General features: G+C 68.8%; 47 protein-coding genes and 1 riboswitch (2 of these 48 cut by a window edge). Of the genes, 17 read left to right on the top strand and 30 right to left on the bottom strand.

Annotated elements, in window-relative coordinates:
- Positions 1–461, top strand: the 3' portion of a protein-coding gene (locus IRT45_RS10390; RefSeq protein WP_194805642.1) for a winged helix DNA-binding domain-containing protein. It extends 712 nt beyond the left edge of the window; the window shows 461 of its 1173 coding nt (coding positions 713–1173); the start codon falls outside the window, past its left edge; it ends in the stop codon at positions 459–461.
- 82 nt (positions 462–543) lie between these two features.
- Here the strand turns inward: IRT45_RS10390 and nadC are convergent, their stop codons facing one another.
- From nadC to nadA, 3 genes are read right to left on the bottom strand one after another with little or no spacing between them, the layout of a single operon-like run.
- Positions 544–1404: a carboxylating nicotinate-nucleotide diphosphorylase gene (nadC, locus tag IRT45_RS10385; protein WP_194805680.1), complete on the bottom strand. Its 861-nt coding sequence runs from the start codon at positions 1402–1404 to the stop codon at positions 544–546.
- 34 nt (positions 1405–1438) lie between these two features.
- Entirely contained in the window at positions 1439–3178 is a 1740-nt protein-coding gene (locus IRT45_RS10380; RefSeq protein WP_375540080.1) for an L-aspartate oxidase, read from the bottom strand.
- Between the two features lie 41 nt (positions 3179–3219).
- Entirely contained in the window at positions 3220–4245 is a 1026-nt protein-coding gene (gene nadA, locus IRT45_RS10375) for a quinolinate synthase NadA (RefSeq protein WP_194805678.1), read from the bottom strand.
- A gap of 110 nt (positions 4246–4355) precedes the next feature.
- Between nadA and IRT45_RS10370 the strand changes: the two genes are divergently transcribed.
- Together IRT45_RS10370 and IRT45_RS10365 are read left to right on the top strand one after the other, a co-directional pair.
- A complete protein-coding gene (locus IRT45_RS10370) occupies positions 4356–5132 on the top strand; it encodes an NUDIX domain-containing protein (protein WP_309240879.1) in 777 nt (258 codons plus the stop codon).
- A 141-nt stretch (positions 5133–5273) separates the two neighbouring features.
- Positions 5274–5918 carry a DedA family protein gene (locus IRT45_RS10365; protein WP_039777486.1) on the top strand — a complete coding sequence of 215 codons (645 nt, stop codon included), beginning with the start codon at positions 5274–5276 and terminating at the stop codon, positions 5916–5918.
- A 290-nt stretch (positions 5919–6208) separates the two neighbouring features.
- Here IRT45_RS10365 and IRT45_RS37735 read toward each other — a convergent pair whose 3' ends face one another.
- From IRT45_RS37735 to bioB, 4 genes are all read right to left on the bottom strand, one after another.
- Positions 6209–10186 (bottom strand): hypothetical protein, encoded by a 3978-nt coding sequence (locus tag IRT45_RS37735; RefSeq protein WP_194805641.1) that lies wholly within the window; start codon positions 10184–10186, stop codon positions 6209–6211.
- Positions 10187–10530: 344 nt separating this feature from the next.
- Positions 10531–11157, bottom strand: coding sequence for a DUF2567 domain-containing protein (locus IRT45_RS10355; RefSeq protein ID WP_194805640.1), 627 nt, complete (start codon positions 11155–11157; stop codon positions 10531–10533).
- Positions 11157–11381 (bottom strand): hypothetical protein, encoded by a 225-nt coding sequence (locus IRT45_RS10350; protein WP_036500577.1) that lies wholly within the window; start codon positions 11379–11381, stop codon positions 11157–11159. Before IRT45_RS10350 ends, IRT45_RS10355 begins: the two co-directional genes overlap by 1 nt.
- Positions 11382–11464: 83 nt before the next feature.
- The gene (gene bioB / locus IRT45_RS10345; RefSeq protein WP_030514661.1) at positions 11465–12478 is read right to left on the bottom strand and encodes a biotin synthase BioB; all 1014 of its coding nucleotides are present in this window, start codon (positions 12476–12478) and stop codon (positions 11465–11467) included.
- Between the two features lie 173 nt (positions 12479–12651).
- On the opposite strand from bioB, the gene IRT45_RS10340 reads away from it, so the two are divergent.
- The 4 genes from IRT45_RS10340 to IRT45_RS10325 all read left to right on the top strand — a co-directional run bounded on the left by IRT45_RS10340 (position 12652) and on the right by IRT45_RS10325 (position 16445).
- Positions 12652–13236 (top strand): TetR family transcriptional regulator, encoded by a 585-nt coding sequence (locus IRT45_RS10340; RefSeq protein WP_039777484.1) that lies wholly within the window; start codon positions 12652–12654, stop codon positions 13234–13236.
- A gap of 48 nt (positions 13237–13284) precedes the next feature.
- Positions 13285–13368: riboswitch (cobalamin riboswitch) on the top strand.
- Between the two features lie 55 nt (positions 13369–13423).
- Positions 13424–14455, top strand: coding sequence for an iron ABC transporter permease (locus tag IRT45_RS10335; protein WP_194805639.1), 1032 nt, complete (start codon positions 13424–13426; stop codon positions 14453–14455).
- The gene (locus IRT45_RS10330; protein ID WP_194805638.1) at positions 14452–15291 is read left to right on the top strand and encodes an ABC transporter ATP-binding protein; all 840 of its coding nucleotides are present in this window, start codon (positions 14452–14454) and stop codon (positions 15289–15291) included. The genes IRT45_RS10335 and IRT45_RS10330 overlap by 4 nt, the downstream gene beginning before the upstream one ends.
- 131 nt (positions 15292–15422) lie before the next feature.
- A complete protein-coding gene (locus tag IRT45_RS10325; RefSeq protein WP_194805637.1) occupies positions 15423–16445 on the top strand; it encodes an ABC transporter substrate-binding protein in 1023 nt (340 codons plus the stop codon).
- A gap of 13 nt (positions 16446–16458) precedes the next feature.
- On the opposite strand, the gene IRT45_RS10320 is transcribed toward IRT45_RS10325, so the two are convergent.
- The 7 genes from IRT45_RS10320 to IRT45_RS10290 all read right to left on the bottom strand — a co-directional run bounded on the left by IRT45_RS10320 (position 16459) and on the right by IRT45_RS10290 (position 23577).
- Positions 16459–17604 carry an alpha/beta fold hydrolase gene (locus tag IRT45_RS10320; protein WP_194805636.1) on the bottom strand — a complete coding sequence of 382 codons (1146 nt, stop codon included), beginning with the start codon at positions 17602–17604 and terminating at the stop codon, positions 16459–16461.
- Positions 17605–17675: 71 nt separating this feature from the next.
- The gene (locus tag IRT45_RS10315) at positions 17676–18014 is read right to left on the bottom strand and encodes an MmcQ/YjbR family DNA-binding protein (RefSeq protein ID WP_106956325.1); all 339 of its coding nucleotides are present in this window, start codon (positions 18012–18014) and stop codon (positions 17676–17678) included.
- A 146-nt stretch (positions 18015–18160) separates the two neighbouring features.
- A complete protein-coding gene (gene bioD, locus IRT45_RS10310) occupies positions 18161–18841 on the bottom strand; it encodes a dethiobiotin synthase (RefSeq protein WP_194805635.1) in 681 nt (226 codons plus the stop codon).
- Positions 18842–18872: 31 nt separating this feature from the next.
- Positions 18873–20021 carry an 8-amino-7-oxononanoate synthase gene (locus IRT45_RS10305; RefSeq protein WP_194805634.1) on the bottom strand — a complete coding sequence of 383 codons (1149 nt, stop codon included), beginning with the start codon at positions 20019–20021 and terminating at the stop codon, positions 18873–18875.
- 81 nt (positions 20022–20102) lie between these two features.
- Complete coding sequence (locus IRT45_RS10300; protein ID WP_194805633.1) at positions 20103–21248, bottom strand: FAD-dependent monooxygenase; 1146 nt, start codon at positions 21246–21248, stop codon at positions 20103–20105.
- Between the two features lie 63 nt (positions 21249–21311).
- Positions 21312–22157 (bottom strand): SAM-dependent methyltransferase, encoded by an 846-nt coding sequence (locus IRT45_RS10295; RefSeq protein WP_228534099.1) that lies wholly within the window; start codon positions 22155–22157, stop codon positions 21312–21314.
- Positions 22158–22305: 148 nt separating this feature from the next.
- On the bottom strand, positions 22306–23577 hold the full coding sequence (locus tag IRT45_RS10290; protein WP_194805632.1) for an adenosylmethionine--8-amino-7-oxononanoate transaminase: 1272 nt from the start codon (positions 23575–23577) through the stop codon (positions 22306–22308).
- Between the two features lie 156 nt (positions 23578–23733).
- On the opposite strand from IRT45_RS10290, the gene IRT45_RS10285 reads away from it, so the two are divergent.
- The 3 genes from IRT45_RS10285 to treY all read left to right on the top strand — a co-directional run bounded on the left by IRT45_RS10285 (position 23734) and on the right by treY (position 29362).
- Positions 23734–24675 carry a bifunctional helix-turn-helix transcriptional regulator/GNAT family N-acetyltransferase gene (locus tag IRT45_RS10285; RefSeq protein ID WP_194805631.1) on the top strand — a complete coding sequence of 314 codons (942 nt, stop codon included), beginning with the start codon at positions 23734–23736 and terminating at the stop codon, positions 24673–24675.
- A gap of 128 nt (positions 24676–24803) precedes the next feature.
- Positions 24804–26939 (top strand): glycogen debranching protein GlgX, encoded by a 2136-nt coding sequence (gene glgX, locus IRT45_RS10280; RefSeq protein WP_194805630.1) that lies wholly within the window; start codon positions 24804–24806, stop codon positions 26937–26939.
- Entirely contained in the window at positions 26936–29362 is a 2427-nt protein-coding gene (gene treY / locus IRT45_RS10275) for a malto-oligosyltrehalose synthase (protein WP_194805629.1), read from the top strand. Before glgX ends, treY begins: the two co-directional genes overlap by 4 nt.
- 18 nt (positions 29363–29380) lie before the next feature.
- Here treY and IRT45_RS10270 read toward each other — a convergent pair whose 3' ends face one another.
- Both IRT45_RS10270 and IRT45_RS10265 read right to left on the bottom strand, forming a co-directional pair.
- The gene (locus tag IRT45_RS10270) at positions 29381–29911 is read right to left on the bottom strand and encodes a transglycosylase SLT domain-containing protein (protein ID WP_228534098.1); all 531 of its coding nucleotides are present in this window, start codon (positions 29909–29911) and stop codon (positions 29381–29383) included.
- A 548-nt stretch (positions 29912–30459) separates the two neighbouring features.
- Entirely contained in the window at positions 30460–31752 is a 1293-nt protein-coding gene (locus IRT45_RS10265; protein WP_194805628.1) for a DUF2235 domain-containing protein, read from the bottom strand.
- A 525-nt stretch (positions 31753–32277) separates the two neighbouring features.
- Here IRT45_RS10265 and dnaE point away from each other — a divergent pair.
- A complete protein-coding gene (gene dnaE, locus IRT45_RS10260; protein ID WP_194805627.1) occupies positions 32278–35823 on the top strand; it encodes a DNA polymerase III subunit alpha in 3546 nt (1181 codons plus the stop codon).
- Between the two features lie 133 nt (positions 35824–35956).
- Here dnaE and IRT45_RS10255 read toward each other — a convergent pair whose 3' ends face one another.
- Entirely contained in the window at positions 35957–36193 is a 237-nt protein-coding gene (locus tag IRT45_RS10255; protein ID WP_194805626.1) for a hypothetical protein, read from the bottom strand.
- Positions 36194–36301: 108 nt separating this feature from the next.
- Here IRT45_RS10255 and IRT45_RS10250 point away from each other — a divergent pair, with 108 nt between their 5' ends.
- Together IRT45_RS10250 and ilvA are read left to right on the top strand one after the other, a co-directional pair.
- Positions 36302–36745, top strand: a complete 444-nt coding sequence (locus IRT45_RS10250; RefSeq protein WP_194805625.1) for a nitroreductase family deazaflavin-dependent oxidoreductase — start codon at positions 36302–36304, stop codon at positions 36743–36745.
- Positions 36746–36871: 126 nt separating this feature from the next.
- The gene (gene ilvA, locus IRT45_RS10245; protein WP_194805624.1) at positions 36872–38227 is read left to right on the top strand and encodes a threonine ammonia-lyase IlvA; all 1356 of its coding nucleotides are present in this window, start codon (positions 36872–36874) and stop codon (positions 38225–38227) included.
- 60 nt (positions 38228–38287) lie between these two features.
- Here the strand turns inward: ilvA and IRT45_RS10240 are convergent, their stop codons facing one another.
- Positions 38288–39538: a serine hydrolase domain-containing protein gene (locus tag IRT45_RS10240; protein WP_194805623.1), complete on the bottom strand. Its 1251-nt coding sequence runs from the start codon at positions 39536–39538 to the stop codon at positions 38288–38290.
- Between the two features lie 286 nt (positions 39539–39824).
- Here IRT45_RS10240 and IRT45_RS10235 point away from each other — a divergent pair, with 286 nt between their 5' ends.
- Positions 39825–41201 (top strand): alpha/beta fold hydrolase, encoded by a 1377-nt coding sequence (locus IRT45_RS10235; RefSeq protein WP_309240878.1) that lies wholly within the window; start codon positions 39825–39827, stop codon positions 41199–41201.
- 21 nt (positions 41202–41222) lie between these two features.
- Here the strand turns inward: IRT45_RS10235 and IRT45_RS10230 are convergent, their stop codons facing one another.
- Positions 41223–42026, bottom strand: coding sequence for a tachylectin-related carbohydrate-binding protein (locus IRT45_RS10230; RefSeq protein ID WP_194805621.1), 804 nt, complete (start codon positions 42024–42026; stop codon positions 41223–41225).
- A 224-nt stretch (positions 42027–42250) separates the two neighbouring features.
- Here IRT45_RS10230 and IRT45_RS10225 point away from each other — a divergent pair, with 224 nt between their 5' ends.
- Positions 42251–42868: a class I SAM-dependent methyltransferase gene (locus IRT45_RS10225; protein WP_194805620.1), complete on the top strand. Its 618-nt coding sequence runs from the start codon at positions 42251–42253 to the stop codon at positions 42866–42868.
- Positions 42869–42923: 55 nt separating this feature from the next.
- Here the strand turns inward: IRT45_RS10225 and IRT45_RS10220 are convergent, their stop codons facing one another.
- From IRT45_RS10220 to lspA, 8 genes are all read right to left on the bottom strand, one after another.
- Positions 42924–43337, bottom strand: coding sequence for a VOC family protein (locus IRT45_RS10220; protein WP_194805674.1), 414 nt, complete (start codon positions 43335–43337; stop codon positions 42924–42926).
- A 79-nt stretch (positions 43338–43416) separates the two neighbouring features.
- On the bottom strand, positions 43417–44343 hold the full coding sequence (gene rarD, locus IRT45_RS10215; RefSeq protein WP_194805673.1) for an EamA family transporter RarD: 927 nt from the start codon (positions 44341–44343) through the stop codon (positions 43417–43419).
- Positions 44344–44524: 181 nt separating this feature from the next.
- Positions 44525–45364 carry a PhzF family phenazine biosynthesis protein gene (locus tag IRT45_RS10210; protein WP_194805619.1) on the bottom strand — a complete coding sequence of 280 codons (840 nt, stop codon included), beginning with the start codon at positions 45362–45364 and terminating at the stop codon, positions 44525–44527.
- A 93-nt stretch (positions 45365–45457) separates the two neighbouring features.
- Positions 45458–47905: an HAD-IC family P-type ATPase gene (locus IRT45_RS10205; RefSeq protein ID WP_194805618.1), complete on the bottom strand. Its 2448-nt coding sequence runs from the start codon at positions 47903–47905 to the stop codon at positions 45458–45460.
- Between the two features lie 99 nt (positions 47906–48004).
- Positions 48005–48916, bottom strand: a complete 912-nt coding sequence (locus IRT45_RS10200; RefSeq protein ID WP_309240877.1) for an ADP-ribosylglycohydrolase family protein — start codon at positions 48914–48916, stop codon at positions 48005–48007.
- A 60-nt stretch (positions 48917–48976) separates the two neighbouring features.
- A complete protein-coding gene (locus IRT45_RS10195) occupies positions 48977–49636 on the bottom strand; it encodes a hypothetical protein (RefSeq protein WP_309240876.1) in 660 nt (219 codons plus the stop codon).
- Positions 49637–49648: 12 nt separating this feature from the next.
- Complete coding sequence (locus IRT45_RS10190; RefSeq protein WP_194805616.1) at positions 49649–50575, bottom strand: RluA family pseudouridine synthase; 927 nt, start codon at positions 50573–50575, stop codon at positions 49649–49651.
- Positions 50572–51105, bottom strand: a complete 534-nt coding sequence (gene lspA, locus IRT45_RS10185) for a signal peptidase II (RefSeq protein WP_228534120.1) — start codon at positions 51103–51105, stop codon at positions 50572–50574. The genes IRT45_RS10190 and lspA overlap by 4 nt, the downstream gene beginning before the upstream one ends.
- 355 nt (positions 51106–51460) lie before the next feature.
- Here lspA and IRT45_RS10180 point away from each other — a divergent pair, with 355 nt between their 5' ends.
- Positions 51461–52456 (top strand): hypothetical protein, encoded by a 996-nt coding sequence (locus tag IRT45_RS10180; RefSeq protein ID WP_309240875.1) that lies wholly within the window; start codon positions 51461–51463, stop codon positions 52454–52456.
- Positions 52444–53151 carry a sensor domain-containing protein gene (locus IRT45_RS10175; RefSeq protein WP_194805614.1) on the top strand — a complete coding sequence of 236 codons (708 nt, stop codon included), beginning with the start codon at positions 52444–52446 and terminating at the stop codon, positions 53149–53151. The genes IRT45_RS10180 and IRT45_RS10175 overlap by 13 nt, the downstream gene beginning before the upstream one ends.
- Before the next feature lie 5 nt (positions 53152–53156).
- Here IRT45_RS10175 and IRT45_RS10170 read toward each other — a convergent pair whose 3' ends face one another.
- The 3 genes from IRT45_RS10170 to IRT45_RS10160 all read right to left on the bottom strand — a co-directional run.
- Entirely contained in the window at positions 53157–56426 is a 3270-nt protein-coding gene (locus IRT45_RS10170; RefSeq protein WP_194805670.1) for an arabinosyltransferase domain-containing protein, read from the bottom strand.
- A 197-nt stretch (positions 56427–56623) separates the two neighbouring features.
- Positions 56624–57121 carry a hypothetical protein gene (locus IRT45_RS10165; RefSeq protein ID WP_228534097.1) on the bottom strand — a complete coding sequence of 166 codons (498 nt, stop codon included), beginning with the start codon at positions 57119–57121 and terminating at the stop codon, positions 56624–56626.
- Positions 57122–57233: 112 nt separating this feature from the next.
- Positions 57234–57671, bottom strand: partial view of a DNA polymerase IV gene (locus IRT45_RS10160; RefSeq protein WP_375540083.1) — the final stretch only. Its footprint extends 891 nt past the window's final position; only the last 438 of its 1329 coding nucleotides appear in the window; its start codon lies beyond the right edge, outside the window; it ends in the stop codon at positions 57234–57236.

Genomic DNA, 57671 nt, shown 5'->3' with positions numbered 1-57671 from the left:
TGGACGATCTGACCTGGTGGACCGGATGGACGAAAACCGATGTGCGCAAGTCACTGTCGAGTCTCGATCTCACCGAGGTCGACCTCGACGGCAGGTCCGGAGTGATCCTGTCCGACGATACGGAACCCGCACCCGAGTCCGAACCGTGGGCGGCGCTGCTGCCCGCCCTGGATCCGACGCCGATGGGCTGGCAGTCGCGCGACTGGTTCCTCGGCCCGCACGCCGCGGCCCTGTTCGACACCAACGGCAATATCGGCCCGAGCATCTGGGTGGACGGCCGCATCGTCGGCGGCTGGGCGCAGCGCGCCGACGGTGAAATCGCCTGGCGGCTACTGGAAGACGTCGGCGCCGACGCGAAGGCGCTGATCGATGCCGAGGTCGAGCGCACCGCCGCCTGGTACGGCGATGTGCGCGCCATCCCCCGCTTCCGGACTCCGCTGGAACGCGAACTCACCAGCTGATCCGCCCGGAGCCCCGGTGAGCCGCTTCATCGTGCTGAGTGGCGGCGGAAGGACGCACCCGCCGGTACGCGCGATCAGCGGCCTACATATCGAGGCCCAGGTCCAGCACCCGCACCGAATGGGTGAGGGCGCCGACCGCGAGGTAGTCGACTCCGGTGCGCGCGTAGTCGGCGGCGGCCTCGAGGGAGAGCCCGCCGGAGGATTCGAGTTTCGTGCGCGGCGAGCGGCTGTTGCGGCGCTGGACGGCGGCCTGGGTGGCCCACAGCGGGAAGTTGTCCAGCAGCACCAGTTCCACGTCCTCGGCGAGGACGGCGTCGAGCTGATCGAGGCTGTCCACCTCGACCTCACATTCGATGTCGGGGTCCAGTTCGCGCACCGCGCGCAACGCGGCGACCACCGATCCGGCGGCCACGACGTGGTTGTCCTTGATCAGGGCGGCGTCGCCGAGGCCCATGCGGTGATTGACGCCACCGCCGACGCGCACCGAATACTTCTGCAGCGCACGCAGACCCGGCAGGGTTTTGCGGCTGTCGCGGATCCGGCAGTTCGTGCCCTCGACCGCGTCGACCCAGGCGGCGGTGGCGGTGGCGGTCCCGGACATGTGGGTGACCAGGTTGAGCATGGTGCGTTCGGCGGTGAGCAGCTGCCGCGTGGGCGCGACGACCGTCAGCACCGCGTCGCCGGGGCCGACCCGGGTACCGTCGGCGACGCGATCGGTCACCTCGTAGTTCCCGGCGCCGATCACCTCGTCGAGCACCAGCAGCCCGACATCGATGCCCGCGACCGTGCCCGGCTGCCGCGAGACCATCGCGGCCTTGACGGTCGCCTCGGCGGGAACGGTTGCGGCCGAGGTGATGTCGGGCCCGTAGCGCAGATCCTCGTCGAGTGCGGTGCGGATCAGTGTGCGCAGTTCCACGGGGTCGAGTTGCGGGTCCAGTGCCATCATCTACTCCTCGGCATGTGATGCGGGGCGGCGGTCATCGGGCGCTCACCGCCGGCAGGGGGTCGGCGGTGGTGAGTGGTTCGGCGACGACCTGCGGGCGGCCGTCGTCGCCGAGCCGGATCGCGACGCTGCGCCGCAACTCCTCGCGCGGATCGGGGTAATCGGATCGGGTGTGGCAGCCGCGGCTCTCGGCGCGGGCCGTGGCCGACAGGAGCAGGGTCCGCGCGGCCAATGTCAGGGCGGCGTCCTCCACTGCGGCCAGCACTCCGGCCTGCTCGCCGTGCAGCCGCGAAACCGCCTGCGGCGAGGGCGTTTCCGGCGCCGCGGTATCGGAATTCAGCTGTCCGAGCTCGGATGTCGTGCCGGTAGACGATCGTGCCGCAGCGTCTACCAGCGCATCCGGGGGCCCGGACTTCGCCGTGCCGCTGCCCCGCAGATGCAGCACGCGCAGCATCGCCCCGCGCAGCCCGTCACCGTCGCGCACCACGCCGGCATGTGCCGACATCAACTGCTGCAGCGCGCTGCGATCGATGCGCGGCAGCGACATTTCCGGCACCGACGTCACCTCCGGAGCGGAAGCGACCCGCTCGGCCGCGGCGGCGCCCGCCCGCTCGCCGACGACCAAACCCTCGAGCAGGCTGTTCGACGCCAGCCGATTCGCGCCGTGCAGACCGGTGCGCGCCACCTCACCGGCCGCGTACAGGCCGGGGACGGCGGTGCGCCCGTACGTATCGGTGACGACGCCGCCGCACTGGAAATGCGCGGCCGGCGCGACCGGGATCAGATCGGTGCGCGGATCCAGGCCCGCGGCGCGGCACGAGGTCGTGATCGTCGGAAACCGTCGCCCGAATCCGTCGATCGCGCGGGCGTCGAGATACACGTGATCGGTGCCGAGTTGTCGCATCCGGGCGGCGATGGCCTTGGAGACGATATCGCGCGGCGCCAGATCGCCCCGCGGATCGACACCGGCGGTCACCGAATCACCGTTCGAGTCGACCAGCACCGCGCCCTCGCCGCGCACCGCCTCGCTGATCAGCGGCCGCCGGCCCAGCCCGCCGGGGCTGAACAGCACGGTGGGGTGGAATTGCACGAATTCCAGATCGGCGACGAGCGCACCGGCCCGCAGCGCCAGCGCGATCCCGTCGGCGGTGGCCCCGGGCGGGTTGGTGCTGCAGGCGTAGAGCTGTCCGAGGCCGCCGGTGGCCAGCAGGACGGCGGGGGCGTGGACGACGCCGAAACCCTGATCCGACACCACGACCACACCGCGCACCCCGTCGGGCCCGGTGACGATGTCGAGGGCGGCGGTGCCGAACAGCACCGGCAGTCCGGCGGCGTTCAGCGCGCGCTGCACCTCGGCGCCGGTGGCGTCACCGCCGGCGTGGATGATGCGGCGCGTGCTGTGCCCACCCTCGCGGGTGCGCGACACCTGGCCGTCGCGCCCGAGATCGAAGACCGCGCCCAGATCGGTCAGGGCCGCGACGGCATCCCGGCCGCCCGCCACGATGGAGCGCACCGCCTGCGCGTCGCACAGTCCCGCTCCGGCGTCGACGGTGTCGGCGACATGCGAGTCGACGGTGTCGCCGTCCGGCGCGACCACCGCGATCCCACCCTGTGCGTATTGCGTGGACGTATCCGTCGGGCCACCCTTGCTCAGGGTCAGGACCCGCAACCCCCGCAGCGAGGCGGTGCGGGCCGCGGTCAAACCCGCGACACCACCACCGATCACCACCAGATCAGCTTCGGCTTCCCAGCCGATCGAAGGCGTCATCATCATCGATCGAACCTTTCCGGCCCGCCCGGAGGCGGGTGCCGGTGCTATTCGCCGCCGCCGGGGTTGCCGATGGCGATCATGCGCTGCACCGAATTGCGTGCCAGCGCTGCGGTTTCCGGATCGACGTGCACCTCGTCGAGTTCGTCGGTCAGGCAGCGCAGCAGCGCGGCCGGCGTGATCATCTTCATGTACTTGCAGGACGCGCGATCGTTGACGGCCTGGAAGTCGATGCCGGGGGCGGCCTTGCGCAGCTGATGCAGCATGCCGACCTCGGTGGCGACCAGAACCTGGTGGGACTGCGCGGCCTTCGCGGCGTCGATCATGCCGCCGGTGGACAGGATGTGGACCCGGTCGGCCGGGAACGCCCCCTCCCCCGCGAGATACAGAGCCGACGTGGCGCAACCGCATTCGGGATGCACGAACAGCTCGGCATCGGGATGGGTGCGGGCCTGTTCGGTCAGTTCGTCGCCGTTGATGCCGGCGTGCACGTGGCATTCACCGGCCCAGATGTGCATGTTCTCCCGCCCGGTCACCCGCTTCACGTGGGCGCCGAGGAACTGGTCGGGCAGGAACAGCACCTCGCGGTCGGGATCGATGGAGGCGACCACGTCGACGGCATTGGACGAGGTGCAGCAGATGTCGGTCAGCGCCTTCACCGCGGCGGTGGTGTTCACATACGACACCACGAGGGCGCCGGGATGTTCGGCCTTCCACGCGCGCAGTTCGTCGGCGGTGATGGAGTCGGCCAGCGAGCAGCCCGCGCGCTGGTCCGGAATCAGCACGGTCTTGTCCGGGCTGAGGATCTTCGCGGTCTCGGCCATGAAGTGCACGCCGCAGAACACGATGGTGTCCTCGGGCGCCTCGGCGGCGATCCGCGACAGGGCCAGGGAATCGCCGACGTGATCGGCCACATCCTGGATCTCGGGTAGCTGGTAGTTGTGCGCCAGGATCGTGGCGTTGCGCTCGCGCGCCAGCCGCTTGATCTCCTGCGCCCACTCCGGTGTGGCGTCGACTCCGCCGAACCCGTCCGGACCGTCGATGACCTGCGCTGCGAATGCCGTCGTCGTCAGACTCGTTGACGCCATGGCATGGCTCCTTCCTCATGCGCGCGGCCCTCGCGCCACGCGCATCACCCCGGGCCGATTCGCTTCAACCCGGTTTTCGACTTACAATCGAAAACGTGGCCCATAGTAGCACCATTCACGAATCGCTCACCGCGGTGTTCCAGGTTCGTCGCTTCATGGACACCGTCACCGCAGGTCCACGGGGTGATCACTCGGTGATTGCGAGCGAACCGGTGGATCCACAGAGTCCGCGCGGCAATCACGGCCTCCGCACCGAACTCGGGGTGCTGCTGTGGCAGCGGGCGATGGAACCCCAGACCGGTACCTGGTCGCTGCCCGGCGGCCGGCTGCGCGACGACGAGGACCTCGACACCTCCGCCCGCCGTCAGCTGGCCGAGAAGGTCGATGTGCGTGAGCTGTGGCACATCGAGCAGCTCTCGGTCTTCAGCGATCCGCATCGCGTGCCCGGGGTACGCCGCATCGCCTCGGCGTATCTGGGACTGGTGCCGCTCACCGCGGACCCGCAATTGCCCGCCGACACCCGCTGGCATCCGGTGTCGGCGCTGCCGAACATGTCGTTCGACCACGGCACCGTCGTCCACCACGCCCGGACCCGGCTGGCGGCGAAGCTGTCCTACACCAATATCGCCTTCGCCCTGGCGCCCTCGTCGTTCACCATGTCGACACTGCGCGAAATCTATTGCACCGCACTTGGTTACGACGTCGACACCACCAATCTGCAACGAGTATTGAGCCGCCGCAAGGTGATCACGCCGACCGGGGAGACCGCCGCGCCGGGCAAATCGGGTGGACGGCCCGCGGCGGTCTATCGGTTCACCGACGACGGGATCCGCGTGACGGACGAATTCGCGGCGCTGCGGCCCCCGGGATAATCACCCGCCTCGCCTGCCCGCGCAGAGACGGCGGCGACCCGGTTTCCCCGGCCACGGGCCCCGCACCGCGATGCCGCGGCCGGAGACGACACCCCCGGGACCGGCGCACACCGCTCGCCGGAGCACGGTAGCGTCGGCGGAATGGAATCGCTGATGCACCGGATTCTCGATATCGCGCCGGTGTGGGTCTACCTGACGGTCGGCTTGCTCGTCTTCGCCGAGGACGCGATCTTCGTCGGCTTCGTGATTCCGGGCGAGACGGCGGCCGTGCTCGGCGGTGTCGCGGCCAGCCAGGGACATGTGCTGCTGTGGGCGATGATCCTGCTGGTGGTGGCCGCGGCGATCATCGGCGATTCGGTGGGCTACGAGGTGGGCAAACATTTCGGCAGCCGCCTGCTGGCCGCCTCCTACCTGGACAAACACCGCGGCCGCCTGGACAACGCCCAGGAATTCCTCGCTCGCCGCGGCGGCTGGGCCGTCTTCCTCGGCCGCTTCACCGCCTTCTTCCGCGCGGTGATGCCGGCGCTGGTCGGCGCCTCCCGCATGCCCTACCCGAAGTTCCTCTCGTTCAACGCCATCGGCGGCATCGTCTGGGGAACGACCTTCGTGGTCCTCGGCTACGTCGCCGGGAATTCCTACGAGAAGGTCGCGAAAACCGTCGGCCGCGATATGGCGATCGCGGTCGTGGTGATCGTCGTCCTGGCACTGATCGTGTGGAAGCTGCGCGAACGGCGCCAGGAGAAGAAGATCGAATCCGAATACCACGCCACCCACGACGGACGCTGAACCTCTACCCCCGCCGATTCACCACCGCCGATCCCGATGCTTGACCGTGCGCCGATAGGTGCGCTTGTTCGCCACCGGCTGCGCCGCAGCGGATCGGCGAAGTTCGTGCCGCCGCCGCCACGCGCTGAGCTCGGGGCGTTCACTCGGTTCGATTGCCGCGCAACCACTTCCCGATCGCGCTCGCACTCCTGCCATTCCTACACCTCCCCTCCTGGCTGATCCGGCGCAACGGTAACGACCGTGAACCCGGATCGCCATCGAATAAGTGGCGACCCGGGGGTCGATAGCCGTCACTCACACGGAGGCCGGTACCTCGTCTGCATCAGATGTTCGCGCCACACCTCTTCGGTGAGGACGGATTTCGTGGTGGAGCAGATCCGGTCGACCGCGTGCTGGGGGTCGAGATCCCACACTCGGATCGTCCCGTCGGCGGTGGTGCCGACCAGATGCTTTCCGTCGGGATAGAAGTCGATGAGGCCGGGAACAGCCGGACCGGTGGAGATCGCGGCGTGGTTCGCGACCCACACCCTGCCCGGATCACCGAAGTACCACGTACGAACGGCGGAGGTGTCCGCCGAAGCCAACACCTTCCCATCCGGGCTGAACGCTATCGACCGCAACATGGCCGAATGTCCCGCCAACGGTTCGGCGATCAGCTGCGGATGAGCGGGATCAGCGACATTCCAGGCTCGAATCATCTGATCGTCCGCCGCCGTTGCCAGCGTACGACCGTCGGGGGCGAAGGCGATCTTCAGGCCGGACTCCGCCCCTCCGACGCGTACCTCCCCCAGACGGCGCGGTTCTGTGCGGGTGACATCCCACAGGCTTACCAGCCCGTCGTGCTGGGCGAGCGCGAGACGTTCACCGTCGGGGGTGAATTCGGCGCCGAAGAGGTACGGATATTCCTCGCCGGTGATCGGAGTTCTCGCCCCCTCGGGACTGAGGTGAGCGAGGTCGGACATGTTCCACAGCTGGAACCATGTCGTCGAATCACTGCGGGCCAGTACCACCGCACGCTCGGATCGGCTGTCGAAGGCCACTTCATCGATGGTCGCGGCGCTTCCGGTGGCGCGACGCAGGTCGAGCGGTAAGCGGCCGATCGGGCGCACCGTCCGGCCGTCCCCGAGGTCGAACAGCTCCAGCGCCGAAAAGTCCCGGATCACCGCGAGTTTACGGCCGTCCGGACTGATGACGACCTTCACCGCCTCATCGGATGCGTGCGCGGCGTCGACCCGACCGATGCGATGAGCGGAGGCCGGACCGTCCAGCGTCCAGACTTCCACCGCCGTGCCGTCGATCGTCGCCAACCGGTTCCCACGTATCGCGGCCAATCGGCCGGGCGGCCGTGCGTCCTGCAGGAATGGTGTCGGCAACGACCACAACCGGACAGCACCATCCTGGCCGGCCGCGGCGAATCCGGCGCCGTCCGGTGTGAATGCCGCACCGCTCAGCCCGCCCTTCGCGCCGGTGAGCGGCGGCGCAGCCGACACCGGATCGCCGATATCGCTGACATCCCACAGCCGCATCACCCCCTTGCCGTCCGTTTCCGCCAACACGCGACCGTCGTCGCGAAAAACGAGCGGTGAGTACATGGTGAAGCCCGAATCTCGGATCGGCGCGGCTCCGCGCTGTGGGTGCTCGGGCGCGGAGAGATTCCACAATTCGACCGTGCCGTTCACCGCGACGGCCGCGGTCGCGCCATCGGGGCTCAGAGCCACGGATGAGGCGTGGGTGGACACACTGCCCTGCGGCACAGCGGGTTCACGCCCACCATTCAACTGCCAGACTCGAGTGTCACCGTAGAAGGTCAGCGTGATCGCTCGATGCAGATCGGCACTGAACCGCACCATCTCGTATGAGTCGTCCGGCCGCACCGGGCGCGGAACGACCGTGCCGAGCGTCACCGGGTGGGCCGGATCGGAAATATCGAGAGCATCCACACCGTCGTCCCCACCGGTGGTGAACAGGGTTTTCCCGTCGGCGCTCAGGGCGAGTCCGTGTGCGAATCCCGCGGGCACAGGGCTCCCGATCTGTACCGGGCGACGCGGGTCACGGACATCCCACAACCGAACGGTGTGATCGGCACTCTTGGAGACCAGCAGCGCGCCACCGCTGCCGAATGCGAGATCGAATATGTATCCGGTGTGACCGGTGATCGGCGCACCGAGCGCGCGCGGGTTGCGCCGATCCGAAATGTCCCACAGCCGAATGGTTTCGTCGCCACCGGACGATGCCATCAGCCGCCCGTCCGGGCTGATCGCCACCTGGTAAACCCATCCGTTGTGGCCGGGCAATCGCGCCGCCAGCGGCATGGTCTGTGTGTTCACCATCCGGGCACGAGCCCCCGGATCATCGCGATTCATCCGATACGCCACCAGATCCAACTGCGCCGACAGCGACGGATCCGAGCCCTCCACTCGATCCGCCTCGGCCAACACCGAACGGAACACGGCGTTGTCCCGTTCGTGAGACGCGTTGTGGCTCTGGACGAATGCGACACCGGCGAGGGCGAGCGAGACCACCGTCAGCACCGCCAGCGCCGACCTTCGTGCGGTCACCCGGCGCTGCGCGCGTTTGCGGGCCGACTCCGAGGCGGCCAGGAACTCCGCCGCCACCGGTCCGAGGGCTGCGTTGCGGGCGTGGTCGCGCATCGTTGTCAGACGTGCTCCGCGATACAGCAGCGACGGGTCTCGGTCGTGCTCCGCCCAGTCGGCGGCATCGGTATGCAGGCGTTGGCGTTCGAGGTAGCCGACGCGGTCGTCATCGATCCAGGAGCGCAGGCGGGGCCAGGCGTCCAGGACGATTTCGTGGGTGAGGTAGGCGGTGTCGGCATCGAGAGTGATGAGGCGGGTGCGGGCCAGGGCGTCGAGGGCGGCGTCGGCGGCTTCGACTGTGCGGGCGAGCAATTCGGCGCGCGAGACCTTGCGGCGGGTGTCGCGGGAGTCGTCGCCGACCGCGACCAGGCCGAGCAGCACCTGTTTACCGACAGCGCGCTGGAAGTCGGTGAGGTCACTCCATGCCTGCTCGGCGGTGGCCGCGACCGAGCCGAGCACTCCCCCGGCCGCACGGTAGCCGTCGATCGTCAGGCGGGAGCCGTCGCGGCGCTCCCACACCGCCTCCATCACATGGGATACCAGCGGCAGCGCACCGGGGTCGTAGCTTCGGCGGTCCCCTCCGCCGCCGAGGCCACACAGTTCGCTGATCACCAGTTCTTCGAGGCCGGATTCCAGTTTGTATCCGGCGATGTCGGCGGGGCGCGTGATGGCCTCGGCCAACTCGTCCAGCCGCATAGGACCGAGCAGATAGCTGCGATGTTTCAGCGCGTCTTCCATAACGGGCTCGTCCAGGCAACGCGCGTAGAAGTCGGCCCTGATCGCCGTGACCACCGCCACCGGTTCCTGTGGTCCGCGCACCGCCAGATGTTCCAATACCGCAAGGAATTCCGCGCGGCGGTGCTCGTCGCGGCACAGCGTGAACAGTTCCTCGAGCTGATCGACGACGAGTATCCGGCGCCCGCCGCCAGCCCAGCGCGCGACCTCCACCGGGACGGTTGTCATTGCCGGCGAATCGGTTCCGGCGGTGGACGGTTCCGGCGCCGGGGCGGTATCCGGCGACCCGATGGCGGTCAGCAGCGCGCCCATCGGATCGGCACCGGGTGTCATGGTGACGATCACCCACTCGGGATCCGAATCGGCCAGGGCCGGAATCACTCCCGCATGCAGCAGCGAGGACTTGCCCGCGCCGGACGCGCCGACCAATACGACGAGTCCACCGTCGCCGTCGGTGGTGGTGTGAATCAGGCCGAGCAGATCCGTGGTGTGGCGGGTGCGCCCGAAGAAGACGTCGGCGTCCTCCGGCCGGTAGGACGCAAGGCCGAGGTAGGGGCAGAGGACATCGGCCGCTTCGGAATTCGGGTCCCAGTCGTTCGACGCGGTCCACAGTTGCTGCCACTGGTGCAGATCCAGCAGCGCCGGCGCCACGGGATCACTGGATTTGCGGGCCTCGTCGACGAGGGTGAGCAGTACCGGCAGCAGTGTGTCGAATCGCGCGGGCACATTCCGGCCGGCCTTCCAATCGCTGAGGCGCTGCATCGACACCGGAGACTTCTGTCCCGGGCCCCGGGTGGCGCGCATCCGCGCGTCGGCTGCCGCCGCGACGCGGCGCAGCGTGGGATTGCCGGCGGCGGCGAACAGTTCCGCGAAACGTTGAGAGAAGACAGTTCTCGGCGAGGATCGGGGCCGTCCCCGCCGCGGCGGTGCGGATTCCACGGGTACCTCCTGCACAGTCGGTGATCGTTCGGACACTGTGCAGCATCGCGAGCCCACCCGGCCGGGTGCCAGTCGAAGGACGACGAACTATATGGTCGGAGCGGATAATTCGAGTTCCGGACCGGACATCCGCACGGTCGTCGAGGCCCCGATCCACTCCGATGAAACCTCCCCACAGCGCCGGATTCAGGTTACCTACGGACGGCGGGAATCACGGCCCCCGCAAGCGCCCGCGCACCGGACCGTCGACGCGCCGACCGCCGCCGCATCGATCTCACCGGAGCGGGTCGAGCCGGGGCGCGGACAGAAGGAATCGGCCACGGGCGCAACGCCGTCGGCGCGATTCAGCGCTGTGAATCGGCGTTCTGATACGACCCGGGCCGGTGGTAGGGCCCGTAGGTCACCTCGGAGAGTGGCGTGCGGGGTGCGGGTTCCGCCGTTTCGCCGCGGCCGCTCCCGAGGTCCTCGGAGGTGCTCAGCGCCGACAGCAGGAGTACGACCAGTCCGGCGACCAGCGGTTGCAGCAGCAGCGCGGTCCAGCCTTCGACGGTGGGTGCGAGCTCCACGACGGTGTGCACGGGCGGGTTGTGGGAGCGGGGGTGGATCCAGCGCGCGACCTGTTCGCCGAACCACGACATCACCCAGGCTCCGGCCAGCGAACCGATCAGCAGACTCACCAGCATGATCGGCCCGCGCATCACGCGCCGGCGCCACACCGCGGCGGCGCTGAGCAGTCCGGTCACCAGGCCGACGCAGGCGAAGATCGCCACCGCGTCGAAACGGTGCGCGCTTTCACCCGTGAGCGCCATACCGCTACCGGGTTCGACGACGAAGACCTTCTCGGTCGGTGCGAGCATGGCCCACAGTCCGCCGCCGATGATGCTGACCACCAGCACCGCCGCGACGATCCACAGCGCCGCGCGCAGCTCGCGCGGTGCGGGAGAAGCTGCGGCGGCGCCGCGGGAGGTCATCAGCGATGGTCCAGGCTGTGGGAATCGATCACCCCGTGCCGTGAGCATTTCGCCCACCAGCCGTCCGGACTCACCTGCACGATCATCCGGCGGCCGCACTGCTCGCAGAAGCGCGGCGGTTCCAGGCCCAGGGCCGCGGCCGCCGGCACCGGATCGTCGAGGCCCACGACGATCCGCTTCCCGGTGTACGGGTTGTAGCGCTCTTGCATATCAGGCTGTGGCATCTGGACCACCATTCGCGAAACCCCTCATGAAGTGCAGCTCTCCAGCTGCTCGACAATACCCGAACCGCCGCGGCCGCGGGCGCTCAGAGGGTCTCGTTGAGCGCCTTGATCGGCATCTTCAGATCGGTGAGCAGGTCCAGGTCCGCTTCGGCGGGACGGCCGAGCGTGGTCAGGTAGTTGCCGACGATCACGGCGTTGATACCACCGAGGATGCCCTGCTTGGCGCCCAGGTCGCCGAGGGTGATCTCCCGGCCGCCCGCGAAACGCAGGATGGTGCGCGGCAGCGCGAGCCGGAACGCGGCGACGGCGCGCAGCGCGTCGGCCGCGGGCAGCACCTCGAGGTCACCGAACGGGGTGCCCGGGCGCGGGTTGAGGAAGTTCAGCGGGACCTCGTCGGGCTCCAATTCGGCCAGGTTGGCAGCGAATTCGGCCCGCTGCTCCAGCGTTTCGCCCATGCCGAGGATGCCGCCACAGCACACCTCCATACCGGCCTCGCGCACCATGCGCAGGGTGTCCCAGCGCTCCTCCCAGGTGTGGGTGGTGACCACGTTCGGGAAGTGCGAGCGGGAGGTCTCGAGGTTGTGGTTGTAGCGGTGCACGCCCATCGCGGCGAGCTGATCGACCTGTTCCTGGTTCAGCATGCCCAGCGAGCAGGCGACCTGGATGTCGACCTCGTTGCGAATGGCCTCGACACCGGCGGCGACCTGCGCCATCAGCCGCTCGTCCGGACCGCGCACGGCGGCGACGATGCAGAATTCGGTCGCGCCGGTCTTGGCGGTCTGCTTCGCGGCCTCGACCAGGCTCGGGATGTCGAGCCAGGCGGCACGCACCGGCGACTGGAACAGGCCCGACTGCGAGCAGAAGTGGCAGTCCTCGGGGCAGCCGCCGGTCTTGAGCGAGATGATGCCCTCGACCTCGACCTCCGGGCCACACCACTTCATCCGCACCTCGTGCGCGAGCTCCAGCAGCGCCTCGAGCTGGTCGTCGCCCAGGCGCAGCACCTCGAGGGTCTGCTCCTGAGTCAGTCCGACGCCACGTTCGAGAACCTGCTCGCGCGCGGTGGCCAGAATGTCGGTCTTCACGGGTGCCTGCGTCACAGCACGAATCCCTTCCGTCCGGCCGGTGCGGCCGTGCCCTTGGCGGCATGGACTGGGCCCTCCGTGGTTACGCAGGCTGCCGCCTCCGGGCCTGCGCGTCCATGCCGTGCAACTTGAACGGTGTTCAGGCTAGGGTAGCGGGGTCAGTGAGTCAAAACATGCGAGGGGTAGAAGTGCAGCTACATCGGGCGGATGTGATCGACGGCGCCATCGCCATCCTCGATCAGTACGGGCTCGCCGATCTGACCATGCGCCGCCTCGCCACCGCTCTGCACGTGCAGCCGGGGGCGCTGTACTGGCATTTCCCGAACAAGCAGGCGCTGCTCGGCGCGGTCGCCGACCGCATCCTCACCCCGATGGAGGAACCGGTCGCCGCCGAGGACTGGCCGGGCCAGATCAGCGAACTGGCGCATCGGCTGCGGTCGTGTCTGCTGGCCTATCGCGACGGCGCGGAGGTGGTCTCGGCTACCTACGCCTCCCGCCTGACCACCAGCAAGGGCCGGGAACGCTTGGCCAGTGCGATGATTCGCGGCGGCATGACCCGCGAGGAGGCCGACCTGGCGGCCTACACGCTGCTGTACTACGTCCTCGGCGAGACGGTGGACGAGCAGTCGCGGATGCAGATGGATTCCGCGGGCGCGCTGGCGGAGGAGGATTCCCCGCTCTACGAGAACACCTCGGCCACCGAGCGCTTCGACTTCGGATTGCAGCTGTTCGTGGGCGGCGTGCTGCATCTGCTCGGGAGCCGGGTGCGCTAGCCGGACATTTCGGACGGTAGTATTCGGAACCGTCATCCCCGGCGGCGCGGGAATCCGGTGGAACTCCGGAACGGTCGCGCCACTGTGACCGCGGGCGGCCGCCGGCGTGCGGACCGCCGCGGGAGTCAGACCTCGGTCGCCGGGCACTGCTCTGAAGAGGTCGCGTGATGCCTGTGGAGTTCCGGCGATGAACCGCATCCGGACAACGATCGTCGTCCCCGTGACGCTGACGTCGCTGCTCGTCGCGATGGTCGTGGCGACCGCGTGCGGCGCCGAACCGCTGCCGATCCCGGCGGTGCTCGAGGTGCTGGGCGGACATCTGGGCGGCTCCGATGCGGTCGATTCCGCCTTCGACACCATCGTGTGGCAGTTACGGGTGCCGCGCACGATACTGGCCGCGGTGGTCGGCGCGGGACTGGCGCTCGCCGGGGCCGCCATGCAGACCTTGGTGCGCAATCCCCTGGCCGATCCCTATCTGCTGGGTGTGTCCTCGGGCGCGGGTGTGGGGGCCGCGGCCGTGATCACGTCGGGGTTGTTCGCCGGGGCCGGAATCTGGGCGCTGTCGGGCGGCGCGCTCCTCGGCGCTTTGGTCGCGGCGGCAACGGTTTTCGCGATCGCGATGGCGCAGGGCGGTTTGACGCCGCTGCGTCTCGTGTTGACCGGAACAGTGCTGGGATCGGCGTTTTCGGCACTGAGCAGCTATCTCATCTTCCGCAGCGCCGATCCGAAGGCCGCGCAGTCGGTGCTGTTCTGGCTGCTCGGCAGCCTGGCCGGCGCGGATTGGACCCGAATCGCCGTGCCCGCGACGGCGGTTGGGGTCGCGGGCGCGGCACTGTTCGCCGTGCACGGCTGGCTCGACGCGTTGAGTGTGGGCGCCGAGACCGCCGCATCGGTGGGCGTGCCGGTGCGGGCCGTGCGCTACGGGCTGTTCACCGGGCTGGCGATTCTGGTCGGCGTCCTGGTGGCGGTGTCCGGCGGAATCGGTTTCGTCGGCCTGGTGGTCCCGCATGCGGCGCGCATACTGGTCGGCTCCACACATCGGCGACTCCTTCCGGTCGCGGCGCTGTGCGGTGCGCTGTTCCTGGTCGTAGCCGACGCGGCGGCACGAGTCCTCGTGCGGCCCACCGAAATTCCGGTCGGTGTGCTGACCGGCCTGATCGGCGCACCGGTCTTCCTGCTGCTGATGGGGCGTCGACGTTACCGGTTCGGTGCGGCATGAACGGGTCTGTCCACCCGTCTGTGGCCGCCGCGGAGCCCGAATCGGAAACGGCCGCCGCGGCACTGCGGGTGGAGGACCTGACGTGCGGGCCGCGCGGCAGAGTGGTACTGGCCGACGCCGAATTCGAGGTTCGTCCCGGTGAAGTGGTCGGCGTCGTCGGACCCAACGGCGCCGGAAAGTCCACGCTGCTACGCACCCTGGGCGGACTGCTGCGCCCGCGCCGAGGCCGCGTCCTGGTGAACGGCAGTGCGCTGCATGCCCTCTCGGCGCGACGGCGCGCTCGCCTGGTCGCCATGGTCGGGCAGGACGACCAGCCGCCGGCGGATCTGTGCGCCGGTGAGGTGGTCGCGCTGGGGCGCACGCCGTATCTGCCGCCGTGGGGCGCGGGCAGTCCGGCCGAACGCCGCGCGGTCGAGGACGCCCTGGCCGCGGTCGATCTCGGCGGGTTCGCCGATCGCCCGGTGCGGCGGATGTCCGGCGGTGAGCGGCAGCGGGTGCTGCTGGCACGGGCCCTGGCCCAGGCGAGCCCGCTGCTGTTGCTCGACGAGCCGACCAATCATCTGGACATTACCCACCGGCTCGCCCTCCTGGCTCTGGTGCGGGGACTGGGACGCACCGTCGTGGTCGCACTGCACGATCTGACCCTGGCCGACCGCTACTGCGACCGGGTGCTGGTCGTGCACGACGGCTCCGCATCGGAGCTGCGCCCGCCACGTGAGGCGTTGAGTTCGGAGGTTCTCGCCACGGTCTTCGGTGTACGGGCGGCGCGCGTGCGGCATCCGGAGACGGGCGCGACACATCTCCTGCTGGAACCGATGTCCGAGGCTGCGGGATGAGGTACCGGCACCACCCGGCTTACCGCTGTCCGGAAACGGCGGCGCATAGGCCGGCCGTCCGCCGTTCACGAACCTTGCCGCCGCCGCGAACCCGGCAGCTGTAGTCCCGAAAACCGTTGGAGGTAGACGATATGCAACTTCTGCGATGGCTCGCCGTCGGGTCGACCGTCGTGTCCTTGGTGGCGTGTGGCCCCGCGCAGACCTCCGACGGCAATCTGACCCTCACCAATTGCGGTGAGCAGGTGCGCTTTCCGGCTCCGGCGCAGCGCATGTTCGTCAACGACACCAATATGGTCGCGATGACGCTGGCCTTGGGCGCCGAGGATTCGGTGGCCGCGGTGGCCGGTCTGCAACAGGATGTCGCGACCCTGCGACGGCACTACGGTGACGTCGTCGATCGTCTGGACAATGTGGCGCCGAGTTCGCCGTCGCGGGAGACGGTGCTGGCCCGGCGCCCCGATGTGATGGTGGCCGGCTGGAACTACGGCTACAGCGAGGCCACCGATCTCACGCCGGATACGCTGCGCGCCCACGGTATCGCGCCCTACATCCTCACCGAGAGCTGCCGCCCGCACGCCGGTCAGCGGCAACGCGGCACCGTCGAGCCGTGGGCGGCGCTGCGCGCGGATCTGTCGAATCTGGGCGCGATCACCGGACACCCCGACCGGGCCACCGCACTCGTCGCCGACATCGATACCCGCCTCCAGCGCTTGCGCGCCGCACCGCGGGCCGCGACACCGCCCACCCTGTTCGTCTTCGACACCGCGAGCGAGACCATCTTCTCCAGCGGCAGATTCGGCGGCCCTCAGGCCGTCCTCGAGGCCGCCGGTGCCCGCAACGCCCTCGACGATGTGGCCGACACGTGGACGGCGGTGTCGTGGGAACGCCTGGCCGCCGCCGATCCGGACGCCCTGGTCTTCGTCGACTATCCGGGGCAGAGCTTCGCCCAGAAGGTGGACGCGCTGCGCGCCAAGCCCGGTATCAACCGGCTGCGCGCGGTGACCGAGCAACGGTTCCTCAATCTTCCCTATGTGCTGTGGACGTCCAGCCCGCTCAACATCGACGCCGCCGAACAGGTGCGGGCACAACTCGAGCGGTGGAACATGCTGCCGCCCTCGGATATTCGCCCGGCATTCGACGACGCCGTCCGCTGAACCGCGCGCCCGATCACGGCATACCCATGGTCTGCTCCGAGTGCACCAGTCCGATGAACGGCACGATCTGCTGCGCGATCACCGTGTTGTATTCGCGCGGATGCTGCCGCGGATCGGCATGCCCGGTGCTGCGGGTCAGCACCACCAGGAGCGTGCCGTCGACGCCGCCGACGGTGTCGATCAGCGTGCGATGGGTGTATTCGTCGTCCACGACGGTATCCCGGTACGGATCGTGCGGGCGGATGAAGACGACGGCCGGGCGGGCTTTGCCGGACGCGGGTTTCGCCAGCGCGTGCAGGTCGTCGATCGCGCCGCTGGCGACGATGGCCTTGAATTGGTCCTCGATGAGGCCGTTGCTGGCGGCGTCGGTGTTGAAGATCTTCTGCCGCAGCACATCGGTGACCGTGCGGCGCAGCGACGCCATCCGGATTCCCGGCGGGTCGGAGCCGTAGTCGATGAATTGGTCACGGCGGGAATAGGTTTCCGCCAGCAGTCGCAGCCCCCGGCTCTCCCGCGTGCCGGGGAACCAGCCGAACCAGCGCAGCAGATCCTCCCCCTGGTCGCGGCTTTCCGGCCGCACCGCGGCCAGGTTGACCGGCGTGCAATCCAGGATCACGCCGGACAGGGTGCGCGTGCTGTGGGTGTGGATGTGCTTGGCGATCTCGAGTGCGATCACCCCGCCCATGCTGTGGCCGACCAGGACCACCTTGTGGATGCGAGCGGCCTCGGTGACGCGGATGATCAGATCGCTGATGACCTTGGTGTCGATACCGGTGTTGTCGTAGCGCACCGCCCACACCGAACCCAGTTGCCGCAGTGCGGGCAGGGCGCGCGCGGTGTCGGAGGCATCGAGCGAACCCAGGCCGACGAGGTCGAAGACCGCGGTATCGCGCTCGCTCGCCGCGGCCGGGCCCGAGATGGGTAGCACCGCGGGATCGGTGCGCGCCAGCCGTGCCTGTTCGGGGGAAACGTCGTAGTGCCAGTACTGCGCGAACACGACGAGTACGACGATCGGGACCAGCGCCGCCCGCAGCAGCACGCGCCGCGTCCGCCCCAGCGTCCGCCAGCGGTGCCCCACACGGGTTTCGGTCAGCCGGGCCCGCCGTCGCGCATCGTCGTAATCCGCGACCGTGGAAGGGTGCCGATCTCGCATGGACATCCCTACCCACTGTAAGGGCGTTCGTGACCGGCATCCGTTCCGCGGCGCGGCGCGGTGATATCCGCTGTCGATTACCGCTGGTCGTCGAGGAGGTGGCGAGGTGCGGCCTGGCGCCACGAATCGAGGATGATCGCCTCCAATTCGGCCCGGTCGTCCAGGGCGGCCAGCCGGGCGCGCACCCACGCGTTACCGGCCTCGTGCGTGGCGATCCAGAATTTCCCGGGCTCGGCCACGACCAGTTCGTCGCGGTCGACGATCGGGCAGCGCACCGCCATCGAGGTCTCGGCCTCGGGCAGCGTCAGAAACAGCTTGCCCGCGACCCGGAAAGTGGGCATCCCCCAGGCGAATTGCTCCGACGTCTCCGGCAGCGACAGGGCATAGTCGCGGGCATCCTCCCCGGTTGCGCTCATGACCCGCATCCTGCCAGGCCCTACCGACACGAATCGGGGTGTGGCCACGGACATCGCGCCGGCCCTCGATTCGCCTGCCCGGCAGGCGGTGGACGGTCCGATTTCGCGAGGACCGCCCGGCGCCCGATCCGGCGGCGAGGTCGGGCTCAGCCGAGGTAGCGCCGACTCCAGTCCGCGTGGAACCACCCGGACGCGGTGTCGGCGAATCGCTCGGGCGACCACTGCCCGGCGCCCTCGGGGACCACGCCGACGACGTCGACACCGGTGACCTCCGGCAGATCGGTGCGATTGCATTCGGAGGCGAGATCCGGTGCGCTCGGCCAGGATCCGATGACCAGCCCCGCACACCGCACACCCGCGGCGGCGAGGGCCCGGGTGGTGAGTTCGCTGTGGTTGAGGGTGCCCAGTCCGGCGGCGGCGACCACCAGCACCGGCGCGTCCAATTTCTGTGCCAGGTCGAGCAGCGTGAACTTCCCGACTCGAACCAGTAGTCCGCCCGCGCCCTCGATCAGGGTGAGATCGGCATCGGCCAGCGAGTCGATGCCGGCCACCGTCTCACCCAAGGTGAGCAGCGGTTGCCCGCAGCGGCGGGCGGCGGTGTCGGGGGCCAGCGGTTCGGGATAACGCGCCAGTTCGAGCGTGCGGGTCACGCCCGCCAGCCGCTCGATCACCGCGAGGTCGCCGGCTTCGCCCGCAGCCACGCCGGTCTGTGCGGGTTTGCACACCGCGACCGTGCGCCCGGCCGAGCGCGCCGCGGCGGCCAGCGCGGCCGTGACGACGGTCTTCCCGACGTCGGTCGAGGTGCCCGTCACGATCAACCTGCTCATCTCGCCTCGCTCCTGTCGTTTCTCGCATCACTCAGGCGGCCCGCGGATCCCGCGCCGCGGTCAGCACCTCGCCCAGCACCGTGGCGATGGTCCGCATCTCCGCGTCGGTGAGGTCGGCACGCGCGGTCAGCCGCAGCCGCGAGGTGCCCTCCGGCACCGACGGCGGCCGGAAACAGCCCACGCTCAGACCGCGCGCCCGGCACTGCTGCGCGGCGTCGAACGCCACCTGCGCCTGCCCGAGCACCACCGAGACGACCGCCGAATCCGGTTGCGGCACACCGGCGATGCGGGCGATATCGGCGGCCCGGGTGAGGACTCGCCCGCCCAGTTCCGGTTCCTTGCGCAGCAACCGCAACGCCGCATGGGCGGCGCCCACCGCGGCGGGCGCCAATCCGGTGTCGAAGATGAAGGTGCGGGCGGTGTCGATGAGGTGGGCGCGTACCCGCTCGTCGCAGAGCACGATTCCGCCTTGCGCCGCGAGGGCTTTCGACAGGGTGGCGGTCACGATCAGATCCGGTTGCCCGGCCAGGCCGAGTTCCTGCACCAGACCGCGGCCGCCGTCGCCGCGCACGCCGATGCCGTGCGCCTCGTCGACGATCAGCACCGCACCGTTCGCGCGGACCACCCGATGCAGGTCGGTCAGCGGCGCGAGGTCGCCGTCGGCGCTGAACACCGAATCGGTCAGCACCAGCGCACGCTCCTCCGTCCGCTGCGACAGCAGCCGGTCGACGGCCTCGACATCGCGATGGGGCGCGATCTCCACCCGCGCCCGCGAGAGCCGGCAGGCGTCGACCAGCGAGGCATGACTGCCGGCGTCGGAGACCACCAGTGCGCCGCGGCCGGCCAGCGCGGTGACGACACCGAGGTTGGCGGCATAGCCGGAGGCGAAGACCAGGCCCGCCTGCGCCCCCACGAAATCGGCCAGGTCGGACTCGAAGTCCTCGTGCGCGACGGTGGTGCCGGTGACCAGCCGCGATCCGGTCGCGCCGGCGCCCCAGGTCCGGACCGCCTCGACCGCGCCCGCGATCACCTCGGGGTGGCGCGACAGACCCAGGTAGTCGTTGGAGGCGAGGTCGATGAGATCGCTGTGCGCCGGTCGCGCCCGCAACTGCCGCCGCAACCCGGCGCGCACCCGGTCACCCGCACGCTCGTCCAACCAGCTCAACGGATCCTCGTTCACAGCTCGGAAGCATACTTGAACGCCGTTCAGGACGGTGGCGGCGGGGGCGGTCCACCGTTCCCGCCGCAGGTGGGTTACCGGTCAGGCCGGTGGCGTCCAGTCCAGGGCGCGGGCGAAGGCGCGCGGCATCGCCCACCCGGGCATCAGCCGCAGCGCGGTATCGCGCGCACGCACCGCGGGCGTCCACGACCATTGCGCGACCGTTCCGATCCGCCGGGAACGATGGGCGAGGGCCCGGGTGCGCGGGCGCCTCAGCGCGTCGTAGCCGCGCAGCGCGTCGTCGATCTCGCCGTGGCCGAGCAACGCGGCCAAGGTGACCGCATCCTCGAGGGCGAGGTTGGCGCCCTGGCCCATGTTCGGCGTCATGGCGTGCGCGGCGTCGCCGAGCAGCGCGACGCGTCCGCGGACGAACGTCGGCAGATCGGGCAGATGGTAGATGTCGTGGCGCATCACCGAATCCGGCGACACCGCGCCCAGCAGCCGCGGCACCGGATCGGGCCAGTCGCCGAAACGCCGCCGCACTTCGGCGAATTCGCCGTCGGGCGCGTGCTCGCCTTCGGCCGCGTTCACCGCACCGAACATGTACACCCGATGGTCGGCGAGCGGGACGATGCCGAAAATCTCACCGCTGCCCCAGATCTGGCCGCCCTGGCGAAGGTCGGGCAGCGGATCGGTGATCATCCGCCACGCGGTGTATCCGGCGTAGCGGGGTGGGCGGGCGTGCGGGCAGACGGCGGCCCGCACGACACTGCGCAGGCCGTCGGCGCCGACTACGAGATCCGCCGTCTCCGCTCCCCCGCTGTACCGCACGCGCGCCACCGTTGTTTCCCACAGGCTTTCGACGCCGGTGACCGTGACGCCCAGCCGCAGCCGGTCCTCGCCGAGCGCCGTGCGCAGGATGTCGAACAGGTCCGCGCGACGGACCGCGACCACCGGGCCGTACCGGTCGGCCAATTTCTCGGTGTCGGTGCGGGTCAGCCAGCGACCGGAGCGGTCACGGATTCCGCCCTCGGTATCGGCCATCGCGCGCGAGCGCACCCCGTCGCCCACGCCGATCGCGTCGAGCGCGCGTAACCCGTTGGGCCACAAGGTCAGTCCCGATCCGACCTCGCCGACGGCGGCGGCTCGCTCCCAGACCTGGACGTCGTGCCCGCGCCGATGCAACGCGATCGCGGCGGCCATACCGCCGATTCCCCCGCCGACGACGATCACTCGCAGTGCCCGCATTCCCCACTCCTCGGCTCCTAGGCGTCGGAGCCCAGCCAAACACACCGCGCACACCGCCGCGGGTCAGCCGCCGATGCGCGCATGTGCCAGCCGGCACAGATCCACCGGTTGCAGCGCATCGGCGCGCTCCCACCAGCCCGCCGGCACGGCTGCTCGGTGGCTGATGTGCTCGACCGTGGTGAATCCGTACCGGCGCAGGATGTCGTCGAGGGTTTCCGGGGTGAAGGTGCTCAGCCACGGTTCACCCTGTGCGCTGGTGACGGGCTGGACGGATTCGGCGTAGGCGTGCCCGTTGCCGTCGCGCAGCGCCGGATCGAGCATGTACTCCATCACCAGTTCCGAACCCGGGGCCAGACCGGACAGGGCTGCCAGCGTGGCGCCGATCGCCTCGGCGGTGAGATACATGCTGACCCCGAGCCAGCTCACCACGGCGGGACGTCCGCGGTCGAATCCGGCATCGGCCAATTGGCGTGGCAATTCGTCGCGTTCGAAATCCACGGGTACGAAAATCACCTCGCCGACCGGCTGGATATCGCCGATGGCGAGGATTTCCCTTTTCCACCGCTGAGTGCCGGGATGGTCGACCTCGAATACCCGGATGCCGTCGGCCGGACCGCGATATCCGAAACTGTCGAGTCCCGCACCGAGAACGACATATTGCGTCGCGGCCGATGCGGCGAGACGCTGTTCCACCCAGTGGCTGCGCACCGTCGCCTGCGCCCGGACCGAGGCGAGCAGCGGATGGTCGCCGTGGTGCAGGTGGTAGCCGATGAGCTCCTCCGCATGCGGGCCGAGCAGGGCGGAGGCCATGGTGTCGCGGAACAGATAGGGCTCGCTGTCGATCAGCAGGTGAGCCGCGCGGGCCGCGGCCGCCATCATCGCCGTGCGACTGGGTTCGGTGCCGATCATCGAATTCCCTTTCACCGTCCTGCGGACCCGGTGGATATCACCGGGCGAATGCCGATGATAGACAGGAATTTTCGCGCTCGCCGTCACCATATCACACGAAAATAAACTTCCGATATACGACAAAAGGCGCGCCGGAAGGGAATTCGGCTCACCCCGCCGCGGCGGTGGCGACGACGCCGGCGGCGATGCGCGCGATATCGTCCGCGCTGCTGATGAACGGCGGCATCGTGTAGACCAGATTGCGGAACGGCCGCAGCCACACGCCGGCCTCGACGGCGGCGCGGGTCGCGGCGACCATATCGATCGAATGGTCGAGCTCGACCACCCCGATCGCGCCGAGCACCCGCACGTCCACCACGCGCGGATTGTCCCGCGCCGCGGCGAGTCCCGATTTCAGGCCGGCCTCGATCGCGGCGACCTCCCCCGCCCAGTCCCGCGAGAGCAGCAGTTCGACGGAGGCCACCGCGACCGCACAGGCCAGCGGATTGCCCATGAAGGTGGGCCCGTGCATGAGCCCGCCGTGCGCCGCGCTGACGGTCTCGGCGATGCGGGTGGTGCACAGGGCTGCGGCCAGGGTCATATATCCGCCGGTGATGGCCTTGCCCACGCACATCACATCGGGTGCCACCCCGGCGGCCTCGGCGGCGAAAAGCGTTCCGGTGCGGCCGAATCCGGTGGCGATCTCGTCGAAGACCAGCAGTACGCCGTGCTGATCGCACAACCGGCGCAGTTCGTTCAGGTAGCGCGGATGATGAAAACGCATGCCGCCCGCGCCCTGCACGACGGGCTCGATGATCACCGCCGCGGTCTCGTGCGCATGCGCGGCGAGCAACCGATCCAGCTCCGCGACGTAGGCCGGATCGAAGTCGACCGGCGGGACGGGGGCGAAGATCTGCTCGGCCAGCACATCGGTCCACAGCGAGTGCATGCCGCCCTCGGGATCGCACACGCTCATCGGTGTGAAGGTGTCGCCGTGGTATCCGCCGCGCCAGGTGAACAGCCGCCGCTTGCCCGGCTGTCCGAGCGCACGCCAGTACTGCAGGCACATCTTGGCGGCGACCTCGACCGACACCGAACCCGAATCGCAGAGAAACACCTTGTCCAGACCGTCGGGGGTCAGTTGCACCAGCAGTTGGGACAGTCGCACCGCCGGTTCGTGGGTGAGCCCGCCGAACATGACATGGCTCATCCGCCGCGACTGCTCGACCAGCGCGGCGTCCAGCACCGGATGCCGGTATCCGTGGACCGCCGCCCACCACGAACTCATCCCGTCGACCAGTTCGCGGCCGTCGGCGAGGGTCAGGCGAGTGCCCGCGGCCGAGGCGACCACCAGCGGTTCGGTGCTCGCGGGAAAGCCGCCGTAGGGATGCCACACGTGGGCGGCGTCGAGGGCGGTGATCTGGTCGGCTGTCAGGGCCACGCGGATCCCTTCACGAGACGGTCTTGAACGCTGTTCAAGTTATCACCGCGACGAATCACATCGGCACCGGGACCGCGGCCGGGACTGCCCGTTCCGCCGCACCGTGGGCATCCGCGCGATATCTTTGACTCAGTCAAAGAACTCGACGGGAGGGCCATGACGACTGCGGCACTCGATCATGACGACGTCGGCGCGGTGCGCGCGTTCAACCGCCGCTACACCCGGTTGATCGGCGTCCTCGAGGAACATCTGCTCGACAGCGACTTCTCACTCACCGAGGCGCGAATCCTGTTCGAACTCGCCCACTCCGGCCCCCTCGGCGCCCGCGCGCTGCGCACCGAACTGGGTCTGGACCCCGGCTATCTGAGCCGGATCCTCGCCCGCTTCGAAAGCGCCGGGCTGGTGCGGCGGCACCGATCCGAGTCCGACGCTCGCCGGCAGCTCGTGCACCTCACCGACGCCGGACGCGCCGCGGCCGACGACCTCGACCGCCGATCCGCGCACGACATCGCCGAGCTGCTGGCCGGGCACAGCGCCGCGGACCGGCAGCGACTGCGCACCGCGATGCGCACGATCGAAGAGCTGCTCGACCCGGCCACCACGGCGAGCCGTGCGAACGAGGTCCGCCTCCGATCTCCGCGCCCGGGCGACTACGGCTGGATCATCCAGCGCAACGCGGTGCTCTATGCCGCCGAATACGGCTGGGACACCGAGTACGAGGCGCTGGTCACGAAGATCGTGGCCGACTTCCTGGCCGGACACGATCCCGACACCGAGCGGGCATGGATCGCCGAGGCCTGCGGCGTCGCGGCCGGTGCGGTGTTCTGTATGCGCGAAAACGACACCACCGCCCGGCTGCGGCTGCTGCTGGTGGAACCGTCGGCGCGCGGGCTCGGCGTGGGCACCGCACTGGTCGAGCAGTGCCTGCGGTTCGCGGCCGAGGCCGGATATCAGGACATGGTGCTGTGGACCAACGATGTGCTCACCGCGGCGCGGCGGATCTACCAGCGCGCCGGATTCGAACTCGTCGATTCCCGGCCGCACCACAGTTTCGGCGCCGACCTCGTCGGCCAGACCTGGCGGCGCGGCCTGCGGTAACGGCGCCGCCACCGGACCCGCGCGGCCGGTCGGCCGGGGCCGGGCCATCGATAGCCACCGGATTACCGGCCCGGCACCACCCGGCCCACCCGCACCAGCGGCTCCGGCGCGGCGGTTACTGTCGATACATGGTTCGGCCCGATACATCCGATGAGATGACGCCTCTCGGCGTCTGGCCGGGTGCCGCCTATCCGCTGGGCGCGACCTACGACGGGGCCGGTACCAACTTCTCGGTGTTCTCCGAAGTTGCCGAACAGGTCGAGCTGTGCCTGATCGATCGCGCGGGCGGTGAGCACCGCATCCCGCTCGACGAGGTAGACGGGTACGTCTGGCACGCCTATCTGCCCACCGTCGCCCCCGGCCGGCGCTACGGGTTCCGTGTGCACGGCCCCTACGATCCCGCCCGCGGATTACGCTGCGACAGCAGCAAATTACTGCTCGACCCGTACGGCAAGGCCTTCGCGGGCCGGTTCGCCGCCGACGCCACCCTGCACACCTACGGCGCGGATACGCTGGGGCACACCATGACCGGGGTGGTGGTCAACCCGTACTTCGACTGGGCCGGCGACCGCCCGCCGCGGCGGCCCTATCACGAGACCGTCATCTACGAAGCCCACGTCAAGGGGCTGACGATGACGCATCCGGCGATTCCGCAGCGACTGCGCGGCACCTACGCGGGTATCGCGCATCCGGCGATCATCGACCATCTGCTGTCGCTGGGGGTCACCGCGATCGAGCTCATGCCGGTCCACCAGTTCCTGCACGACCGGATCCTGCTCGACCGCGGTCTGCGAAACTATTGGGGCTACAACAGTTTCGGTTATCTGGCGCCGCACCACGAGTACGCCGCCGACCCGCGCGCCGGGGCCGCGGTCACCGAATTCAAGGCGATGGTCCGGGCGCTGCACAGCGCCGGCATCGAGGTGATCCTCGACGTGGTCTACAACCACACCGGCGAGGGCAATCACCTCGGGCCGACGATCGGCCTGCGCGGAATCGACAACGCGGCGTACTACCGTCTGGCCGCAGACGATCCGGCACACTACGTGGACTACACCGGCACCGGCAACAGCCTCAACGTGCGCCATCCGCACACATTGCAGTTGATCATGGATTCGCTGCGGTACTGGATTGTCGATATGCACGTCGACGGCTTCCGCTTCGATCTGGCGGCCACGCTGGCGCGCGAACTGCACGATGTGGACCGGCTTTCCACCTTCTTCGACCTGGTGCAGCAGGATCCGGTGGTCAGTCAGGTCAAACTGATCGCCGAGCCGTGGGATGTGGGCGAGGGCGGCTACCAGGTCGGGAACTTTCCCGGGCTGTGGACCGAGTGGAACGGCAAGTACCGCGACACCGTGCGCGACTACTGGCGCGGCCGACCGGCGACCCTGGGCGAATTCGCCTCGAGGTTCACCGGCAGTTCCGACCTGTACGAGGCCACCGGCCGCCGCCCGGGCGCGAGCATCAACTTCGTCACCGCCCACGACGGCTTCACGCTGCGAGACCTGGTGTCCTACAACGACAAACACAATCACGCCAACGGCGAGGACAATCGCGACGGCGAGGACTACAACCGGTCCTGGAACTGCGGGATCGAAGGTCCCACCGACGATCCGGAGGTATGCGCGCTGCGAGAACGCCAGAGCCGCAACATGATCGCCACCCTGGCGCTGTCGCAGGGCACGCCCATGCTGCTGCACGGCGACGAGATCGGGCGCAGCCAGCAGGGCAACAACAACGCCTACTGCCAGGATTCCCCGGTGTCCTGGATGGATTGGGGCGCCGCACAGAAATACTCCGATCTGCTGACGTTCACACGCGCCGCGTTCGCGCTGCGCCGCGCCCATCCGGTGTTCCGGCGCCGGCGCTTCTTCGACGGACGTCCCGGCACCCCCGACGAGTTCCCGGGCGATATCGCGTGGTTCACCCCCGGCGGCACGGAGATGACCACCGCCGACTGGAATACCGGCTTCGCCCGCTCGCTGGCGGTGTTCCTCAACGGCGAGGCGATCGCCGAACCGGGCCCGCGCGGGGAACGAGTGCGCGATGATTCGTTCCTGCTGTGTTTCAATGCCCACGACGCACCCCTCGAATTCGCCGTACCCGGACCGGAATTCGGCGCGCACTGGACGGTGGCGCTGGATTGCTCGACACCCACCGGGCGCGCAGACGCCACCTATTCCGCAGCGACCACGGTCGCCGTACCCGCTCGCTGCCTGCTCGTTCTCCGCCGTTCCGAATCCACACCGATATCGAGATGACAGACACCCCTTCCCCTGAACACCGCACCGGCCCGATCGCCCGCCGGACCCCCGTGCGCAGCACGTACCGACTGCAACTGCGCCCGGACGCCCTGACCTTCGCCGATGCCCGCGCGATCGCCGAATATCTACAGCAGCTGGGTATTTCGCATCTGTACCTGTCGCCGGTGATGACCGCGATCCCGGGCTCCGCGCACGGCTACGACGTCACCGATCCGACCACCGTGTCGGCGGCACTGGGCGGGCCGGGCGGGCTGAAGGCTCTCGCCGACGAGGTCCGTACCCGGGGCATGGGACTGATCGTCGATCTGGTGCCCAACCACGTCGGCGTCGGTGATCCGCGGCGCAATCCGTGGTGGTGGGATGTGCTGCGCAACGGCAAGAATTCGAAGTTCGCGCACTTCTTCGACATCGACTGGAGCCCGGGCAACGGCGCGGGCGGGCGGCTCGCGCTGCCGGTCCTGCACAGTGAGAACGATCCGGCGGCGCTGACCGTCGACCGCTCGGGCCCCGAACCCGTCCTCGCCCTGCGTGATCTGCGCTTCCCGATCGCCCCCGGCACCGACGGGGAGAACGCGCTGCGCATCCACGACCGCCAGCACTATCGCCTCGTCAGCTGGAAGGCCGGGATCTGCAGCTATCGCCGATTCCTGGCGGTCTCCGAACTGGCGGCGATCCGGCAGGAGGAGCCGGCGGTGTTCGACCTGACCCATCGCGAACTCGCCGCCTGGTGCGAACACGATCTGATCGACGGGGTGCGTGTCGATCATCCCGACGGATTGTCGTATCCGGCCGCCTATCTGGCGAAACTGCGCCGGCTGATCGGCCCGCAGCGGCTGCTGATCGTGGAGAAGGTGCTCGGCCGGAGCGAACCGCTCGACGCCACCCTGCCCGTGGACGGCACCACCGGATACGAAGCGCTCGCGGAGGTCGGCGGCATCTTCGTCGATCCGGCCGGGGAGCACGCGCTCACCGAGCTGTCGCGGCGGATATCGGGACACGGCAGCGATGCCGCCTGGATGGCCGACACCGAACATCGCATCAAACGGGCGGTGGCCGAACGGCTGCTCGTACCCGAGGTCCGGCGATTGGTCGGCGCGGTGAAGCGCGACGCCGCGGTGAACGGATTCGATTCGGCGGCGATCAGCGATATGGCGCTGACCAACGCCACCATCGAGGTGCTGTCCTATATGCCGGTGTACCGCACCGACTACGCACCCCTGTCCGGGGTGCTCAGCACCGTGGTCGCCGAGGTGCAGCAACGCAACCGGGAGCTGACCGCCCCGCTGTCGGTCCTGGTGCGGGCGCTGGCCGCCGGCGGAGAAGCGGCGCGGCGGATGCATCAGGTCGGCGGCGCGGTCGCGGCGAAGGCGGTCGACGACACCATGTTCTATCAGGCGGCGCGTCTGGTGTCGCTGCAGGAGATGGGCGGTGATCCGAGCCGGTTCGGCCGTTCGGTACTGGAATTCCATCTGGCCAATGCCGAACGCGCGGTGCGCCGCCCGACCACGATGACGACGCTGTCGACGCACGACACCAAGCGCGGTGAGGATGTTCGGGCCCGCATCACGGTGCTCTCGCAGGTGGCCGACAGCTGGGCGAAGGCGGTGGGCGCGTGGCTGGAACTGGCGCCCGCGCCCGACGGGCAGACCGCGAACTTCCTGCTGCAGAACATGTTCGGCGTGTGGCCGGTCGACGGACGCCGCCCCGCCACGGTGCCGCGGTTTCGCGAACGCCTGCACCTGTTCGCCGAGAAAGCGGTGCGCGAGGCCGGATTGAGTTCCTCGTGGGAGGAGCCCGACGTCGACTTCGAGGCGGAGGTGCATCGCTGGCTGGACACCGTGATCGACGGGCCGGTCGGCGCCGAACTGGGTGAACTGGCGACCCGGCTCGCACCGCACGCATGGTCGGATTCGCTGGGACAGAAGCTGCTTCAGCTGTGCGGACCCGGTATTCCCGACGTGTATCAGGGATGCGAGTTGTGGGAGGACTCGCTGGTCGATCCGGACAATCGGCGGCCGGTCGACTTCGGTCATCGTCTGGCGATGCTGCAATCACTCACGGGCACACCGGAATTGGACAACTCCGGGGCGGCGAAGATGTGGATCGTCGCCTACGCCCTGTGGTTGCGTCGGGAGCGGCCGGACTGCTTCGTCGGCGGCTCCTACACACCACTGTTCGGCAGCGGCGACCGCAGCGAACACCTGGTGGGGTACGCGCGCGGCCGCAGCGGCGAGGCGCCGCAGGTGATCGTGGCCGCGACCCGCTACAGCGTGGCCCTGGCCGAGGGCGGGTGGGCCGATACCGTCCTCGACCTGCCCTCGGGCACCTGGACCGACCGCCTCACCGGCCATACCTTCACCGGCCGCACCCGGCTGGAGAAGCTGTTCGCCCGCCTGCCGGTGGCGCTGCTGGTGCGCTGAGGCCGGAGCTCGCCCGGATCAGTACGCGGAGAACACGCTGTCGATCGAGCCGTAGCGGTGCGCGGCGTAGTTGCAGGCGGCGGCGATATTGGCGACCGGGTCGTAGATGTCCCCGGAGGTGCCGTCGACGTGGTAGGCGGCGAAGGTGGGATCGATGACCTGCATCAGGCCCTTGGACGGGATGCCGGCCGCGGCGTTGGAGTCGTAGAGGTTGATGGCGCGCGGGTTGCCGCCCGACTCGCGCATGATGTTGCGGTAGATGCCGTCGTAGCTGCCCGGAATGCCGTGCTGCCCCATCACGAACAGCGCGTGCTTGATCCAGCCGTCGAGGTTGTCGGGATAGGTCTGCGGGATCGCCTGCTGCAGCGGCTGCGGCAGGGTCTGCAGGAATTGCTGAGCCTGATCCTGCTGCGGCTGGGGCAATCCCTGCACCCACTGCTGGGCACTCTGCTGCAGTTGCGGCGGCAGGCCGGCATCGGCGTGGGCCGCGACGGGCACGGTGACGACGGCGGCGAGTACGGCGAGGGGTAACAGTCTTCTGATCTGCATGGTGATACGAGCTCCGGGTACGTCGAACGGTGGTGGGACCAACGCGACGATCCACAGAACAAAAGCCCGCTCGCCGCGGTGAAAACAGACCGTTGGTCTACTTCCTGGCGAGTCACAGAATGATTGCGGCAAGTTAACGTAAACATAACGTCAAGTGAACAACAGGTGTTATTACGCTGAGAAAAATCAGCTGGACCTGCGACGATGTATGCAACGGATCACACGCCGGTTTTATCTCGATCAGATCACGCACCACCGACACAGGCCGAGCCGAGATCGCTCGGCGCCCCTAAGCCACTGAGACACAAGCGAAACGGGCGCTTACCGGAAGCGCCCCGGGGCAGGTTTCAGCGGCCGGGGATCACCCGGCGGGGGACCGCTCCATACGGCGGACAATCACCGCCATGCCGCCATCGGTCCCGAGGCGGCACCCCCGACGAGCGCGCAGAACCGGTCATTTCCGGCAGCAGCAAGCGGCGACTCACCTGAGCCGCGGCACCACGCCGCCGGCGAACGCGTTGGGCGAACGCCGGGGCACGCGGTGACGATCAAGCGGCGGTGCCGGCTACCGAGCCACTGCCCGCCGGATGCTCTCCGCCCGGCACCTGCTGTTCGGCTACCGGGTGGTGCCGGCCGGCGTCCTCGTCGTGCTCGCCGACCGGCAGGGTGGGCAGCGGTCCGGCGAGTTCCTCGGCCCAGCGGACGACGTTCGGCGGGTGGTAGGTGGCGCACGGCGCGGCACAGTCGGCGAGGTAGACGCGTCGATCACCGGGAGCGGACAGACGGCGCCAGGAATCGGCGTAGAAGCGGGGGTTGCGCGGATGCAACGCCCAGCCGACGCGATTGAGGACGCGGTAGAAAAGGGTCAGCGAATTATGCGCCCGCGGAGGCGAAGCCGGCGTCGCCACCGTCGAATTCGACGCCGCGACAGTCGAATCCGGCACGGTGACAGTCGAATCCGGCGCGGCGCCCGGCGGCGCGGAGGTACCGCGGCTCAGGAGTTGTTCGATGCGCTCGTCGTCGAAACTCAGTCCCGCCCTGCGCGCCTGGTCGACCATCCAGCGCAGCGTGATGTCGGAGAGCCGGCTGTCGGCGTAGCCGCCGCCGATATCGGTGTGCACTCCCTCGAACCACACCTGCTGCACCCGGTCGGCGCCGAACGGGCCGCCCTCGGGGTCGTCGGTGACCTCCCACAGGCAGGGTGCGTACATCCGGCGCCGTTCGTCGATCGCCAGCGCTTGCCGCGCGTACCGCACGTTGTGCGACAGGCGCACATCGTGGAAGCGGTAGCGCCACGAGGTCAGCAACGGCACCCCGAGCGCGCCGACGGTGTCGAAGACGCCGACGAAGGTGATCGGCACCGGGTAGACGCAGTGCCGCTCGCGGAACTCGATCCACTCCGGCCGATCCGGGCCGTCGGGATCCACTTTGCGCTGGCGGTAGATCGCCAGCGCCTCCGGATAGGTCCGCTCGATCATCGCGTCGGCGGTGAGCAGCCCGAGCCGGTTGACCATCCCGACCAGACTGCGGGCGGTATAGGCCCCGCGACTGAAGCCGAAGACGTAGATCTCGTCCCCCGGCTCCCAGTTCAGGGCGAGCTGCCAGTACATCGTGGACAGATTGGCGTCGAGTCCGAGCCCGAACGCGCCGCCGAGCAGTTTATCGGCCAGATAGCCGCGGGAGCCGGGGCCGTCGACATAGAAAACCCGTTGTCCCACATGGTCGCCCGCGTCGGTGACGGCACTCGACCGCACCGACTCGGCGATCTTCACAACATTGGAGACCGTCGGATTGCTCTCCGATCCCCACGTGCCGTCACAGCACACAACCAAACGCTTCATACCGGTCATCCTCCCGCCCCGTACCGTGTCGCTCGCGAGTAGCGAACTACTCGAATCATCGCGCAGCGCGAGTGATTACGTTAATGCTCGTGCGCATCGGATGTCAGGGATACGAGTAGTGGGAGACCGCCCGCTCGCCATCCGCCGGCAACTACCCGCGGCGGCGTTCGACGACGAGGAGAACGGCGACGATGACGGGGATGATGACGGCCGACCGCCCTCGTCTCGGTCGACCGTCATCGGCGAGACGGGGAGCGGCCCGATGACCGCCGACCGCCGTGACGCACCGATCTGCCCTTGTGGACCGTTCGTCTCTCGCAGCCGGGTTATCGCTGCCGGGCCCGCGCGGCGTTACCGGCGCCACTCGGATCCCGGCCGGCTATCGCCCGCGGCGGTGAGATTCGCCACGGTGATGCGGGCGGTTCGCGGCGATTCCGGCGGACTCGCCCGACACACCGTGCCGCGAATTGCACGCCTGTAGTTCCCTGGCGCCGGGTGTCGGTGCGGTCGACTAGGATTCCTCGCGTGGCCGACTCGGGATTCGTACATCTGCACAATCACACCGAGTACTCGATGCTCGATGGCGCCGCCAAGATCACGCCCCTGTTCAAGGAGGCGGAGCGGCTCGGGATGACCGCGGTCGGGATGACCGACCACGGCAACATGTACGGCGCCTCGGAGTTCTACAACTCGGCCAAGAAGCAGGGCATCAAGCCGATCATCGGCATCGAGGCGTACATCGCGCCCGAGTCGCGGTTCAACACCAAGCGCGTGCAGTGGGGTGACCCGAGCCAGAAGAGCGACGACGTCTCCGGTTCCGGCGCCTACACGCATATGACGATGGTCGCCGAGAACGCGACCGGTCTGCGGAATCTGTTCAAGCTGTCGAGTCTGGCCTCCATCGAGGGTCAGCTCGGCAAGTGGGCGCGGATGGACGCCGAGATCATCGCCCAGCACGCCGAGGGGATCATCGCGACCACCGGCTGCCCGTCCGGCGAGGTGCAGACCCGGCTGCGACTGGGCCACGACCGCGAGGCCCTGGAGGCCGCGGCCAAGTGGCAGGAGATCTTCGGCAAGGACAACTTCTTCCTCGAGCTCATGGACCACGGGTTGTCCATCGAGCGCCGGGTGCGCGAGGGCCTGATCGAGGTCGGCAAGAAGCTGGGCATCCCACCGCTGGCCACCAACGACTGCCATTACGTGCACGAAACCGACTCCACGAATCACGAAGCGCTGCTGTGCATTCAGACCGGTAAGACGCTCTCGGACCCGACCCGCTTCAAATTCGACGGCAGCGGCTACTACCTGAAGTCGGCCGCGGAGATGCGCGAGATCTGGGACGGCGAGGTCCCCGGCGCCTGCGACAACACCGTGCTGATCGGCGAGCGGGTGCAGTCCTACGAGGATGTGTGGACCCACCGCGACCGGATGCCGAAATTCCCGGTTCCCGAGGGTGAGACCGAGGCGTCGTGGCTGCGCAAGGAGGTCGCGCGCGGCCTCGAGCACCGCTTCCCCGACGGTGTCCCGCAGAAGTACCTCGACCAGGCCGAATACGAGATCAACGTCATCCTCGAGATGGGCTTCCCGGCCTACTTCCTCGTCGTCGGCGACCTGATCAACCACGCCCGCGAGGTCGGGATCCGGGTCGGGCCCGGTCGTGGTTCGGCCGCCGGTTCGCTGGTCGCCTACGCGCTGAAGATCACCAACATCGACCCGCTGCCGCACGGTCTGCTGTTCGAGCGATTCCTCAACCCCGAGCGCGTGTCGATGCCCGATATCGATATCGACTTCGACGATCGCCGCCGCGGTGAGATGGTCCGCTACGCCACCGAGAAGTGGGGCACCGACCGGGTCGCCCAGGTCATCACCTTCGGCACCATCAAAACGAAGGCGGCGCTGAAGGATTCGGCCCGCGTGCTGTTCGGCCAGCCGGGCTTCGCGATCGCCGACCAGATCACCAAGGCGCTGCCGCCGCCGATCATGGCCAAGGACATCTCGGTGTCGGGTATCACCGACCCCGAGCACGAGCGGTACAAGGAGGCCGCCGAGGTCCGCACCCTCATCGAATCCAATCCCGATATCGCCAAGATCTACGACACGGCGAAGGGACTGGAAGGCCTGATCCGCAACGCCGGCGTGCACGCCTGCGCGGTGATCATGTCCTCCGAGCCGCTGACCGACGCGATCCCGGTCTGGAAGCGAGCCCAGGACGGCGCCATCATCACCGGCTGGGACTATCCGTCGTGTGAGGCCATCGGCCTGCTGAAGATGGACTTCCTCGGCCTGCGCAACCTCACCGTGCTCGGCGACGCGATCGACAACGCCAAGGCCAACCGCGGTGTCGACGTCGACCTGGACGCGCTGCCACTGGACGATCCGAAAACATTCGAATTGCTCGCCCGCGGTGACACACTCGGTGTGTTCCAGCTCGACGGTGGGCCCATGCGCGATCTGCTGCGACGCATGCAGCCCACCGCCTTCGAGGACATCGTGGCCGTCGGCGCGCTGTATCGCCCCGGCCCGATGGGCATGAACGCGCACAACGACTACGCCGACCGCAAGAACGGGCGTCAAGAGGTCAAACCGATCCATCCGGAGCTGGAGGAACCGCTCAAGGACATCCTCGGCGAGACCTACGGTCTGATCGTCTACCAAGAGCAGATCATGCACGTCGCGCAGAAGGTGGCCGGCTACTCGCTCGGACGAGCCGACATCCTGCGCCGCGCGATGGGCAAGAAGAAGGCCGAGGTCCTGGCGGCGGAGTTCGAGGGCTTCGAGAAGGGCATGCTGGAGAACGGTTTCTCCAAGGCCGCGATCAAGGCGCTGTGGGACACCATCCTCCCGTTCGCCGGTTACGCGTTCAACAAATCGCATGCCGCCGCGTACGGCCTGGTCTCCTACTGGACCGCCTACTTCAAGGCCAACTATCCGGCCGAATACATGGCCGCCCTGCTCACCAGCGTCGGCGACGACAAGGACAAGGCCGCGGTCTACCTCTCGGACTGCCGCCGCCTCGGCATCACGGTGCTGCCGCCCGACGTCAACGAGTCCGAACAGAACTTCGCGCCGGTCGGCACCGATATCCGTTTCGGCCTCGGCGCGGTGCGCAACGTCGGCACCAACGTGGTGGCCTCGATCATCGCCGCCCGCACCGAGAAGTCGAAGTTCACCGACTTCTCGGACTACCTGAACAAGATCGACACCATCGCCTGCACCAAGAAGGTCACCGAATCCCTCATCAAGGCAGGCGCTTTCGACTCGCTCGGCCATCCGCGCAAAGGCTTGCTGCTGGTGCATTCCGACGCCATCGACGCGGTGATGGCCACCAAGAAGGCCGAGGCGATCGGGCAGTTCGACCTGTTCGGCGGCCTCGACGACGGTGACGATTCGATCTCGTCGGTCTTCGATGTCAAGGTGCCCGACGAGGAGTGGGAGGCCAAGCACAAGCTGGCCCTGGAACGCGAGATGCTGGGACTCTACGTGTCCGGCCATCCGCTCAACGGGGTGGAGCATGTGCTCGCCGCACAGGCGGATACGCCGATCCCGGCGATTCTGCAGGGCGACGTCAAGGACGGCGCGCAGGTCACCATCGGCGGCATCCTCGCCTCGGTGACCAGGCGCGTCAACAAGAACGGAATGCCCTGGGCCTCAGCGCAATTGGAGGACCTCACCGGTGGTATCGAGGTGCTGTTCTTCCCGCAGGCCTATTCGGTGTACGGGATGGACATCGCCGAGGACGCCGTCGTGCTGGTGAAGGCGCGTGTCTCGGTGCGTGACGACCGGATCTCGCTGATCGCCAACGATCTGGTGGTGCCGGATCTGTCGTCGATCGGCATGGAGAAACCGCTGGCGGTGACGATCCCGACCCGGCTGTGCACGCCCGACAAGGTGAGCGCGCTCAAGCGCGTTCTGTCCAGCCACCCCGGCACCGCCGATGTGCACATCCGCCATATCGGATCGCGTGAGAAGACCACCCTGCTCAAGGTCGCCGACAACCTCCGGGTGTCGCCGTCCTCGGCGCTGATGGGTGATCTGAAGGCGCTGCTCGGCCCGGGCTGCCTCGCGAGCTGAGGACGTGCGCGGCGCCGCATTCCGACCGCGCGTCGCGCCGCCGTCCGCTACCGAGATCAGCGCATCGCCGACGGGAGCATGCTCGACGTAAGGCTGGGGCCCTGTCAGCCCGTGGACCGCTACAGAGAGCGGGTCAGTCGGTGTGATGCGGGCGATCCGTCGCGACTCCCACGACCCAGCGCAGTGCCGCGACCCCCGCGCCGACCAGTACGGCGAGCTGCGCCGACCCGGTGATCAGGCCCAGCATCAGCGCGAGCAGCAGACCCAGCGCGACGGCCTCGAGTTTGTACACCGGCCACGACACGCCGGCGAGCCGCACCGTATGCGTGGCACGGCGGACCGGGCGAACGATGGCGCTGACCGCTGTCATGTCGTCAGGTTACACGTATCCCGAAGTTCGGTCCACCGAACATTTGCGGCGATCCGGTCACGAACGACGCCGGGAACACATCCGCGGAGCTCGATTGTTATGCCGGGCATGCCACTCACCGGAGAATACGCACCCAGCCCGTCCGACTGGTCCCGCGAGCAGGCCGAGACGTACGAAGCCTCCAACGGGACACAAGCCAACACCCTGCTCGACCGCGGAATTCCGATCATCCTGGTCACCAGTGTCGGCGCCAAGACCGGCAAACTGCGCAAGACTCCGCTGATGCGCGTCGAGCACAACGGCGAGTACGCGGCGGTGGCCTCCCTCGGCGGCGCCCCGAAGCATCCCGTCTGGTACTACAACCTCAAGGCCAATCCGACCGTCGAACTGCGCGACGGCGATGTGGTCAAGGACTACATCGCGCACGAGGTGACCGGCGAGGAGAAGGCCGTGTGGTGGGAGCGCGCGGTCGCGGCCTACCCGGACTACGCCGACTATCAGAAGAAGACCACCCGCGAGATCCCGGTTTTCGTCCTGACCCCGAAGTCCTGATTCAGCGGTGCGCGATCACCGTTGCGACGCCCGGCCCTCGGTCCGGGCGTCGCCGGTTTCCGGGCGTACCGGACCGCTGGGGAAACTGCCGCGCGCCGCACCTACCGCGCCCGATAGCATGTTCGGGTGCCTGAACCGCTGGATGTCGTAGAGAAAGTATCCGCTCCGCTGCCCGAACTGAGCGCGGACGAGATCGACGCGGCCGCCAAGCGAATTTCCGACATCGTCGAGCCGACGCCGCTGCAGCGAATCGAGCGGTTGTCGGCGGCCACCGGCGCGAACGTCTACCTCAAGCGTGAGGACCTCACCGCGGTCCGCTCCTACAAGCTGCGCGGCGCCTACAACCTGATCGTGCAACTCGATGCCACCGAACGCGCGGCCGGCGTCGTCACCGCCAGCGCCGGCAATCACGCCCAGGGTGTGGCCTTCGCCTGCCGCGCGATGGGCATCCAGGGCCGCATCTACGTGCCGACCACCACACCCAAGCAGAAACGCGACCGCATCCGCGCCCACGGCGGCGAATTCGTGGAATTGATCGCCGTCGGCGACACCTTCGACGCGGCGGCCGCGGCGGCCGCCGACGACGTCGCCCGCACCGGCGCCACCATGGTCCCGCCGTTCGACGACGCCCGCACCGCGGCCGGGCAGGGCACCGTGGCGGTGGAGATCCTCGAACAGCTGCCGGCCGCCCCCGATCTGGTGATCATCCCCGTCGGCGGTGGCGGTTGCCTGGCCGGCATCGGCACCTACCTGCGCGACCGCTCGCATACCACCGCCATCCTGGGCGTCGAACCGGCGGGCGCGGCCTCGATGACGGCCGCACTCGTCGCGGGCGGGCCGGTCACGCTGCCGCAGATCGATCCGTTCGTCGACGGCGCCGCCGTACGGCGGGTAGGCGACCTGCCCTACGCCACGGTGTCGAAGTTCGGTGGGCGCGTGGTGTCGCATGCGTCGCTTCCCCTGCTCATCGGCACCGAATCCCCCAGGGGCGCAGGCTCATTCCGGATGATGCAGATCGACGAGGGCGCCATCTGCACCGCCATGCTCGAGCTGTATCAGAACGAGGGTGTGATCGCCGAACCGGCGGGTGCGCTGGCGGTGGCCGCGCTGACCGAGATCGATATCGAGCCGGGGTCGACGGTGGTGTGCCTGCTGTCGGGCGGCAACAACGACATCTCACGCTACGGCGAGATCATCGAGCGCTCGCTGGTGCACCGGGGCCTCAAACACTATTTCCTGGTGAACTTCCCGCAGGAACCCGGTGCGCTGCGCCGCTTCCTCGACGAGGTACTCGGCCCCGACGACGACATCACCCTGTTCGAATACGTCAAGCGCAACAATCGGGAGACCGGGGCCGCGCTGGTCGGCATCGAACTGGGCGCGCGCTCCGGCCTGGCGGCACTGCTGGCGCGCATGGACGACTCGCCGATCCAATGCCAGCAGCTGGATCCCGACTCCCCCACCTACCAGTACCTCACCTGATCTCCCCCGGCGAACTGCCCTCTGCCGCGGAATCTCCTGCGGCACAGGGCAGTTCGACGTTCACGCGGCGCGGCGCTGCGACGTGCGGCGGCCGTCACGCGTGGCCCGGGCGCCGCGCATCACCAGCGGCAGCACCCAGGCCGCGGCCAGCTGATCCCAGACGAACGACTGGGGCGTGAACCGGTTGTGCACGAAGCCGACCGACAGACCCAGGCGCGGTTCCGCCCAGCCGAACGACCCGGCCAGCCCGATATGGCCGAACCCGGAGGACGCCCCCGGGATCGGGAAGGTGTGATAGCCCAGATGCCACATCATCGGCAAGTAGAACAGGGCGTGATCGAGCCGGTGGGTCTGCACGCGCCGGATCTGGCGCATGGTCTGCGCCGACAGATACCGGCGACCGGCGATCATGCCGCCGTCGGCGAGCACACCGTAGACCTGCGCCAGTGCGTTCGCGGTGAACACGCCGTTGCCGGCGGGCATCTCGGTCGCGAGGATGGACGGTTCGTCACCGTCGAACAGAGCGTGCAAGCCCGGCAGGAACAGCGCGCGAGTCGCGGCGCCGGTCGGCCCCGGGAAACGTCCGGCCTGCCCGAGGAGCAGGGCACCCAGCGCGGTTCCGGCCACGGCCAGCCGGGATCCGGCGAGCGCGGCGACGGTGGTGCCCGAGTCGGGCGCCGGACGCCCGAGATGCAGGCCGTCGATGCCCAGCGGCTCGGAGACCTCGGTGCGGAACAGCTCGCGCATACTCGTGCCGGTGACCGCCCGGGCCAGGCCCGCCAGCAGCCAGCCGTAGGTGAGGGCGTGGTAGGCGGGCACCCCCAGCAACCGGTCGGGCGCGGCGGCCGCCAGGCGGTGTTCCATGAGTTCGTGGTCGAGCACCTCGTCGAGTCCACCGGCGACGGGCGGTAGCGAGGACAGTCCGGCGCGGTGAGTGAGCAACTGCGCCACCGTGATTCGCGCTTTGCCCGCCGCACCGAATTCCGGCCAGTATTCGGCCACCGGAGCGGAGTAGTCGATCAGGCCGCGGTCGGCCAGGCGATGGATGACGGTGGAAGAGATGCCCTTGGTCGCGGAGAACGCGACACTGCCCGTCTCGCGGGTCCAGGGCGTGCTGAGATCGGAGTAGCCGGTCCAGACATCGACCACCGGCTCACCGTGCCGAAGCACGGTCAGACCGCCTCCGGCTCCGGCACGGCCCCCGACGATCCGTGCGAAATTACGCACCAAGGGTTCGAACTCGACCGCGGCCGAGCCACGCACACCTGCGGGCAGAGCCGCAGAACCTGCGGGTAAAGCGTCGTTGCTCACAAAGCCTACGGTACGGGCGTACCGTTGTGCGGGCAACGACGTTGTCCGCACGGTGACACCCCCGAGACCGGTTCGACGCGGACCGCACGCGGCGCTGCCCCTGCCTGTGACCTCCCGGGCCGCTTCGACAACCCGTGTCGTGACCTGCCGAAACAGCCCTGCGTATGCGACGGTGTGTCATGGTTGAGACATGCGATCGTTGCGGTCTGAGAGCTCCGATTTACCGGGATCCCGCGGCCGGGCGGGGACACCGCCGACATCGCGGCGGCATCGGAACCTGATCGCGGTGGTCGCCACGCTCCTCGCCGTGGCCCTGGTGGCGGCCTGCTCGAGTTCCGACAAGGTGACCGCCACGCCGCGCCCCGCACCGGTGACCGGCGACTGGAACGGGGTGCTGCCGCTGCCGAATCAGCAGCTGCCGGTCGGGGTGACCTTCACCGAAGACGGTGGGAGCGTGACGGTTCCGGCGCAGGGCATCTTCGATCTGCCCCTCGAACAGGTCGATATCGCGCCGGATGCGATCGCCTTCACCATTCCCGGACTGCCGGGCGATCCGCACTTCAACGGCCGCTACGACCGTCGCGCCGATGTCGTCACCGGCACCTTCACCCAGTCCGGTCACGATCTGGCGCTGACCCTGCATCGCGGGAAAGTGCCGGCCCCGCTGCGCCCGCAGGAGCCGCGTCCGCCGTGGCCGTATCTCTCCGAGGACGTCGGCTACCGCAGCAGCGACGGCACCACCATCGCCGGGACGCTCACCCGGCCGCGAGGGCCGGGACCGTATCCGGCGGTCGTCCTGGTATCCGGCAGCGGACCCCAGGATCGCAACGAGGAGATCGCCGGGCACAAACCGTTCCTGCTGCTCGCCGATACGCTCACCCGCGCCGGATACGCCGTCCTGCGCACCGACGACCGAGGCGTGGGCGGCACCGGCGGACAGCTCGATACCTGCAGTTACACCGACCTCACCGACGACATCATGGCCGGGCTGGGCTATCTGCGCAGCCGTCCCGATATCGACGGCAACCACATCGGCCTGCTCGGCCACAGCGAGGGTGGCTATCTCGCACCGCTGGCCGCCACCCGCCCCGACAGCCGGCTCGCCTTCGTGATCATGATGGCCGGGCCCGCGGTGCCGGGCTCGGAGGTGCTGCTCGCACAGAACCAGCTGCTGCTGCGCAGCGAGCACGCCGACGCGGACGCCATCCGCAAGCAGGTCGGCTACATCACCACGCTGACCACGTTGATCCGCACCGGTGACGACGAGCAGGTTCGCCGCTTCGCCACCGAACACAACGACTCGCTACCGCCGGAGCAGCGCCAGTCACAATCGGCGCTCGATCACCTGACGACGCCGTACTTCCAGGCTTTGGTCGACTACGACCCGGCACCGGCCCTGCAGGCGCTGCGCATTCCGGTGCTGGCCTTCTACGGAACCAAGGACGTGCAGGTTCCCGCCGCCCAGAACGCCCCGGCCGCCCGGGCGAACCTGGCGGGCAACCCGAATGCCGACGTCCACGTCTTCGACGGCCTCAACCATCTGATGCAGCCCGCCGATACCGGCAGCCCGAAGGAATATCCGACCATCGAAACGACGATCGCGCCCGAGGTGCTGAACTACATCACCACGTGGCTCGGCAAATACGTCACGCCGGTGCCGTAGCGATCCGGGCGGCGTGGACGCTCAGACGAGGTGGAGATAGGTGTCGCCGCTGAACACCGTGCGGTAGATGTCCCAGCCGCCGCTGATCTTCTTCCCACCTTCACCGGCCTCCCACGTGGCAGTGCCGTCCCGCCAGCCGGCGTGGCGATACCACTGCAGATCACCATTCGGCTTGATGCCGTAGATCGCACCGTCGTAGCCGGCGAACACGGTGTCGTAGATGTTCCAGCCACCACTGATCTTTATCCCGCCCGCACCGGCGGTCCACCTGGCGGTACCGTCGACCCAGCCGTCGTGGCGATACCAGTGCAGATCGCCGTTCGGCTTGATGCCGTAGATCACGCCGAGGTAGCTGCCGAACACGGTGTCGTAGATGTTCCAGCCACCACTGACCCTGTTACCGCCCGCACCGGCGGTCCACCTGGCAGTACCGTCCTCCCACCCGTCGTGGCGATACCACTGCAGATCACCGTTCGGCTTGATGCCGTAGATCACGCCGCGGCCGATGCTGAATACCGTGTCGTAGCTGCCCCAGCCGCCACTGATTCTGTTGCCGCCCGCACCGGCGGTCCAGTACGCGCCGCCGTCCTGCCATCCGTCGTGGCGATACCACTGCAGATCACCGTCCGGTTTGACGGCGTAGATCACGCCGCTGTCGCGGCCGCTGAACACCGTGGAGTAGATGTCCCAGCCGCCACTGATCTTCTTCCCGCCCTCACCTGCCGTCCAATAGGCTCCGCCGCTCTGGACGCCGTCGTGGCGATACCATTGCAGATCGCCATCCGACTTGATTCCGTACATCGCAGTGCCGACAACCGTGGTCATTTCCGTTCCTACCTTTTCTGTCGCGAGTGAGATGCTGTCGTCCTGTCGACGACATCGCGGTTGCCCGGCCAACCTTCGCCGATAATTTCAGGACGCCGGGCCGCGAACACCCGTAGTCGACTACTCGTTTTCGGGACATAGACGACAAATTGCAGCCAGCGGCATACGTCACCCCGGTGCCCTGGCGGGTAGCGGCGCGCAGCGCGACTTGACACAGTGAGGGGGTGGGAATCTACAGCGAGCGGGTGCTGCCGCGGTTGATCGATCGGGTGTGCGGAGTGGCGGCCAACGACCGGTTGCGCCGCCGGGTGTGCGCCGGGTTGCGCGGCCGGGTGGTGGAGATCGGCTTCGGCTCGGGTCGCAACGTGCCGTTCTATCCCGCCGGGGTGAGTCGCGTCAGTGCCGTGGAACCGGCGGATCTGGGGTGGCGGCTGGCGGCGAAGCGGGTCGCGGATTCCCCGGTGCCGGTGGAGCGGGCCGGACTGGACGGACAGGCATTGCCGTTCGCGGACAACAGTTTCGACAGCGCGTTGTCGACCTGGACGCTGTGCACGATTCCGGATATCGCCGTCGCGCTGCGGGAGGTGCGGCGAGTTCTGGTGCCCGGCGCCACGTTCCATTTCGTCGAGCACGGTCTGGCGCCGGATGCGAAGGTGCGCAGCTGGCAGCATCGGCTCGATCCGATCCAGCAGGTGATCGCGGGTGGCTGCCACCTGAACCGCGATATCCGCGGAGCACTGGAGGAGGCCGGATTCGAGATCATCGAGCTGGATCGGTTCTACGATTCCGCGGCGCCGAAGACGTTTGCCGCACTGTCGCTCGGTATCGCCGTCTCGCCCTGACAATTCGATATCGGAAAAGCCGGCGGCCGAAGCGAATTCGGCCGCCGGTCGCGCGCTACCGCTGTTCGCCGGTCGCCGCCGGCCAACCGCCGTACGGTACGGTCAGCAATTCCATATAGTGACCGCTGGGGTCGAGGAAATAGATTCCGCGACCGCCGTCGTTGTGGTTGATCTCGCCTTCCCGGCTCTGCTGCGGATCGGCCCAGAACGGCAGTCCGCGCTCCCGGATCTTCGCGTAGGCCGCGTCGAATTCGGGTTCGGAGACCAGCAGGGCGTAATGCTGCGGCTGAATCTCGGTGATATGCGGCGGGACTGGGGCGAAGTCGAAGGTGACGCCGTTGTGCACGGTGACCGGAATGAACGGACCCCACGGCGTTCCCACACTCAACCCCAGAATATCGGCCCAGAATTGCGCCGATTCCCGATTGTCACGACAGCCGACAATGGTGTGGTTGAACTGGATGGACAGGATTTCTCCTCTGATAGTGACGATCCCGACCCCGGACCGGTACTCGTCGGCCTACGGGAGCATCGCCACGAATCCGACATTAACTCAGCGCGTCCCGCCGTGCCAAGCGCCGGGATCGCCGCAGCGCGTCCCCGGTGAAGACCGCCAGCGCCGTCCAGATCAGCCCGAATCCGATCCAGCGCGAGGCCGGCATCGGCTCGTGGCCCACCAGCACTCCCCACGCCAATTGCAGTGCGGGAGTGAGATATTGCAGAATCCCCATGGTCGACAGCGGCACCCTCGACGCCGCGAAGGCGAACAGCAACAGCGGGATCAGCGTCACCGGTCCGGTGGCGACCATCAAGGCGGTGTGCCCGGCGCCGTGCCCGAACTCGGCGTCCCCGCGCACGCCCAGCGCGACGACGACCGCCAGCGCGAACGGCGCGGACACCACGCCCTCGGCGGCGACGCTGCGCATCGGGTCGAGCCGGATCACCTTCTTCACCAGACCGTAGGTGGCGAACGAACAGGCCAGTACGAGCGCGATCACCGGCGGCTTGCCGTAGTCGACGGTCAGCACCACCACCGCGGCCCCGCCGAGCCCGAGCGCGACCCACTGCGGCCACACCAGCCGCTCCCGGAACAACACGACCGCGAAAAGGACCGTGACCAGTGGATTGATGAAATATCCGAGCGCGCATTCCACCACGTGACCCGAGGTCACGCCGTAGACGTAGGTACCCCAGTTGATCGAGATCGCCGCCGCGGCGACCGCCGCCAAGCGCCAGGTGCGCCCATCGATCGCCCCCAGTTCACGCAACCGCCCGGCCGCCAGCAGCAACACCAGCACCACGACCAGAGTCCACAGAATTCGCTGCGCCAGGATCTCCACCGGCCCCGCGAAGTCGAGCAATCCGAAGAAGGCGGGAAACATTCCCCAGATCAGATACGCTCCCGCCCCGACCGCCACCCCGCCACCGGTGAGCGATCGCCCGAGCCGCCGCACCGAACCACCCGCGCCGGACATCTCCTCCGCACCGCTCACCGATCCACGCACCCGCACGAGCGGCACGCTACTTCCGTCCGGCAACATCTGTCGAGCAGGTTTCGGACAGCGCTCTCGTCGATACCGCACGGATCCCGGCGCGATTGCGGTACCGATCCTGCCCAGGAGCACCGACCGAAGGCGTGCGGCTCGTCCCGTCTCCTCAGTGCGGAAGGGACAGGGTTTCCTCGTGCGGCAGCCGGACCACGCCGTCGAGGTAACGGTGGCAGCGGCCGGTCAGCAACACCCGGGAGCCGCTCACCGTGCACCGCAGACGGCCGGTGCGGGCGGACAACTGGCGGGCCGATAATTCCCCGCGGCCGAGATCGCGAGCCCACAGCGGTGCCAGCTGGGCATGCGCCGAGCCGGTGACCGGATCCTCGTCGACGCCGACACCGGGAGCGAAGAAGCGGGACACGAAATCGCAGCGGTCGCCGGGCGCGGTGAGGATCACACCGCGCCGCAGCGCCGGGAAGGCGGCGAAACGAGGGCGAGCCTGGCGCACTTCGGCTTCGGTGGCGACCACCACCACCTCGTCCTGGCCGGTCAGCACGCGCACCGGCCGCACCCCGAGCGCCGCGATCAGATCCGGGTCCGGGACGGTATCCACCGATTCCACCAGCGGCAGGTCGAGTTCGAGCTCCGCGCCGTCGCGTTCGACGCCGAGCCAGCCGCTGCGGGTGAAAAAGTGCAGCCGGTCGGCGGTGGGATGCATATCGTCGAAGATCTGCGCCGCGGTGGCGAGGGTGGCGTGCCCGCACAGGTCGACCTCGGTGGCCGGGGTGAACCAGCGCAGCCAGAACGCCGGGCCGTCACCGGGCGGCAAGCCGGCCTCCACCGGCAGCGCCGAGGTGTAGAAGGCCGTCTCGGACAGCCGGTTCTCCTCGGCCAGCCGCTGCAGCAGCTCGTCGGGCAACCAGCCCAGCAGCGGCATCACCGCCGCCGGATTACCCGTGAAGGGCGCATCCGCGAACGCATCGATCTGATGCAGCAGGACCTCCATACTGCCGAAGGTACCCGCGTTGCGAATCGATGCGTGGCACAAGGACGTTCACGGCGCGCCATACCATGCGACCAGTTGACGCGCCGTCACGGCTCAATCGTTGTGCCCCACGGGCTTCCGGCCCGGCGAATCCGGGAACAGGTGCCGCTGTTCGCCGGTCACCATCGCGGTGATCCACCACGCCAGCTCCACCAGCACGACGCCGACGGCGCCGCAGGCGAAGGCCACCCCGGTCAGCTCGGCGTTCGACGGGTCGAGTTTGAAGAAGTGGCGGGTGAACGGCACCGTGAACAGGATCAGATAGCCCGCGATCGAACCGGCGATGAGCGCGATCTTCCACCAGTTCCACGGCCGCGCCACGATCGCCAGCACCCACACCGCGATCACCAGCAGCGTGATCAGCGCCGTCGTGCCGATCTGCACCTCGCGCGCCTCGGCCGGCAGACTCTGGTCCGCACTCCAGTAGGCGATCAGGTAGGCGATGAAGGTCATTACCCCGATCACCGTGCCGGAGGGGATCGCCAGCCGCAGCACCCGCGGCACGAAACCCGTTCGCGCCCTTTCGTTGTTGGGCGCCAGCGAGAGGATGAAGGCCGGGATTCCGATGGTGAACCAGGCGGCGATGGTGACGTGGCGCGGCAGGAACGGATACGACAGCGGGGCGTAATCGAAGATCTGCGATCCGATGCCGGCCACGCCGACCAGGAAGGCCAGCAGGACCGAGTACACGGTCTTGGTGAGGAACAGGTTCGAGACGCGCTCGATATTGCCGATCACCCGCCGGCCCTCGCCCACCACGTACGGCAGGGTGGCGAAACGGTTGTCCAGCAACACGATCTGCGCGACCGCGCGGGTGGCCGGACTGCCCGACCCCATCGCGACACCGATATCGGCATCCTTGAGCGCCAGCACATCGTTGACGCCGTCGCCGGTCATGGCGACGGTGTGCCCGCGCGACTGCAACGCCCCCACCATCGCCCGCTTCTGATCCGGGCGGACGCGGCCGAAGGTGGTTTCGCGGTCCAGCACATCGGCCAATTCGCCCTGAGCGGTGGGCAATCGGCGCGCGTCGACGGCATGGTCACCGCCGGGCAGGCCGAGCGAGGACGCCACCGCGCCCACCGACACCGCGTTGTCGCCGGAGATCACCTTGATCGAGACATCCTGGCCGGCAAAGTAATCCAGTGTTTCGCGCGCATCCGGGCGCACTTTCTGTTCCAGCACCACCAGCGCCTGCGGCGTCACCGTGCCCGGCGCGTCCGGGTCGTCGACGGGCCGATCCGAGGAGGCCAGCAGCAGCACCCGCAGGCCCTGCGCGCCGATGTCCTGCGCCGTGGCGGCGATGCCGGAATCGGGATCGAGCAGCACGTCCGGTGCGCCGAGCAGCCAGTTGCCGTGCTCGCCGTAGGACAGGCCGCTCCACTTCCTGGCCGAGCTGAACGGCGCGACGGCGGTGGACGACCAGCCCGGATCCTGCGTCATGGCCTCGGCGATGGCGAGCACGCTGGCGTTGGGACGCGGATCGTCGTGGGCGAGCGCGGCCAGCACCGAGCGCAACCGCTGTTCGGGCACATCGCCGACCACCCGCAGCTCCGACAGCCGCATCCCGTTCTCGGTGAGGGTGCCGGTCTTGTCCGCGCACACCACGTCGACCCGGGCCAGGCCCTCGATCGCCGGCAGCTCCTGAACCAGGCATTTGCGCTGACCCAGCCGCACGACGCCGACCGCGAACGCGATCGAGGTCATCAGCACCAGGCCCTCCGGCACCATCGGGACGAGCGCGGCGACCATACCGTTCAGCGCGTGCTGCCAGCTCTGATGACTGGAGAACAACTGGTTGTAGATCGTGACCAGACCCGCCGGAAGCAGCAGGTAGGTGATGACCTTCAGGATGATGTCGATACCGCTGCGCAGCTCCGAATCGACCAGCGTGAATTTCGACGCCTCGTGCGCCAGCTGCGCGGCATAGGCGTCCTTGCCGACCTTGGTGGCGCGGTAGGCGCCCGATCCGGCGACCACATAACTGCCGGACATCACCTTCGCGCCGACCGTTTTGTCGATCGGATCGGCCTCACCGGTGAGCAGGGATTCGTCGACCTCGAGCAGTTCGCATTCGACGACCTCGCCGTCGACCACGATCTGGTCACCGGGACCCAGTTCGATCAGATCGTCGAGCACCACATCCTTCGGGCCGACCTCGGTAGCGGCGCCGTCGCGGCGCACCACCGGCTTGGCCTGACCGACGATGGCGAGTTTGTCCAGGGTCTGCTTGGCGCGCAACTCCTGCACGATGCCGACCACGCTGTTGGCCACGATCAGCAGGCCGAACATGCCGTCGATGATCGATCCGGTGGCCAGGACCAGCACGAACAGGACACCGAGGATGGCGTTGATCCGGGTGAACACATTGGCCCGGACGATGTCGGCAACCGATCGGCTCGCCCGATCCGGCACGTCGTTGGTCTGCCCGTCACGAACGCGCAGTGCGACCTCGGCCGCGGTCAGACCCGGTGCGCGCGCTTGCTGCTCGGTGATCGACATGTTCGACAGCCTAGAGCGTTTCCGGCGAATCGGACGCCATCCGGTACCGGACACCGGGGCGGGCAACCATCCAGCATCCGGCCGGGTGCGGTGCGCGGTTCAGCGATCGACGATGCGACGGGTGAGCGCGACCAGATCGTCACCGCGCAGCCGCGGATATCCGTGCAGCAGCGCGACCCACTGCGGCGGGATCGCCGAGGCGCCCCAGCGGGCGCCCAGTAATCCGCCCGCGATGGCGGCGGTGGTATCGGTATCGCCGCCCGCGCGCACGGCCGCTTCCAGCGCGGCCGGCAGGGATTCGGTGTGGGTGATCGCCCACCATGCCGTCTGCAGCGCGTGCACCACCCAGCCGTTCTTCGGAAAGTCCGAGGGATCGCCGGATTCGGCCTCGTCCAGCAGAGCGGCCCAGAAATCGGCGTCCACGAAGGCCAGGCCGCCGCGCACGCCGTCGTAGTCGCCGTAGAGCACCGCGTGCCGGATCGCCCACGACCACAGCACGCACGCCTCGCCGGCCCGCACATCGCTGTGGGTGAGTTCGCTCACCGCCCGGGCGGCGCGGGCGCAGTTGTCCGGATCGTCGAGATAACACAGGGCCACCGGCGCGGTACGCATCAGCGATCCGTTGCCGCCGGTGAGCCCGTCGAGTTCGAAGGAGCGGCGGCGCATATCGGCCGCGTCCGCGCTGCGCCACTGCAGCACCTGACTGGTCTGATAGCCGACGTCCTTGGGCCGGCTGTCCCACCAGCGCACGAACTGGCGGGCGACGGCGTCCAAGCCCGCCGGGTGGTGCAGGGCACCGTGTTCGGCCGCCGCGAGCGCGACACCCACTGCCATCGCGGTGTCGTCGGTCCACTCCCCCGGCTCCCACCGCAGCGAGCCGCCGCCGCGCATCTCGATCACCGAATCCGCTGCCGGATGGGTGAATTCGTAGCCGGCGCCCAAAGCGTCACCGGCGGCGGTCCCCAGCAGCACCCCCTGCGCTCTGTCCCGCAGCCCTGCGTCTCGATCCACCGGCACGTCCTCTCCCCTCGCCTGCCTCGATTATGCCGGGTGGCAGCGACAGCGCCGGGCTCAGTGGTCGGGGATCGGGCCGTCGTCGGGTCCCGGCGCGACGACGTCGATGTGTTCGGGCAGGAGCGGCAACACGGCGAACGCACCCGCGGAGGCATCCGGCGGCAGCGCCTGCACGCTGCGAATCTCGCTGCGGGAGGCCAGACCTCGCAACTGAGCGAGGGTGCCGCGGACCACCAGATTCACCGCGCAGGCGCAGCCGGAGTGCAGACGCGCGGCCAGCACCGCCGCGAGGCGCCGCGTGCGTTCGTCGTCGGCCTGCACGTGATCCATCGCGCCCGCGGCCGCCGCCTGCGCGGCCCGCAGCGCGGGGGTCCCGGCCGGAACCGGCACCGTGATCACCGGGGTGTACACGCGGTCGATCGGAACGTGATAGAGCACCTGCGAAATACGCAGTCCCGCACCGATTTCGACGACGCTGTCGGTGGTCAGCCCGGTGCTCGCGGCCGCCAGCGCCCAGCGGGGCGCGGTATCGGCGCCGGACAGCGACTCGTGCGCGCGCTCGAGATAGTCCGCGACACGTTCGCCGGAGTCCGGCCCGAGCCGGTCGGTGCCGAGGATCGAGGCACGCGGCGGCCGCGCCCAGCCCAACGCGACCACGGCGATCACCAACACCACCACGACCACGAAACCGGCTGCGGCGCGCCACTTCTCACTCACCGGCCGCATCCGTCACACCGCGCGCAGCACATCCAGGGCATGCTCCAGATCGCCGGGATAGTCGCTGGTGATCTCGATCCAGCGGCCGTCGGCGGGATGGGCGAAGCCGAGACTGCGCGCATGCAACCACTGCCGCTGCAGACCCAGCCGCTCGGCCAGTCGCGGATCGGCGCCGTAGGTGAGATCACCGCAGCAGGGGTGGCGGATCGCGGAGAAATGCACGCGGATCTGATGGGTGCGCCCGGTTTCCAGATGGATGTCGAGCAGGCTCGCGGCCTGGAACGCCTCGACGGTGTCGTAGTGGGTGACGCTGGGCCGGCCGTCGGCGGTGACCGCGAACTTCCAGTCGTTGCCGCGGGCCCGCCCGATCGGGGCGTCGATGGTGCCGCTGGACGGGTCCGGATGTCCCTGCACCAGCGCGTGATACCGCTTGTCGACCGTGCGCTGTTTGAAGGCCCGCTTCAGCACCGTGTAGGCGTGCTCTGACTGCGCCACCACCATGACCCCGGAGGTGCCGACGTCGAGCCGGTGCACGATGCCCTGGCGTTCGTGCGCGCCCGAGGTCGAGATGCGGTAGCCCATCGCGGCCAGCCCGCCCACCACGGTGGGACCCGACCAGCCGACTCCGGTGTGCGCGGCGACGCCGACCGGTTTGTCGACCGCGACGATGTCGTCGTCGGCGTAGAGGATCTTCATGCCCTCGACCGGGGTGGCCTCGACGGTGAGTTCTCGTTTCGGCTCGGGGAACTCCACTTCCAGCCAGGCCCCGGCCACGAGCCGATCGGACTTCCCGGCCGAGGTGCCGTCGATCTGCACCGATCCGTCCTCGGCCAGTGCCGCGACCGCGGTCCGCGACAGGCCCAGCAGCCGCGAGAGTCCGGCGTCGACCCGCATGCCGTCCAGACCGTCGGGGATCGGCATGGCTCGCGTCTCCCTCATTCGCCCGCCTTCGCGTCCTGGTCGTGGCCGGCGCGGGTGCCGTCGGGTTCGAATCCGAACACCGTCAGCACCACCAGCAGAATCGCGCCGCACACGATCGAGGAATCGGCGACGTTGAACACCGGCCACCATTTGGTGACGGCGATGAAGTCGATCACATGACCTTGCAGCGGGCCGGGCGAACGGAACAGCCGGTCCACCAGATTGCCCAGCGCGCCACCGAGAACCAGGCCGAGGCCGATCGCCCAGCTCAACGACCGCAAGGTACGGCCGATGCGAATCACGCCGATCACGACGGCGACCGCGATCAGGGTCAGCAGCCAGGTCATGCCCGTGGCCATCGAGAACGCCGCGCCGGAATTGCGGATCAGGGTCAGCCGCACCACGTCACCGATGATCGAAATCGGTTCGCCGGGCGTCATCTTCGCCACCACCAGGGCCTTGGTGCCCAGATCCACGGCCAGTACGACGGCCGCGATCAGCAGCAGCCACGGCAGGCGGCGCGGGAAGGCCGCCGGGGCGCCGGACATCCGCGCGGTCGCCGAATCCGCACCGGTTCCAGCGGTGTCAACGGCGTCGTCGCTGTCGCCGCGGTCCGACGCGGTCCCGTCCGGAGCGGCCGCATCCGAGCCGCTCGCTGCCGGAGCGGAAGCAGCGCCGGTGTCGCGCGCGCCGGATTCGTCGTCGCGGTCGGCGCCCCGATCCGCCGCGGACTCGCGCGGGGGTTCGTCGGGATCGTCGAGGTGCTGCTCACGCGGCCGGTCCGTATTCACAGCTAGACATCATTCCTTATCACGTCACCACCGGTTCGCGGTGCCGTCACCCGGCACATGGCCGGACGGGAGTCAAAGCTGTTTTTCAGGAACCGGTCGTACCCTGTTCGGCGTGACGGTGTTGTCTTCCCACTCCTGCGCCTCGGTGACCGGTCTGCGCCCCTCGGGTGCGTCCGGCCGGGGCCCGAATCCGCGCGCGGCGCGCTCGGGAGTGCTGTTGATGGTACTGGCGGTGACCCTGTCCGCGCTCGGCGTCGGTTGCAGCGACGGGACCGAGGCCACCAGCGACGCCGAGGTGGAGCCGTCGGGTTTCGGCAAGGAGGTCACCCTGCCGATCTCCGCCGCGGTCGCCACCCTGGTCACGCCGGGCGAGGAACCGCACGCCGCGCTGCGTCCGGCCGTCCGACCCGGCACCTCCCAGCAGGTGACCCTGCGCACCGACCACCACGTCGAACAACAGATCAACGATCAGGCGGTGCGGGACTTCTCGCCGCCGTCGGTGACGATTCCGCTGACCGCGGACGCGAGGGCCGACGGCGTGGACCTCGTCCTCGGTACGGCGACGTCACCGGACCCGGCCCTGGATCAGCAATTGCTGGCTGCCGACGGATCCCACGCCGGCATCGAGTTCACCGATCTCGGCGCCGTCACCGCGCTGCGGATGGCGCCCGCCCCGTCGACGCCCGACACCGCCCGCGCCGCCATCGAACAGGCCTTCTACCAGGCGGTGTACGAGGCGATCGCCTTCCCCGCCGATGCGGTCGGCGAGGGCGCGGTGTGGACGGTCCATCAACGCGTCTCGGGTGTGGTTCCGCTGGACCAGATGACGACCGCGACGCTCACCAAGCGCGACGGCAATCTGCTGACCATCGCCCTCGACATCACGCAGACGCCCAAAACGGCCACCTGGCAGTTGCCCAACAACTCCGGTGACCTCGACATCATCGACTACCTGATGCACGGTGCGGGCACCATCACCGTGGATCTCGGCCTGCCGCTTCCGGTTTCGGGCGCGATCACCATCGGCGGCAATCAGTGCTACCGGGATCCGCACACCGACGTACTGCTGCGCCAGGACGTCCGGACGCAGGTGCGATGGGGCGAGTGAACCGCGCCGCGGTCGTCCTCGCGGGCGTCGTCGTCGGGGTGAGCGCGTGCGGACATCACGACGATTCACTGCCGGCGCTGCCCGCGACCGCGACCGTGCCGCCGATCACCGCCCCGGCCGTCACCGATTCCGATGCGCTGCGGGCGCGGTTGCTCACCCCGGCCGACCTTCCCCCGGGTTTCACCCAGCTCGAGGACGCCGCACCGGGTAACGGGCAGACACCACCGGACCGCTCCCGCACCGATCCGGCCGAATGCGCGAAAGTGCTCGCACCCGTGGGTGATCTGTACAGCGGGCCGTCCGCCCGGGGCGCGGTGCACTACTCCTCGCCGAACTTCGCGAGCATCGACATCGATATCGCCAGCTATGCCGACGGCAATGCGGCGCAGGCGTTCGCGGCGGCGCAGAAGCTGCTGCGCGACTGCCGCAGCTATTCCGGCACCGATGCCGACGGCACCTCCGTCGACTACCGGCTGGGCGGGCTCGATCAGCCGAAGGCCGGTTCCGCGTCGGCCTCGTTCCAGATCCGCACCACCAGCGGCGGCATGTCGCTGTATTCCGCGGCCACGATCGCCGTCGTCGGCAGCAGCGTGGTGCAGATCGCGGAAACCTCACCGGCACAAGTGGATCCGGCCTCGCTGCAGGACCTCACGGCCAAACAGGTCCGGCGACTGGACGGTGCCGCCGGACCCTAGCGGCCTCAGCCCCAAGCGGTGTTGATGTGGCCCGGATTCCACATGCCGCCGTGGGTCTCCCGGGTCACCGTGGGCACCGCGGCGGTCGCGGAGGTATCGCGCGGGGTCAGCCGCTGCAGCTCACCCCAGTCCCGGCGCCAGTCGTCCTTCAGATAGGTGGCCAGGGTCTGCGAGCTCAGCAACTGCTGGCTCCAGCCCAGCGGGCCGCCACCGTCGTGGCTCTCCCACAGGGTGGTGTCATGGGCGGCGGTGCGATCGGGCAGGATGCGCCAGTTCGGAACCTGCGCGATCCCGTCGCGGTGGTCGTAGGGCCGCTGGCACGGGAACTGCAGTCCCACTGCCCAGTCCAGCAGCACCGGACTGTGCGAGCCCACCATGTCCTGCAGGGTCGTGGTGCGCGGGACGCGCGGCGGCGTCAGCGCCACCCACTGGTTGGGGTCGCGGCTGCTGTCCTGGGCGACGATGCGGATCACATCGGCCTGCGGCGGGATCTGGCCGAACGGCACCCGCAGATTGCGCCACGACGGCGTCGGCCCGATATCGACCGGGAGCACCGAGCCCAACGCATGCGCCTCGGTGGGTGAATCGCTGGTGCCGTATTCGATCTCGACGCGCTGGCCGGGAGTGACCACGCCGTCCTTGTCGACCGAACGGATGCGCCCGGCCGCGGTGATCGCCACGATCCCGGTGCGCTCGGCGGCCGGAGGCAGCCGATACCAGCCGGTGGTGAGTTCGGCCGGATCCTGCTGCCCGGCGGTGCCCAGTTCCGGGGTGGTGGCCGAGTCCAGGCCGTACGGCAGTGGCGCACCGGCGGTTTGGGTGCCGGCCTCGCCCTGGTTCTTCCCGCTGTCGAAGGCGCTGGAGATACTGCTGCTGTTGGTCGGCTCCCCCTCCGGGGTCAGATCGCCGACCCCGTTGGGCACGAATCCGGTCGCGCCGGCGGTGAACGTCGTCTGCGGATCACCGGTCAGCGGCGCCAGCATCGAGGCGTTGGGATCGGTTTCGACGAGTACGTCGTCGGCCAGTCCGCACGGTTCACCCAGTACCGCATCCACATTCGAACGGGCCAGCGAGAACGCCGGATACTGGGCGACCGCGCCCTTGGCGAACGAGGCCATCTCGAACACCACCAGCAGCGCCGCGGCCACGGTCAGCGGCGGAATCTTCGCCCATCGCCACGCCGGGCGCGAAATCCGGTGCGGCGTACCGGGTTCCGGTGCACGCACATGCCACCATCCGGCCAAGGCCAGCAGCACCACGGCCACGGCGAGGAAGAGCTTGCTCAGCCCGAAGCCGTGGATCGAGGGCGGCTTGTCCCACCACGGAATGCCGTAGCTGGAGACATACCACCATTCGTTGACGCTGGTGAAGATCTGCGCCATCACCAAGGCGACCACGGCGCCGAACAACGCCCGGTTGCGCGGCGAACGCATCACCCGCGGGCCGACCGCGACCGCGGTCAGCACCGCCACCGCACCCGCCAGTCCGGCGTACACGCCGTTGTGATGGGTGAATTTGGTAGGCGTGGTCGCCATCAGCAGCATCGACGCGAAGGTGATGCCGAGCAGCCGCCGCGCCGGCCCGCCCGCGGTGAACGGGATGCGCCCGCCCTTGCGTAGCAGGACGAAGACGCAGACCAGCAGGCCCAGCCACATCGCCACCATGCCGAAGCGGCGCCCGATCGAACCGTCGGCGGTCGGCATGAACAGCCACTGATAGTTCAGGTAGTCGTTGAACCATGGGTCGGACGGGCCGACCGCGGTGTGCACGCGCCGCATCTCGAACATCGCCGAGAGCGGCTGCACCGCGAATGCGAAGGCCAGCACCAGGGCCCCGGCCGCCGCCAGCGGCGCGAGCAGGGAACCGTAGCCGTAGAGCACGGCCCAGCGGGAGCGATGCGCACCCGTCTGCGGATCGGCGGCCAGCTCGCGCGCCCGGGCACTGCCGAAGTGGAACACCGAGCGCATACCGGCCAGCAGCGGCGCCACGCAGATCACGCCCGAGGGCGCCGCGGTGAAACTGAACGCCGCCACCAGGATCGCGATCGCATACGGCAGCAGGCGCCGGGTCGCGATGGCGCGTTCGACGAAACACCAGGTGAGCAGCACACACACCGCGATCACGGGTTCCGGTCGCAGACCGTTGTTGTAGGGCAGCCAGACCGCCAGGAAGATCAGCGCGCCGGTCCACACCGCCACCCGGTCGTGACGCACCGCCACACCGAGGCGGGGAATCACCTCCCGGCTCAGCGCCAGCCAGGTCACCACACCGGCCAGCAGCGTCGGAATCCGCATCCACGGACTCGCGGTGCTGATCTCGGTCATATGCGCGATGATGTCGTACGGCGGTGTGCCGACCGGGTTTTCGGGCACACCGAAGAACCGGAAGTAGTTCGCCATATAGCCCGACACCAGCGACGCGCGCGCCATGCCGAACTGATAGCCGTCGTCGGAGGTGGTCGAGCCGATGAAATGCCAGATCACCAGTCCGCCCAGGACCACGGCGTCGACCGCGCCGAAGCTCCACCACCGCTGCGGCAGCCAGCGCCGGATGCGCCGGCCGTCGAGCCGGTCCAGGCGGAACAGCGCGGCCAGCGCGATGAGGGTGAACGCCACCGCCAGCACGGTCGCGATCCGCTTGAGCACGGTGGGCACCACGGAGAATCGACTGTCGACCTGGGCGGTGACGCTGGTTCCGGCGGCCCGGGTCAGGTCGCTGTACACGCCCACCAGCTGCGGGCGCCAATCCCCCTGCAGCGTCACCGGTTTCACATCGGCGCCGGTGAAAGTTGCTGTGGTGTGCGAGATTTCGGAATGCACGGTGAAGGCGCAGTCGCCGCCGAGCCGGTCCACCGGCACACTGGCCAGGGACTGATTGCGCAGCACCGCTTCGAACTGGCCGGGCTTACCGTCGGTTCCGGGCCGGACCCGCGCGACGAAACCGTATCGCTCCAGGTCCGGGGCACCGGACGGCATGGTCGCGGTCAGTGTGGAGCCCTCTGCGGGCAGCTGCGCGAGCGCCGCGCACGGGACGGTGGCGTCGAAGGTCAGCGGGGCGTAGGAGACCAGCGGCGCGTCGATGCCGCGGGTGGAGCCCTGCTGCGGCCACGACAGGGTGGTGTGGTCGACCTGCACCGGCAACAGCGGTACCGCGATGGCGCAGAGGGCGCCCAGAAGTCCGGCGAGCAGCGCGATCGGCTGGGCCCAGCGAGCGAGTCGTGACCGGTCGATCCGGTATCCCTGTCCTGCCGCGGGCGTGTCGTCCGCCCTCACCATCGTGTCGGTCACGGAGGCAGATGCTAGCGCGGGGTCTCCGAAACGAACGAAGTCGTCCGACCTTTCTCAGTCTTTGTTTAGTTTCGTTGTGCGTCCGTCACGGCAGAGCGCCTCATCATCGGGCCTCGTCAGCGCGGCGGGAACGACTCGGGCCGGCGTTCCGCGCGGAACGCCGGCCCGGACCGGTACGACGAGAACTACTCGCACGCGGGCGACTGCTGGCCCAGGTTCTTCAGGCCGGCGCAGGCCCAGCTCTTCTGCAGCTTCCAGCTGTTGCCCTGGGCGACGAACGGCACGTCGGCCTTGGTCGGCGCACCGCCGTTGACGGAGAAGTCCACCTTCGCGGTCAGCGTGTCGCCGCCGAGATACGCCACATCGGTGACGTTGATCTTGGCGTTGTTCTGCTGGTACGCGTCGGTCAGCTTCTGCATCATCTCGGGGTCCTTGGCCAGGGCGTCCTGACCGTCCTCGAGCCACTGGGCCTTCTCCGCGGCCGGCACGCCCGGGTCCAGCGCCTGCGCCAACTCCGAGTTCAGATCGGCGACCGTGGGCACCGGCGGCACGTTGGCGGCCGAGGTGGCGGCGGCCTTGGTCGTGGTGGACTTGTGGCTCGAGTGCTTGTCACCGCTGCCGCAGGCAGACATGCCGAGCGCAGCCACGACAGCCAGGGTGGCGACCGCGATGCGTCCAGTCATCTGAAGCTTCAATGCTCGTCCTTTGCGTTCGAGTTGGTCTGGTTCCGTTCACGTGACAGCTCCCACCCGACCGGCGGCAGTGCACGAGTGGCCTCACGCTACCCGCCAAATTTCAACGAAGACTAAGGAGCGGATCGGCCGGGGTGAGATCGTCATCGTCGGCAGCGAACGTATACGCCGGGCCCGGCCCTGTCGAGCGGGTCTCGAATCGGACGGTGACCCGCCCGTGCCCGCTGCCCTGTACCCAGCCGTGGCCATACCGGGAGTGGCCCACATCGCGTCCGGGATACCAGAACTCGGTGGTGTAGGAGCGGGTCGGCGGCGGCACGACCGGTTCATCCGCGAGCGCCGGCGCGGCGATCGGCTCCTCGAAGACCGCGTCGCCCACCGCACCGGTGTCGCGATCCAGCTCGGGGAACAGCGATTCCTGCCGCACCGCCGACAAACCGCCGAACCCCACGCCCACCAATCGAATCGAGCCCAATTCCACGGGATCGATGGCCGAGCGCTGGGCCGCCGCGGTGAGCGTGGCCGGATCGGTGGTGGCGTA

The organism is Nocardia sp. BSTN01, from assembly GCF_015354405.1.
Classification (GTDB): Bacteria; Actinomycetota; Actinomycetes; order Mycobacteriales; family Mycobacteriaceae; genus Nocardia.
This window is presented reverse-complemented; position numbering and strand designations above follow the sequence as displayed.

Bases quoted from the DNA above. Each gene is read 5' to 3' on its own strand.
- nadC (WP_194805680.1), bottom strand. From the start codon at position 1,404: ATGGCACTGGACCCGCAACTCGACCCCGTGGAACTGCGCACACTGATC.
- IRT45_RS10380 (WP_375540080.1), bottom strand. From the start codon at position 3,178: ATGATGATGACGCCTTCGATCGGCTGGGAAGCCGAAGCTGATCTGGTG.
- IRT45_RS10365 (WP_039777486.1), top strand. From the start codon at position 5,274: ATGGAATCGCTGATGCACCGGATTCTCGATATCGCGCCGGTGTGGGTC.
- IRT45_RS10355 (WP_194805640.1), bottom strand. From the start codon at position 11,157: ATGACCTCCCGCGGCGCCGCCGCAGCTTCTCCCGCACCGCGCGAGCTG.
- IRT45_RS10350 (WP_036500577.1), bottom strand. From the start codon at position 11,381: ATGCCACAGCCTGATATGCAAGAGCGCTACAACCCGTACACCGGGAAG.
- IRT45_RS10335 (WP_194805639.1), top strand. From the start codon at position 13,424: ATGAACCGCATCCGGACAACGATCGTCGTCCCCGTGACGCTGACGTCG.
- IRT45_RS10330 (WP_194805638.1), top strand. From the start codon at position 14,452: ATGAACGGGTCTGTCCACCCGTCTGTGGCCGCCGCGGAGCCCGAATCG.
- IRT45_RS10325 (WP_194805637.1), top strand. From the start codon at position 15,423: ATGCAACTTCTGCGATGGCTCGCCGTCGGGTCGACCGTCGTGTCCTTG.
- IRT45_RS10320 (WP_194805636.1), bottom strand. From the start codon at position 17,604: ATGTCCATGCGAGATCGGCACCCTTCCACGGTCGCGGATTACGACGAT.
- IRT45_RS10315 (WP_106956325.1), bottom strand. From the start codon at position 18,014: ATGAGCGCAACCGGGGAGGATGCCCGCGACTATGCCCTGTCGCTGCCG.
- bioD (WP_194805635.1), bottom strand. From the start codon at position 18,841: ATGAGCAGGTTGATCGTGACGGGCACCTCGACCGACGTCGGGAAGACC.
- IRT45_RS10300 (WP_194805633.1), bottom strand. From the start codon at position 21,248: ATGCGGGCACTGCGAGTGATCGTCGTCGGCGGGGGAATCGGCGGTATG.
- IRT45_RS10295 (WP_228534099.1), bottom strand. From the start codon at position 22,157: ATGATCGGCACCGAACCCAGTCGCACGGCGATGATGGCGGCCGCGGCC.
- IRT45_RS10285 (WP_194805631.1), top strand. From the start codon at position 23,734: ATGACGACTGCGGCACTCGATCATGACGACGTCGGCGCGGTGCGCGCG.
- glgX (WP_194805630.1), top strand. From the start codon at position 24,804: ATGGTTCGGCCCGATACATCCGATGAGATGACGCCTCTCGGCGTCTGG.
- treY (WP_194805629.1), top strand. From the start codon at position 26,936: ATGACAGACACCCCTTCCCCTGAACACCGCACCGGCCCGATCGCCCGC.
- IRT45_RS10270 (WP_228534098.1), bottom strand. From the start codon at position 29,911: ATGCAGATCAGAAGACTGTTACCCCTCGCCGTACTCGCCGCCGTCGTC.
- IRT45_RS10265 (WP_194805628.1), bottom strand. From the start codon at position 31,752: ATGAAGCGTTTGGTTGTGTGCTGTGACGGCACGTGGGGATCGGAGAGC.
- IRT45_RS10255 (WP_194805626.1), bottom strand. From the start codon at position 36,193: ATGACAGCGGTCAGCGCCATCGTTCGCCCGGTCCGCCGTGCCACGCAT.
- IRT45_RS10250 (WP_194805625.1), top strand. From the start codon at position 36,302: ATGCCACTCACCGGAGAATACGCACCCAGCCCGTCCGACTGGTCCCGC.
- IRT45_RS10230 (WP_194805621.1), bottom strand. From the start codon at position 42,026: ATGACCACGGTTGTCGGCACTGCGATGTACGGAATCAAGTCGGATGGC.
- rarD (WP_194805673.1), bottom strand. From the start codon at position 44,343: ATGTCCGGCGCGGGTGGTTCGGTGCGGCGGCTCGGGCGATCGCTCACC.
- IRT45_RS10210 (WP_194805619.1), bottom strand. From the start codon at position 45,364: ATGGAGGTCCTGCTGCATCAGATCGATGCGTTCGCGGATGCGCCCTTC.
- IRT45_RS10205 (WP_194805618.1), bottom strand. From the start codon at position 47,905: ATGTCGATCACCGAGCAGCAAGCGCGCGCACCGGGTCTGACCGCGGCC.
- IRT45_RS10190 (WP_194805616.1), bottom strand. From the start codon at position 50,575: ATGAGGGAGACGCGAGCCATGCCGATCCCCGACGGTCTGGACGGCATG.
- lspA (WP_228534120.1), bottom strand. From the start codon at position 51,105: ATGTCCGGCGCCCCGGCGGCCTTCCCGCGCCGCCTGCCGTGGCTGCTG.
- IRT45_RS10175 (WP_194805614.1), top strand. From the start codon at position 52,444: ATGGGGCGAGTGAACCGCGCCGCGGTCGTCCTCGCGGGCGTCGTCGTC.
- IRT45_RS10170 (WP_194805670.1), bottom strand. From the start codon at position 56,426: ATGGTGAGGGCGGACGACACGCCCGCGGCAGGACAGGGATACCGGATC.
- IRT45_RS10165 (WP_228534097.1), bottom strand. From the start codon at position 57,121: ATGACTGGACGCATCGCGGTCGCCACCCTGGCTGTCGTGGCTGCGCTC.